Below are 52,256 nucleotides of genomic sequence, written 5' to 3'. Positions count from 1 at the left end.
AAGCTCCCCAGCCGCGTACGGATGAACGTCCCAAGCTATGTCGCGGAAAGCAGCATGGCTGATCTTGGTTGAGATCGTCGGGCCGACCGGAGACACTCGCACGGTGAGTCGTAGCGCATCGCCCGGATCGGTCGAACGAGGTTGGGACGAGCCGTGGTACCGGGTTCGCACGGACGCCTTCGAGGCATCGTTCCTGCCCAGCCCGGACGAGGACCTGGACTCGGTGTGCAACGTCGACGTCTTCGTGAACCTGAAGGACGGCTCCCGTTGGAGCGCGACCGTGTTCACGGTCGCGGAGGTCGAACGCTTGATGGAGACCTGGGCAGGAAGCGGCGAGGCACTCGGCGGCCGCTACTTCTGGGTCTCGGACGGCCTGATCGTCAGGGATCCCGGCATCGACAATATGACCCACGTGATCGCCGGGCTGATCGAGACCGACGAGTTCTCCGCGGTCTTCCAGCGACTCGAAAACGACTGACCAAGCCCTTGAGCCGCTTCTGTGTAGTGACTTATCAGGCTACGTCTGTGTCCCGCTCGATGGCCTTGAGTCGGTTCTTGAGTCGGTAGCTCGGTCCGTTGATGGAGATCACGTCGCAGTGATGCAGGAGCCGGTCGAGGATGGCGGTGGCGAGGACCTCGTCGCCGAACGCCTGTCCCCATTCGCTGAAGGTCTTGTTCGAGGTCAGGATGATCGAGCCCTTTTCATACCGCTGTGAGATGACCTGGAAGACCAGGTTCGCTTCACCGCGCTCGAGGATCTCGTAGCCCACCTCGTCGACGACGAGCACGCCCGGCCGCAGGTAGGTGCCGAGCTTGTTGGCCAGGCGCCCGGCTGCTTCGGCAGCTTTGAGGTTGCGGACCATGTCGTCGAGGCTGGTGAAGTAGACCGAGTAGCCGGCCCGGCATGCCGCGACGGCCAGAGCGACGGCGATATGCGTCTTGCCCACCCCCGGCGGACCCAGGAGAGCCGCGTTCGCCTTCGCCTCGACGAACGAGAGGGTGGCGAGGTCCTTGACCTTGCGCGGGTCGAGGTCGGGCTGGAACGAGGAGTCGTACTCATCGAGCGTCTTGTGGTGCGGCAGCCTGGAAAGTCGCGGGCCCTGACGGAATCGGCGGTCGTCGCGGACGGCCAGGTCCTCGGAGAGGACCAGGTCGAGGAAGTCGAGGTAGCCCATCTTCGCCTCATCGGCCCGGCGGGTGAACTCGTTGATGGCTTCCGCGAGGTGGGGCAGGCCGAGCTCGGGCAGGGTGAACGTTCCGGGCCGACCGCCTTTGTACTTCGGGTAGAGGGACTCGAAGCCGTCGGCGTTGAAGTTGTGGATCACGTCCCGGACCCGGTCCGCACTGGTGAATGTCACCTTGGCGATCTTCACCACGGGCCTGCCCTGCGCGGACAGCGGCACCATCTGCGCCCGCCGCCACGTCACCACCGACTCGCTGCCCCGGCGGATGATCCGAAGCAGGCGCTGCCCTTCCTCGTCATCGATCTCGCGGACGCGTACCCGTTCTGCCACCCGCACAGCCTGGTGGCAACGCACCGCCTACGCCAGCACCGGGACGGCGCGCCCGCCACGGTTCGTGCTGTTGTGACGTGGCGCGCCCGTGCCGTCCTACCTACTCATCCGCGCTGGCTCGCAGTGGTCCAGGTCATCGTCCGACGTATTCAAAGACTCCGCCGTCCGGATGCCGCACGACGGCCCGTCGTCCGTTCGGGGTCTCCGCAGGCGGGGCTATGACCTCAGCTCCCGCGGCCGCGCAGTCCGCCACCGCAGCATCCAGGTCTGGGACGGACAAGGTGGCCGCCACTCCGGCGAATCGTCCTGCGATCTCGCTTGGGCCGCTGAACAGGAGAAACGGCCCGACACTAGCCAGTTCCAAGCCGGCGAACTGAAACCGGGCTCCGGGCTCTCCGGTCAACCGCTCGTAGAAGAGCACAGCCGAGTCGAGGTCATCCACACGCCGCCGAAGAACCACAGATGTGATCGTCATTGCTCCATCCTCGCAGCGAACAAGTCACCACGGCAGACCCCAACAGCAGCTTCAGCAAGGGCAAGCAACCAAGTCTGACGAGGCAAACCTTGCCGGTCGCGGCACCAGCGCACTCAGTCACAACACCACGGATGGAGTTGGGGGCGACGCCCGCCACCGGTTCACCACCCCCACCGGGCGGTGGCGGCCCATCACAGCGAACGGGATCGAGCCTTTCCCCAAGGCACCGGTCACGGTCAGCCGTTACCGACACCGGGCCATCGCGATCCCAGCCGTCGGCGTACTCCTGTGAGTGCTCCATCAAGTAGGAGATACGTGCACCAGCAAGGAGGCTGGGAGCCGGCCACGTCATCCTCCGGACATGGTGGCAGGGCGATGAACCTCCAGAATGACTGCGGTCCCGGCCACGGTTCGGTCCTCGTGCATGGTGATCTGCTGGCCGGGCTGGACATGCGTCCAGTGGGAGGGAGTGAGGGGCACGAGGCGAGCCGTGGCTTGCCCGCCGGGCTCCAGAACGGGCGCGTTCTCAAGCCAGAGCCCGGCAATGCTGACCGCACGTCCCCCGGTGGGTGAGAGGTGCCCGATGTCCCACATGGGTCGCAGAACACCGGCGCCGGAGATTGGCGTCGTGCGTCGAGCCTCGGCGGCAGGACGGAGCGTCAGGTCCACTCGGATCACGCCGTTGCGGATCTCGGAACACCGCCAATGACACCAAGCCGCGCTCCGCTCGAACCGGAGCTGCTCAGCCGCTTCGGCGAGCTTCTTCCAAAACGCCAGAGGGAGCGGGTGAGCGTCCCCGAGCTCCTCCAGCAGGCCCAGGGCGGTCTCCCACTCGTCGTGGGCGAGGTAGTCCCAGATGTCTCGCACCGTGATGTCGTTCTCGGTGGCGGTCTCTTCCGGAACCAGCAGGGAGGCCGATTCGAGCAGTCCGGGGACGTCCATGCGCTCATTGTCGACCACATGCAGGACGGCAGAGGACTCGCGCGGCACTGACGTCACCGCATCGACGACGGTGCACATTCCTCCGTACTTCGCGGTGCCCGTTCATGCGTACGCCGACACCGACCCATGGCTCTTCACGATCCAGGGTGTAGTCGCGACCTGAAGTCGCTGGTTTCGAGTAGTGGTCGGGCGTTGTAGTTGGTGAGGTTCCGGAAGCCGAGCGCGGAGCCACGCAGGTGCCTCGAGCCTGCCGGTGACCGCCTCGGTGGAACGGTTGCTGGTGCTGGGCGGTCGAAGCAGGCCAGGACGTCGGCGGCCCGCATGGCCAAGGTCCGTCCGAGCTTGAGGAGTTTCCAGATGGGCACTGTGAGAACTTCCGTCATCGGGAGAGCGTGCCCCCTACCCGATCACCGCCGCGCAGACCGCCCACGCCTTCAACTGCGAAGAGTCACTTCAGGAGCTGACGATGGGGCCCCATGGCAGCCTGCGAACCCCGTCTGACGGCAGAAACCGTGGAGAGCCGGAACCGCAACTCGCGAACGGAACCAAGCGGTCCGCCGACCGGTTCGCGTAGCGCCGGTCCGGCCGCGGGTCCGGGTGGTCGTGGTCGGCGGCGTAGACCCGGCGGCGCAGCAGCTGCTGCTCGTCATCGGTCCATCCGTTCAGCCTCGCAGCCGCCACTGACAGCGCCGTCCTGCCTGCGTTGACGGCGGCTTGACGCCTTGAGGTCCCCCGCAGTGGCAGGGCGGGCGAGCGCCGGATTACCGATGAGGCCCTTGCCTTCGGCAGGATGGGCGCATGATCGAGATCCGCACGCCCCGCCTCCTCCTCCGTACCTGGCACGACGACGACCTCGCGCCGATGGCGGACATCAACGCGGACCCACGGGTCATGCGCTGGATCGACGACGGCTCGGTGCGCGACCTGGACCACACGGCCGAGGACATCGAGCGGTGGGAGGAGGAGTGGGACCAGGAGGGCTTCGGACTCTTCGCCGTCGAGCTCCTGGCCTCGGGTGAACTGATCGGCTTCACGGGACTGTCCGTACCCGAGTTCCTGCCGGAGGTGATGCCGGCCGTGGCGATCAGCTGGCGGATCGGCTCACAGTTCTGGGGTCAGGGATACGCGTCCGAAGCCGCCCACGCCACACTGGAGTTCGCTCTCCAGGACCGCGGCTTGGACCGCGTCATCAGTATCAGTCGAGTGGGTGACGACGCCTCCGAGAACGTCATCCGGAAGCTCGGCATGGTGCCCGAGCGGGAGACGGCACACCCGGTGTACGGCTACCCGCTGCGCATTCACGCCATCGACCTCACCGAGTTCCAGGCATGAACCGGCCGAGCCGTCGATCACCACAGAACAGCCGGCCACTGTCCCTACGTCCCCGAGCGCATTAATCGCGACGGCACGGACACCGGAGGCTTGGCGTTCGACGGTGCTGGCTCGCTGCTTGCAGTCGTCACACAGGTGTAGGTGGGACTCCCGTGGTGCGTCCCACCCGGCGGGTTCGATGGCTTTCCACCCTTCGTCGGTGAACCTGGTGCCGCAGCTGGCGCAGACGGGACGGCGTGCTCTCGGCTCGGCCTTCTGCTGTTCGGCAGCGCGGCGCAGCTGTTCCTCGTACACCCGTTCGCGGGCTCGTACTCGGCTCGCTTCCGTGCGTCGGCCGCCTCGTCGCACGGGTTGCCCATCGTCTCCCGCGGGGGCTGCATGGGGCGGCGGCCGAAGCGGAGGAACACCGGACCGGCCGGGCTGTGTGCACGCAGGTCGTCGTAGAGGTGGTGGTCCTCGAACCGCTCGCCCTCCCATCGGTGGCGGGTGGGCCGATGTCCGCAGCGGTGCGGCCGGCGATCCGGTCAAGGGCAGCGCGTTGCGCCCAGGTGCGTTGCAGCGGTTGCACCTGCGCCGCGTCGTCATCGTGTCATCCGGATCCTGGGCCGGTTCCGCCAGCATCGAAGGATCGAGGTCGGCCCTGCCGGCTACGCGTTCACGCACGCTGGGGTCGGGGCGGTGTGCAAGACGCGCGATGACATCGGCGGGCGTGTGAGGGCTGTGCGCCAGAGCCCACAGGTCACGTCCGCCAGCGAGGCACGCTTCGACCACCACGTGGGAGATGGGGTAATTGACGAGCAGGAGCCCTCGGTGGTGGCGGTCCTGTTCAGGCAGATCGGCCTGCATGGCCGCGGGGTCCAGGATCCGGCTCAGCGAGCAGCCGCCGACACGGCACCCTCGCGTCGACGCCGCCAGTACGCCACTGTCAGCACCGCCAGCAGCGGCCCCCACAGCACCAGCGGCGCATAGCAGGAGTAGAACCACACGCTCGCGACCTCGGTGCCCTGCCCGGGCGCGTCGGGCGGAAGTTCGTCGCCGCGGATGGTCGTCCCCATGACCGTCGTGATGGGGCTCAACAGCGAGAACACCACGGTCAGCACCGTCGCCCCCACCGCCGCCGGCATGACCGCGAGCCTCACCGGCACCCGGCGGCCACGCAGCCAGGGCAGCTACCCCGGGAACACCTCACCCCACCGCGCGACCAGCCCGATCGCCGTGAACGCCAGCAGTTCGGACACCACCGACAGCATCGGAACGTACAACCGCTCGCCCACGCTCAAGCCGCTGTCGAACACCGCCGGCAACCGCCAGATGCTTGACGGCAGCACGACCAGCGGAACGGCGTACGCGAGCCGCCGCGTCCACGCCGAGACCCTGGGCACCGGCTCGTGCGCGGCCTTCCACGCGGCTCGGAGCCGTCCGGCACCCATCGGCGCGCCCATGACGCTACGGGACATGCGCACCTCCTCGACGCGGCGGACCCGGGCGGCCCGTCGGCATCGAAGATCGCAGCTGGCGGACTGCGGGCGGATCGCTCCGGGGACGTAACTCTCCTCCGTCCCCAGGCGGAGAGCCGCCAACGACTTGGGTCTTACGGGTGTTCGCACACGGTCGCCCGAAGTATGACGACCGGCCCGGCCGCCGTCGTCCACGTTCGTCGGCCGATGTGCCTCGGTCGCGCGGCGGCGACTCCCCGCAGTTCGAGCCGTCCTGGACAAGGTCCACGTGCCCCCATGGGGCCGGGCAGGCCGCACACTCGGCCTGATCGCGTGCGCGCCGACAAGGTGCACGCCTCCGGGAAAACGCGCTTACCTGCGCAGACGTGGAATCCGCTGCACCATCCCTGACGAGCCCGACCAGGCCCGCAACCGGAAGAGTCGCGGCTCCCGCGGCGGCCGTCCACCGAAGTCCGAACCGGAGCACTACCAGGCCCAGCACGCCGTCGAGTGCGGCATCAACCGGCTGAAGCGGGCACCGGGCCGTCGCCACGCGATACGACACACTTGCTGTCCACCACGAAGCGACCTTGCTGATCACGGCCGCAACGAACGGCTGGGACCGGCACGCGACCACGTCTCAAGCCCACACTGCCCTGACCACGGCGTGGCCGGCTGTTGCCGCCCGCCCGTAGAACGCTTGGAGGCGCTTGTGATGGTCGAGGAACTCCTGCCTGACCTGCGCCTCGTCCCAGCCGGACCAGACGAGCTCGGCACCGGCGACGTTCCACAGCTCGTCGAAAGAGACACTCGCGAGGAAGTCGGCGGCCTGTGACACCCCAGGCGGCTCCAGAATCCCCAGGGGCGGGTTGGAGGGGTCGGCATCGGCGCTGTGTGCCACGGGGCGCCCGCCGTAAATCGGCAACGCCCAGAGCTTGCCGGTATCCGCGTCGAGGACATCGGCAGCGGCGTAGAGGTCGTTGACGGCATGCCAGATCTTGTCGATCGAGACGGCGATGCCCGCTGCACACTCGGCGGGTCGGTTCTCCCAAGCCTCCCACATGAACGCCGCAAGCCAGGTGTGGTCGTCCCGGATCTCGGATTCCGCGACGGCGCGCAGGTGCATGTGGATGCTCACAGCGACGAGTCCTCGAGTTCGGCGGCCCGCCTGTCGGGCCGAACGGACAGAACTTACTCGACGGCACTGACGGCGAGACGCCCGTCTTGACGCCGTGATGCCTGGCGCTGCCAGGACGCCCTCCGACACCCGAGCGCCGTGTGCCGTCGAGATCCCGGAGGGGGTGTTCGGTGGAGCTTCGGGCGGCAGGTGCGCCTCAACCTGCTGAGGCGACAGTGCTCAATGTGGCTGCGAAAAGGTGACGCCGTGGCTCTGCCCTTTTGGTTCGAGTCGCTCCTGTCTGCTCCCAAGGCGCCCCCGTTGACGCCGTTTACGTGCCCGCTGGGGGTTGACCGGCTCCACACTCACCGCCTGGCGGGCCGAACGCAGAGACAAGGGTCTGAACATCGGCCGCCCAGCCGAGACGACCTGCGCCGCATCATGAAGCCATCCTCTCGGTCGGCCGCACCGGTATCCCCTGGCGCTGCCTTCCTCACGACTTCCCACCGTCTCTGTGGAATCAACGATGTCAAGCGGTGTGCTTGTGGATCACGCTGAGGTAGAGGCGTTCACGATGGGGCACGTGGTCGTCACGGCCAGGCGTGAAGAACACCGCGCAGACGTCTGCCGGTTGCGTGAGGATGCTGAATTGCTCTCCGAACGTGAGGCGGTCGTTGACGTCGTGGCGGCAATCGGCGGCATCAAGGCTGGCAATCAGGTCTTCTCTGAGCACTGTGGACGGGTAGGACTCTGAGTCCGGCAAGACCACGGGCGGCAACTTTGTCGTCGAGCCCGGCCGGAGCCTGATCCAGATTCCACTTACGACGCGTTGGGTGATGACCAGCTCCAGGCCGTTCCAAGCGTAGGGGTAGCCGTCAATGTCCGGTCTCATCCGGATGGCGGGGTGTGGGCGTCCTGGACCCAGGAGGTCCTCGGCCTCGGTCAGCGGCATGCCGCAGTGAAGCGGGCCGATACGGCCGGTCCGGGCGAAGTCGACGAGCACGTTCATCAAGGTCACGACGGTGACTCTGGCATCCTCTCGTGCCGGCCGACACCTGGATAACGCTCGAGGGGCCTCAGTACGGCTCAGCACGGCTCAGCACGGCTCAGTCGGCGTGATCGCGTGCGGGGGTGAGGTCGATGACCGGCAGCAGAGTCGCAGCCGCGGGGGCGCCGATCTGGCTCGGTGTCGGACCTGCGGGGGCAGGAACGTCGGCGAGTCTTTCGAGGAGCTCATCGAGGGCGCTCCGCCCGTCGTCGACAGCGGCGCGTTCATCGTCGGTGGTGGGATATCGGCCGGCATCTTGTTGGAGGTTGTCTTTCGCCTCCAGGAGTTGCCCCTTGCTGGATTCCTTCGGCGTAGAAGTCGCAGCGTTCGCAGGCCATGCGGTGCTGGCCCTGCTCGAAGAAGGTGTAGGTGCACCAGCCGCGGCCAAGGTCGTAGTACTGCCAGGGTTCGCCGCCGGCGGCGGCGCCGGAGGCGACCGCCGGGCCCGGTGGCTGGTGATGTTGCCGCGGACATCAGCGTTGGGACGTCGGCCTTGGGGCAGAGCATCGGGGATGATCGCCGTGTTGATGTAGTGCTTGGCAACCCGGCGGGCGCGGTGCGCGAACAGGAAGTCGGCGTACTCGTCGCGGCCGACACCCACGCCCGCCGGCACCCCGAGCCCGAATCCCGCGCGCTGTCCCCACCCACAGCGTGCTGGAAGCCGCCGTGGACGTCGCTCGCCCGCCCCCCGTCCCCTCCGGGCGGTCAGCAACCAGCTGAGGAAGTGGTCAAACGGTCAACCGCAAACCCTGGGGCACAAGCCCCGGACGACCTTGTGGCTGCGAGTGGAACGGCACCTGGAGCATGGTCTGGGTGCCTCGCACCGACCCGCGTCGTCACGATCACCGCCGTGCGGCACCCCGTCGCGCCGGTGACGACCGTCGGCATCCCCGACCCTGACGAAGGCGGGCCCGCGGCCTGGGTGGCCTGACAGGAATCACCGGGCACGGCACAAAAGGCCCATACTCCGCCAGTGGCGGCAGCGCCCGCCTACTGCCCACGCGGGTCACCTGTTGGCCTCGTCCTCCGGCCCGGGCGCGTCGCCGATGGCGACGCGCAGGTCGTGCAAGCCCTGCAGGACGTCGATGAGGGCTTCTTCCGCCCCGCTCAAAGCGTGTCGGGTGCCCTCCGTGTCATCGCGCTCCGCGTGCAGTTGGGCGCCGAGCGCGTACACCGCTGTCATGACGGCTGCGAAGGCGGCCTCTCGGCCGGGTGGCAGTTCTTCCGCCTCGGGTTCGGAGACCTGCAGCGCGGTGCGCTGCAACCTGTTCGTCAGGACGTTGATCGCGAGGCCGGGATCGGCTCCCAGCTGTTGCCTCCAGCCGAGCAACGTCTCAAGGACGTCCTCGATCTCCTCCTCCTCGGTCAGACGGGTCGCGGCGGTGATCTCGAGTTCCGTTTTCGCCAGCAGACTGCCCAGCAGGTGCAGGCGGTCTTCTTCCTGCGGCCCCTCGGGCCGCTTCTCCGGATCTGCCACCGGCTCAGCCGCCAGAGCGGCCAACGCTGCGTAGATCTGTTCAGCACTTACCGGGCGCTCGCTACTGGTGCTCACGTCTTCAGCTTCACCCAGCAAAGGCGTACCCGCCTGCCCAGACACACGGAATCTGTCCAGAGGTAAGCCGTTCTAGCGTCGGTGCCCGCTCCCGGGGGTGAGGTGCCGGAATGCAGACCGAAAGGGCACGGACGAAGGCACGGACGAAGTCTGCCAAGCAGGTGGAGGAGACCGCCCAGTCCCTGACGTTCGGTATCGGCAGGGGCCTGGCCGGCCGGGACCTGGACGATGGGGGCGCACGGTTGCCACCTTCCGGCGCTCAGGCACCCCGTGTCCTGCCGAAGGTGGAAAGCCGCTTTATTCCGCCGCGGCACGGGTGCCGTGGCGAGGTGAAGACGTACCTCCCGCCAGGGCTGTGCTCTGCACGGCGAGGGGCCCGGGTGTGCTGCCGGCATCCAAGGTCGATGTGTACGCGGCGAGCCGCCGTACGGCCAGGGCAGGCATGGCGACGCGTGCGCACACACTGATCATCGATCCAGCCGGTCGCCGGGAGTGGAGGCAAGCTGCTGTCACCTGCGACGAAGGGCCGTCATTGACCAAAGCCCCGATCCTGCCGGGAGGCAGCGGCTTGATCTTGAGGTGGACCGTCCGTCCCGAGCTCAGCCACGACACGAGTGGATTCCCGGCGAGCGCCCCCAGAGGGCCCGCCCGGGCCCGTGCCACCGGCTCGACTCCGTTGGTAGTGGGTTCGGCCTTTGGCGGAGTTCCCGCAGGTGGCCATGTCGCACCAGCGGCGGCGGCCGCCCCGGGAGGTGTCGATGAACACCCATCCGCAGCGCATACCGGGGCAGACGCGAGTGCGCTCCAGCGGCAGGACCCGAAGCAGGTCGAATGCCTGGAGGGCGAGTTCGTGATTGAGGTAATCGAGTCCCGATGTCTCGACGCCGACCTGGAGCTGCGGCGTGGTCCCGCGGACGGTGAGACGCGCGCTGGCGACCGCGTACTTCCAATGGCTCTCCATCTTGCCGACCGCCTCGGCCGGAGCCGGAGCCTTCTGGCGGACCAGCGCCGTGATCAGATCGTGCAGGGCTTCGCGCAGCTCGCGCGTGCGGTTCAGGGCCAGCGCGGCCCTGCCGGGCTCGGATTCGGCCAGCCGCCGCAGGTCCGTGAGGCCGGCGGGGGCGAAGTGACCGGTGAGGGCAGCCCATTCCAGCAGGCGCGGGTAACCGTCGAGCCAGTCGATCGGCTCCGCGTCACGCGCCGTGACCGTGTTCACCAGGTCGATGACGATGTGCCCGCCGACCAGGTCACGGGGTCTGAAGGTGTGAGGCTGGATGGCTCCCGTCACGCATGACCGCCTTTCATGATCTTGCCTCCATCAATCCAACCAGTGTACTTATGTTATCCGGTTGGAATGCCTCTCGGCTGATAGGAGAAGCCCGTGGCTGCTGCCGTCGAACTCGTCGCGGCCCCCTGGAATCTCGGCCTGCGGCCGCCCGCGCCGGGGCGCGAGCCCGGAACATGGCGGGCCCCGGATGCGCTGCTGTCGGCGGGGCTGGAAGCCCGTCTGCGACCAGCGCGGGTGGTGGAACTCGACCGTCCGCCCTACGAGTTCGACCCCCAGCCGGCGACCCGCATCCGCAACGGGGTGACCATCCGCGAGCACGCGCTGCGGCTCGGCGAGGCGGTGCAGGCCGCACTCGCTGCTTCCCGGTTCGCCGTGGTGCTGGGCGGTGACTGCAGCATCCTGCTGGGGTGCCTGCTGGGGGCCCGGCGCCTCGGACGCTGCGGCCTGGTTCACCTCGACGGGCACAGCGACTTCCGTCATCCCGGAAACTACGACGCCGGTTCGTCCCTCGGGTCGGCGGCCGGAATGGATCTGGCCCTGGCCACCGGCCGAGGTGAGCTGCTGCTCACCCACTGGCCGGTGGTGGGCCGACCGCTGGTCGCTGACGAGGACGTGGTCCAGATCGGCGACCGGGAGGACGAGGGGGCACCCCCGGTCACCCGCTTCACCGCCCAGGACGTTGTTCGGATCGGCATCGCCGATCTGGGCGAGCGGGTCATCCGCGTGCTGGAACGGCGCGAGCTGGAACGCGTCTGGCTCCACCTCGACCTCGATGTGCTCGACGATCGCGTCCTGCCCGCGGTGGACTCGCCGGGTCGTCCCGGCCTGGACTTCTCCCAGCTCGCCGAACTCGTCTCGGCCCTGGTCGGCACGGGCCGGGTGGTGGGGCTCGACGTCGCCATCTACGATCCGGAACTCGACCCGGACGGTGCGTACGCCGTTCCCATCGTCGACTGCCTCGCCTCCGCCCTGGCCCCGCTCTCGACCATGGAGACGCACGCATGAAGACGCTGCTCGCCGACGGCCCCAGCAACCTGTACGCGACCGAGATGGAGCAGTTCGGGCGCCTGGCCGGGCAGTGGGCGACCCAGATCACCCATCACCCCACCGACGGCTCGCCGGCCCACCGTGTCAGCGGCGAATGGGAGTTCGGCTACGCCCTGGAGGGCAGAGCAGTCCTGGACGTCTGGCGATGGCCCGGGCACGAGGAACTCCTCGCCACAGGTCGCGCACCGGACCAGGAGTGCGGCCTGTGCGTGCGCATCTGGGATCCACGTCTGCAACTGTGGCGATTCACGTTCCACGGCACCGCCCGCGGCGACGTGGTGCACATGTACGCCCGCCAGATCGACGACGAGATCGTCATGGAACGCGCCGCCGGCAGCGACCTCGTCCGCTGGACCTTCACCGACATCACCGCCGACGCCTTCCACTGGCGCAACGAACGATCGACCGACGGCGGACACACCTGGCGGCTCGAGCAAGAGGTCAGCGCCCGCCGCCTACGGTGACGGGCCTCGATGCGACGATCAGGCCCTTGCACGGCAAGGACCCCGCGCATCGACGCTCTTCTCGGCGTTTCATGGTGACCGCTCCTCCCGGTGGTTCGGGCAGGTGAATCGGCTCGCCCAGCTCGTCTTCCACCACAGCCCCACCCCATCGGCCTCGAACAGCAGCACCGCTCCTGAGCCAGCCGACCACACCTGAGCGTCGACTCCACGGTGTGACGTGCCCATCAGCAATGCGGCCGGGGCCCGGAAGCGGGGTCACCTGCAGCAGGAGCCACCGGGTGGCGTGTTCGCCGGACCCGGCGAACACGGGCTGGGACGCTCGCGCGGCGGGTTCACCACCGACCGGTGCCTCCTCCGGCATCGGCGAATCCGCGGCGCGACAGCTCCAGAGAGCCGGCTTCACCGTCTACGGCGCGGCCAGGCGCACCGACCGGATGAATGGCCTGGCGGCCTCGGGCGTGCGGACGCTCCCCTCCGCGTCACCAGCCACGCCTCCGCAGAGAGGGCGGTCGCCGAGATCATCTCGGCGGAAGGACGCATCGATGTCCTGGTCAACAACGCCGGCTACGGCTCCTACGGAGTCCGGGCGGATGTCGCCCTGGATGAAGGCCGCGCACGGATCGACGTGAACCTGTTCGACCTGGCCCGCATGGCCCAGCTGGTGCTGCCGCGCACGCGCGCCCGCCGCAGCGGAACCATCGTGGACATCGGTGTTTCCGTGACCAGACCTCCGTTCCGCGAGTGCACCGCAGGCCAGAGGCTCCGCCGCGCGGCCGGGTATCTGTCAGGACCTACGCATGAAAATGAGGTGTACGGAGCCTCTGTCGGTTGACAGGCTGAGCCGATGAACCGTGAAGAGATATCCCGGATCGCTCATGCTGAACACCCGATCAAGTCTCCGCTCGACGACGACTCGGTCGGGCGGCTGCTGGAACGTGGACTCCCGAGGGGCGACGAGCATGTACTCGACCTCGGTTGCGGTGCAGGGGAATGGCTCCTGCGTGCCCTGGCCACCCGACCGCACCTACACGCCGAGGGCGTCGACATCTCCGAGGACGCCTTGGCCCAGGCCGCCACCGCCGCGATCGGCCTCGGCGTCCAGGAACGACTCGTCCTTCACCACCGGAAGGCCGAAGACTTCGTATCCGAAGAGCCGTTCGACGTGGTCCTCAGCTTCGGTGCCACACATGCCTTCGGTGGCCTGCTCCCCACCCTCGCCGCGGCCCGCAGGCACCTGGCTCCCGGCGGCCGTGTCCTTCTCGGTGAGGGATTCTGGGATCGCCCCCCGTCACAGGAGGCCATCGAGATGCTCGGAGACTTCACCGACCTGGCAACCACCGTGGAACGTGTCGTCGCCGACGGATGGACTCCCGTCCATGGGCACATCAGCACCCGTCGCGAGTTGGACGACTACGAATGGGCCTGCTGGGGCTCGCTGGCTGCATGGGCCCTGGACCACCCCGCCGACCCGGACAGCACACACGTACTCGAGACAGCCACGACCCGTCGCCGGGAATGGCTGCGCGTCTACCGGGAAAGCTGGGGCTTCGTCTCCCTGGTGCTGCGCCAGACGCCCGACCACGCCTGAACCAGCCCTCCTGCCGGACCGGTTCCAAGCGTCGGCTCTTGTCGTTGGTGCAGAGAAGCTCGCGCAGCGATGCGCCGGCGGCCGGGAGCCCCCTGTCGGTGACCAGCGCGCCCGGCGCTCAGGTCCATCGGCTCGCGTCCGTCACAACGCACCACCGTGGCCGGACAGGGCTGTTGGTCTTCGCCGGATGGTCGCCGCCGTTCTTCCGCAGCTGCGGGCCTTCATCACCCGAACCCGCCAGTCACGGACCTGCCCGCGGCTCGGGTCCTGAAGGACGAGCTCCGGGGCCTCGTCGACATCGCTGACGGCCGGGGCGGACGCGGCGACCGGACGCGGCGCGGGCACGACACCGGGGCAACGGGCGCGCGTCATCAGCCGCTACGAACGCCACAAGCCCGGCGAGCACCACACCCTGCTCGGCGAATGGGCCTGCGCCCGCCCTGCCACTCGGAACAGGAACGACATGACGCCTTCCCCGGCTCGCTGCACACCTGCAATCACCGCTCGAGGTCGAAGTAGGCGGCGACCTCGGCGACAGACCGCGCTGACAGGCCAACCACCCGCCAGCCGCGTCCCCGACCTCACAGGTCCTGCATCTAGGCTGCGTCCATGACCGCTCCCCTGTTGACATGTTGCGACCCGCTGCGACCTCGTCGTCCGGAACCGCACTTCTCGGCCGGGGCCGAGACCGCCAAGGCCCTGGGTGGTGACGTCGCGCTCATCGATCACGACGCCCTGATGCGGGGACATGCCGAAGAGGCTGTGGCCGGGGTACCGCGCGGTCTCGGTCCGCTCTGGTACCGAGGCTGGATGCTGCCGGGCCACCGCTACGCCGCACTGGCGGACGCGCTGGCCGAGCGCGGCAGCCCCTTGGCGACCGATGCGCTCCGGTACCGCAGAGCCCATGAACTACCCGGTTGGTACGAGATGTTCGCGGCCGTGACCCCACGCAGCGTCTGGCTCCCGGCAGAGCCGGGGCTCATGCTTCCGGCAGCGCGCCTGGCCGCGCTCGCCGCACCGCTGGGTCCCGGTCCGGTCGTGGTCAAGGACTACGTCAAGTCCCGCAAGCACGAGTGGCAGGAAGCATGTTTCGTGCCCGACGCCGCCGACACGGAGCGGCTGGCGGCCGTGGTCAGGCGCTTCACCGAGTTGCAGGAGGACTTCCTGGCCGGAGGGATCGTCCTACGGGCTTTCGAGAACTTCACCGGCGACGAGATCCGGGTGTGGTGGATCGACGGCGAGCCGTCCCTGGTCACCATGCACCCGGACGCCCACGCGGACAGGGCAGCGGACGCAGCGTCCTTGCCGGATACGGAACTTGCCCGCGTGGCACCGCTGGTGGGCGCTCTCGGCTGCCGGTTCGTCACCACCGACCTGGCCCTGCGCTGCGACGGCGTCTGGCGGGTCGTGGAAGTCGGGGACGGCCAGGTCAGCGATTTGCCCGCTGCTGCGGACCAGCGGCAGCTCCTGGAGCCCCTGCTGAAGTCGCCGTCGAGCTGACGATCGGGATCTGCTCCCGTCCGGAGCCGGTCGTCCCTCGAAGACAAAGTCTCCGTGCCGGGTCCACGGGGCACCGCTACCCGCGGGGCCTCGGAGGCCGTACAGGCCGCCGCCCTCTCATGACTGTCGCGACGGGGCATTCATGAGAATGACCGTGTGTGACGCCCGGGCATCGGCGGAGATCAGCGCCGCCGAGCCCGGCCACCACCACTCACCGCGGGCCGGGCTGGGACCAGGCTGTGCGGTGACAGCCATAGGCCCGGCCGTAATCCGCTTGCCCTGGCCTCGGGTCAACGCTGCACTGTGGCCAGACACCAGGAGTCGTGGTGCCGGTATTCCGAGGAGGCAGCGGCAGCAATGGAGATTCGCTCCACGACCGATGAGGACCTTGACGTCTTCGTCGACACGGTCCATGCGGCGTTCGGGCGCTTCCCGGAAACCCCGATCGAGGGCGGCGGGCTCTGGTGGTCGGCGCTCGAAATGGACCGCTGTCTGCTCGCCCTGACGGAGGAGGCGCGGCCCGTCGGCACCGCCGCCGCGCACTCCTTCGAGCTCACCCTGCCCGGCGAGATCCTCGTCCCGGCCGCCGGGGTGACCGCCGTCGGCGTCCTGCCCTCGCACCGGCGCCAGGGCGTGCTCAGCGCGATGATGCGGCATCAGCTCGCCGAGTTGCGGGACCGCGGGGAGTACCTCTCCGTGCTGCTGGCCTCTGAGGCCCAGATCTACGGCAGGTTCGGCTACGGACCGGCGACCTACACGGCACGGATGACAGTGCGGCGCCACGAGGCCGCCCTCGCCGTGCCCCGGGCGCGCGGAGTGGCTGACGCACCGGCGACCGGCTCGGACAACGGCTCGGTCGAGGTGCTGCGGCGCGCCGAGTGCGGCGAGATCCTGGAAGAGGTCTACGACCGGTATCGCCGCGCACAGCCCGGCGCGCTGTCCCGGCCGCACCGCTGGTGGGCCTTGCGCGCGGGCCAGCCCCCGATCTCGCCGGCGCCGCGCTACATCGCCGTCCACCGTGACGCCGACGGCGTCCCGGACGGGTACGCCAGCTACTCGATCGGCGAGCCCGCGACCTTGACGGTCGACGAGACCATCGCCACCGACGACGCCGTCTTCACGGCCCTGGCCCGGTTCGTGCTCGGACACGACCTGGTCTCTCAGGTCGTGTTCAAGCACGTCCCGCCCGAGCACCCGCTGCGCTGGCAGTTCGCGGACTTCCGCGCCGGCGAGGTGAGCGGTGACACCGACTGGCTCTGGGTGCGGCTGCTGGACGTCCCGCGTGCGCTGACCGCGCGCGGCTGGTTCATGGACGGCGAGCTCGTCCTCGACGTCGAGGACCCGTTCCTCGGCGAGCACGGCCGCTATCTGCTGACCGTCCAGGACGGCAAGGCCGACTGTGTCCCGACGGACCGGGAACCAGACCTGTCCCTGGACGTGAGCGACCTGGGCTCGGTCTACCTCGGCGGCACCACTCCGAGCACGCTCGTGCGTGCCGGACATGTCCGGGCCCACCGCCCGGGCGCGGCCGCCCTCGCTGACGCCCTCTTCCGTGCCGAGCGTTCCCCGCACTGCCTGCACTGGTTCTGACCGTGCGCTCGCCGATCCTGCACACGTCTCGTCAGCGGGGCTACAAGCTGGTCGTCCTCCAGGTGCGAGGTGCTCGGCAGTCACGGTGCGGTCCCGGGCGGCGTAGGCGCGCGGCAGATCGAGTGCCCGCCACGCGGCCTCGTTCACGCGCGGGTCGGTGAGGTCCTGGCGGTCCTTCGTCGTCTCTCCGTGGTGGTGCGGGCGGCGGAGTCCGCCGGGGTTCAGGGGTTGGCCGTATCGGTTCCTGATGAGGGTTCTGCCTCGCTCTCCGGCTCCCCCCGCGCCTGGTCCTGACGTCCGTGAGAGGCGTCCTTGACTTCTGGGACTCGCCCGGTCCGAGCAGAACACCGCGGGATCTCGCGGCGCGGCCGAACTCTTCGAGCGTTTGCATGGGTGGGGAGTTCGGTGCCGCCGCGGGTCGAGCGGCGCAGGACCTGTTCGGCTTCCGTGCTGCCCAGGCGCAGGGCCGTGGCGTACTTGACCATCTGGTCGTACCGCTGGGCGATTCGTCCCAGTTGATGGTCCGGGTCGTCCGCGAGCTGCCGAGCGCGGGTCAGCCGGGCGGTTCTCGTCCGGGCGGTACAGGCGGATGCTGCCGTTGTTCTTCAGCCGGGGCAGCAGGCGGAGGCAGCTATTCCGAACAGTCGGCGAACAGCGCCCCGGGCAGGCCGAGTCTCCGCACGTCATGCAGCTTTTTGATCGCGGACAGCAGGCAGTTCAGGCCGCCCGCGCCCGGGTCACGCTTGAGCACGGCGAGCAGCGCGGCGCGGTCCTCGTCGTCCTCCACCACCAGCCGCAGCAGCCTGGGCACCCCGACGTCACCCAGGGGCTCGAGGGTGCGCCAGAACGCGGCCTCCCATCAGTTGCGGGCCGCGACCAGTGCCTTCTCGATACGGGTCGGACCCGGCGGCTCGGTGCTCCACGACCGGCGCTCCCCCAGCAGGGTTTCCCGCTGCCGGTCCTCCACCATCTCGACCGGGCAGACCACCGCGGCCGGCCACCCAGTGAGCTGTCCTTCGCCCTCCGACGTCGCCGGCCGGAGCCCCAGAGCCTGCAATCGCCCCCGGTCGGAGACGCTGTACCGCCTGGTGCCGCGGTGGCAGGCGATCGGACGGCTGGAAGAGGCCGCGTTCCTCTGCGGGCGGACCGCCGAGCAGGGGGTTGCCGTGAACGCTGCGAGCGCTTCGACGGCCGGTCGAGCTCGGCCTCGGACGAAGCCGATATCGCCTTCAAGGTCGTCGGCCCGGCGCAGTTGGGCGTTCTCGGCCCGCAGCCGCTTGATCGCCGCGGCTTCCTCCGATGTGATGCCGGGACGCTGACCAGCGTCCGCCTCGGCCCTGCGGACCCAGGTCCGCACCGTCTCCACCGCGCCGATGCCCAACTTCGCGATGACCGCCTCCATCATGACCCGCTCGGTCGGACAGTTCGGACGGATCTCCGTGACCCCGCGCATCACACGCTCACGAAGCTCAGCGGGTTGGGGGATGAGCTTGCCATGACTTGATCCTCTCAGGGAATCGAGACTCCATCAGGCCCGGCGCGGTTCAGTGAGATCTGGGCCCGGTTCTCGGTCGAGGCGCCAGGAGGTGTCAGCGAGAACCGGGAGGGCCGTGTCGGCGTGTTGTTGATCAGCGGCACAGTCCGGGCCGTGGCTCTGAGAGGCGGAGTTGGTGCGGTGACGGAAGTGGTGAAGGACCTGCCGGATGCCGCGTCGGAGACCGATGGTCCGAGCCTGTGGCGTCAGCGGGATTTCCTGCTGCTGTGGAGTGGCCAGACGGTCAGCGAGATGGGGTCGGCGGTCACCCAGATCGCACTGCCGCTGGTTGCGGTCGTCGCCCTCAAGGCGAGCACGTTCCAGGTCGGGCTGCTGACCGCCGCCACCACAGCAGCGTTCGCGCTGATCGCACTGCCCGCGGGCGCGCTCGTGGACCGTGGCTCAAAACGTTCCATCATGATCGTCTGCAACGTCCTCCGCCTGCTGATCATCGGCTCGGTACCGCTGACGGCCGCCCTCGGCGCCGTGACGATGGCGCAGCTCTATGTCGTCGCTGTCGCAGCCGGCGTGTGCACGGTGTTCTTCGACGTCGCGTACCAGAGTTATGTGCCGTCGCTGATCCGCGCCGATCTCCAGATGGACGCCAACGGCAAGCTGGGGACCACCGAGGCGTTCGCGCAGCTGGGGGGACCCACCCTGGGCGGGGGACTGGTCACGGCGTTCGGCGCCGCGGGGGCGATGACGGCCGACGCGATTTCTTACATGGTCTCGGTCTTCTCGATACTCGGAATCAGGACGCGCGAGGAGCCGCCGCCGGCGCGGCGCGAGGGCGAGACGTTGCGGAGCCAGATCGCCGAGGGATTGAGATTCGTCGTCGGGCACAAGATATTGCGGAAGGTCGTGGCGTGCACGGGCACCGCGAACCTGTTCAGCGGGATGAGTTCGGCGCTGGCGATGATCTTCCTCGTCCGGGTGCTGCACGTGCGTCCCGGGCGGATCGGGCTGGTCATGGCGGCCGCCGCTGTCGGCGGGATCGCCGGGGGAATGCTCGCCGGCCGGCTCGCCAGGAGTATCGGCTCGGCGCGGATCATCTGGATGTCGATGCTGGTGTTCAGCGCGCCGCAGGTCATCGCGGCGGCCGCCTGGCGAGGCTGGGGGGTGCTGCTGTTCCCGCTGGGCTGGGGAATCACGTACTTCGCCATGATGGTCTACAACGTCGCGCAGGTCAGCTACCGGCAGTCGGTGACGCCGCCGGAGCTGATGGGCAGGATGAACGCAGCCGTGCGCTGGATCGTGTGGGGCACGCTGCCGCTCGGCAGCGTCCTCGGCGGGGTACTCGGCACGCTGATTGGGGTGCGGCCCGTACTGTGGCTGGCGTTCATCGGTTGCTGGGCGGCCGGCTGGTTCGTGTTCTTCTCCCCGCTCCGCCACATGCGCGACGTTCCCCGACCCACGCCCGAATCCGTCCCCGTTGTCACGCGTTGAGGGTGAGCGCAGCCCCTGCGCACGACTCCACGCAAAACCACCCGTGCCGGTCGACATCGTCGACAAGCCGCCCCGCGAGACACCGACGGGAGTTCGCACAAACGGAGAGTTGGTGGTGTGGGAGGGCGGGCGGCCGGCGTTCGGGCGTCTGCAGGACCGGCTGCAGCGGCGCGGCGCCAGGGCGTCCCGGCTCGCGCCGGAGTGGGCCGCCCGTTTTCAGGGCCTTCGACCCGCTGCGGTTGGCGGGCGAGGACGCCACGGCATGGCCATACCCGAGGCGCGGGCGGAACTGGAGAAGCTGTTCGTCGAGCGCCGGCTGACGGCGCGGTGGGTGCTGTGCCCGTCGACCACCGACCCGGCACCGTCCGGAGTTGCTGACCTCGACGGCGGTCGGGACGGAGCGACTGCTGTTCAAGCGGCTGGACGGCCCGTATCAGCCTTCGGTGCGCGGGTGGTGCGGGCAGGTGCGCGAGACCGAGGAAGGGATCGCCGGTGCGGTCACCAGCTCCGCAGCCGTGCCGCGCGCACTGCCGTTGGGATGCTGCGACTCCGTCGGGCGGCTTCGGGACACCGGCTGCAGCACCGCGAGGGGCGGACATCCGTGGAATGTTGGACGTCTTCACCGGCAGACCCCGCGAGCCCGTGCACGTCACCCTCGTACGGCCCGAGTTGGTCGTCGAGGTCGACGCCGACCCGACCCCCGGCTCCCGCATGAAGCCTCCTCTCCTACGGAACGTGAACGCCGCCCAGGACAGCTGAGCAGCAACCGGCCACAACCAAGATCAATGAGCACGCACGACAGCGACGTCATAGCTGACGGACCGTCATGCACACCGCCGCGACCGACACACCAACGAGCAGAACACCGCCTTGCCCGTCGGCACAGCGGACCGCCGCGTCCACGGCACAAGCGTTGGCCCAGCGTCGTTGTCCACGGCCACGAACAGCCTCAGCCCCGGGACAACTGCCCCAGCCCTGCAGTCACCGTACGGACAGCTGCGGCTTACCCCCACCACCGTTTCCACCGGACCTGTTGCGCCCGCACACATCGCGGCCCGCTCCCGGCAGCGCCATCCCTGACGGGACCGCCGAGTAGGGAGGCACATTGATTGACATGCCTTGAAAAGAGCGGTTGCACCCGAATGCCCGCGCGTCCATCGGCAGCAATTGTGAACCTTCTATGAAGAATTGGGGATGTTCTGCCCCTCTCGTACCGTTCGTCCGGAGGTTCCCATGCTGTCCAAGCGCCTCTGCATCGCCCTCACCACGGCTGGCCTGCTCGCCGCTACCGGCACCGCCGCCATGGCATCCCCCGCTCACAGGGCCCACGCGACCCACTCAGTGGCGGCCCAGGCTGCCACCACCGCCTTCACCAACGGCAGCTTCGAAACCCCCACCGCCCCGCCCAACTCCTTCTCGACCTTCTTCACAGGCCAGAACATGGGCCTGTGGCACGTCGAGGGCGGAAGCGTCGATCTGGTCGACGACGGCTATTGGCAGGCGGCCGAAGGCAGCCAGTCCGTCGACCTCAACGGCGGCAACGCAGGCGTCCTGTCCCAGACCTTCAGGACAGAGCCCGGCACGAAGTACACCGTGACGTACTCACTCGCCGGCAACCCCGACGGCGGGCCTGCCGTGAAGAGGGGCAACGTCCGCATCGACGGGCAGGACTTCCAGGACTTCACCTTCGACGTCAGCGGCAAGACACGCACGAACATGGGCTACGTGACACGGCAGTTCACCTTCGTGGCCAACCGCACGTCCACAAAGCTGACGTTCGCCAGCACCATCAGCGGCGCCCACGGACCCGTCATCGACGACGTCAAGGTCAAGTGCTGTCACAGCTGCCAGAGCTGCAACAGCAGCTCATGCAATTAGCGCGTCCGCGAACGCTCTTCCCTGATCGGGAATAAGCGAACATGACCGCCGTCTCTCTGGAGACGGCGGTCATGTTCGGACCACCTCGATGTCTGTTCCGTGTCAGCCGGCTTGTCCGGTGAGCGAACGAGGTCGGAAATGATGCCGGCCTCGCTCACTGTGGCTCGCCGGAGCATCCGCCCCATACCGCCAGTCAACCGGTCGGGACCGGCGAACCGTCAGCAGTTCACGGCGCCGGCAGTAGGCCCAGGCCACGTAGACAGCGCCGCAGCATCCTTCCGTGCACTCGGCCTCGGCAAGCCGAACCTCGCGAGGGGTGTCTGTCGCGTGAAGCGGCGCATCCAGCCCCAATAGATACCGAGGGTCATCTGCCGGCCCGTCGTCACCGTGGCTCACCACATGAGATGGCTTCTCAAGCTCGCAGCTGGGCTGGGCCAGCCGACATCAGAGTCCGAACGCGGTGGTCACCTGCTCAGCGAGGTCGTCTTCCGTCATCGTGGTATCGACGTGGATGGTGTGAAGTTGGAGACGCTCGGTTTCCTCCTCGAGGCGTCTTGTGAACATGCGGTCACGTTCGGCAATGTTGCGGCCGGCCTTTGCGGGATCGCTGGTCTTCCATACGAACCCTTGCCCCGGTACCGACCGGCTCTGGATGGCGGCCTGACGGAAATCGGGTGTGGGAAGAAGCCAGACGGCGTGCTCAGGAACAGCAAGTAGAGGTTTCACGAGGTGCGGCAGCAGCCGGAATCCCTCGACGATGACGCATGGCTCCTGCGGCAGGCGGAGGAGATCTTCAATGATCAGACCGAAGCCCTCACCTCGAAACCAGTGGAACGTCTCAAGCATGGCCTCCGGAGTCCGGCTCACCCATCGCTCGTCCATGTCCATGGCGATGAACTTGTGCAGGTAGGGGGCCTCTTCGGAGGTGGTCCGCCCAGCGTGATCATGCATCACATCGTCGGTTGCGTAGAGACGCCAACCGTAGCGATCGGCGAGTCGGCGGGCGGTTGTCGACTTGCCTGCGCCACTCCCGCCACCGATCCAGAAAACGTGCCGCAGCCGTGCCGGAAGCCCTGCGGCGTCGGCCACCTCTTCATGCTGTCCGGGCTGCATCTTTCTCCGATCCAGTGGGCGACCAAGGCGAGCCTCTTTGCGGTCGTCGTTGTTGCTGACTTTCTCTGAAACTACTGCCCGCTGGCGCCAGGGCCGCCCAGGTTCGTTGGTGGTGGCCGTGCGCCCGGCGATTCGGCTGAGGGCGGGCATGCCGAGGTTCACGGTGGTTGGCTGATCGAGCTGGGTCAGCTTCTCCTCAGCGCCGGCCAGGCTGATCTGCAGGCCCTCGACCTCGCCGATCCAGCCCTCGCGCTGAGCTGCGACGATCCGACCGAGCAGAGTGCGGCGAGCAGCTCGTCGCGCTCGGGTCTGTGCGCGCTGCGCTGCCTGCTCGGCCGTCGGGTCGGCCGCCGACGGGGTCGCTGTCGGAAAAGCGGCCGGGGGCGCGGAGGCCGGCGGGTCATCCGCGAGGGGGCCTGTACCAGTGGTCGGAGGCGGGGTTCGGAGCAGGCCCGGGCATGGTGATTGGCCTCCGGGGCCGTGTACTGGCATAGAGGGGGCCCGTTCTCAAACGGGCCACGTCGCACGGAAGTTCAGTGCCGTCATCGGGAACTCAGCGGGGTTGGCGGCGCGTCATGAGTTACGTAGGGACGCACCGCACACCCCTCCCTCGCCCAAAACGTCCCGGGCGGGGCCGCTTTCAGCGGTTGAGTGCGGCTGTCGCTTCCCCTTCGGGGGAGGGTCCTCACCCCTTCGAGGGTGAGGAGATAGCCACTCAGGAGTGGTCACACGATGTTCGATGATTTCGACACGTGGGCGCAGGTTCTGTTTTATCTGCTTCGCAGCGTGAACGAGTACCTGCGGTTTCGTCAGCTTCGGCGACAAGCTGTGACTGACCCCACGAAGCAGTGAATGGAGGACCCGGCCGGTGGCCGGGTCTCTCTGGTCTTCGGACTCGTCCGGCAACGGGCGAGCCGCGGCGTAGCCGCGCACCCGAGCCGAGCGCAGCAGGCTGCCGGCGGGGAACGGGCACGAGGTGATCGGGTCCCCTTGCGGCCGTCCTCCGAGCCGGTGTTGATGGCTCGGGCGAGCTCGCCCCGACTGCCCACTGCACCGTCGATCGCCAGCACCTTGCCCTCGAACGGCATGCGACGCGGGCACTCGTGTGGGGCGTTGGAGACGACGAGGTCGAGGCCGGCCACCCGCAGTCGGTCGGTGCGTCCCTCGGCCGTGGCTCGCCCGAGGGCGGTACGTTTGTCATCTGCCACGCGTGCCCGGAGCGATCGACGAACGTGCGATCGACAGGCCTGCACCATCGCCGAACTCCCACCACAGTGCGTCGGCCACACAGACGATGGGGATCCCCCGCGCGAGCGACCCCACGATCGTCCTTGCGGCTGACGGTACGGCAGAATCCCGAGGGCCCTTACGAGATCAGTCAGATGTTCCTGCGAAGTTGGCCCGGACAGCTCCTTCTGCTACGACCGGTACCGGTAGCGGATCCGGCCGCGGGTGAGGTCGTAGGGGCTGAGTTCCACGAGTACCCGGTCGTACGGGAGGATCCGGATGTAGTTCTTCCGGATCTTCCCGCTGATGTGGGCGAGCACCGTGTGCCCGTTCTGGAGCTCCACCCTGAAGGTGGCGTTGCGCAGACACTCGGTGACGGTGCCCTCGACTTCTACGCCCCCTGCTGTTTTCGTCATGGTCTCTCACTTCTCCGTTCTGTGACGGTGTAGTCGGCAGAAAAGGAATGCGGTGCGCCCTTGGGCGCGATGGCGGAGCGTCAGCGGCGGACCAGCTCCAACGTGCTGCCCGTGCGCCGGGCGCCGACGCCCTCGAACAGGGCGGTGGCCGCCGCGTTGCACTCGTTCACCTCGGCCCAGGCCGAAGCAGTCCCGGAGCGGTGCAGCGAACCCAGTGCGTGGGCCAGCAATGCCCGGGCGATGCCGCGGCGGTGCCTGTCGGCGCGGACGGCGATCAGTCCGATCCGTGGCTGCCGGATCAGCGGAGCCACCCGGACCAGTCCCACGTACTGCTCCATGTGCCGCGCCACCGCGTACTTCGACGGGTCGACCAGGGTGCTGCCCGCCGGGCGGGGCAGCACTTCGGCCGGCATCGTCTGCCATCCGACGGCGGCCTCGACCTCGTAGCGGATGAACCTGTCCAGTGCGCGCAGCGGGCCCTGCTCCGCCTCACCGGCAGGCACGATCGTCACGCCCGCCGGTGGCCGCACCGTACCGAGCCCGGTAACCGCCGGGTCGGTTGGCACGAAGTAGCCCCACTCGCGGCGTGCAACAGTGAAGCCGGCCCGCTCCCAGGCGGACGTCGAGTCCTGGTCGGCCTCGTCGACGACGGCGTACAGCGGTGTCGGCAGGTCCGTCAGCATCACCTCGGCGACGCGGTCGAAGACTGCGTCATGCCACGCGTCGATGCTGATGAAGAGCCGCCCGTCGGGTCGGCGCGAAGCGTGACCGCGGCCGACCACCAAGTCGTCCTCCACGGCGTGCCACTGCGTGTCCGCTACCCGCGTGACCAGGACCGCGTGGTTGTCCGCGCCCGAAGTGAAGTACACAGAATGCATAGGTATTGCCTCTCAGGAGTGCCTTGTCTGTGGCGCTCCGGCGACACCTACGTCAATCGCCTACCGTGAAAAGGGGGAGCACCCACACCGATACAGCCTTCATGGGTCTCACCTCCTCGCGTTCTCTCACGGCTGCTCAGACGGTACCAGCGGGGGGCGGTCGGCCCAACCTATTTACTGATCATTTCAGAATGAGGTTCGGAGTCGTCGCAAGCAGATGATGCTGCAGGCGAGTTGGAGCAGTCCGAGGTGGAGGTCGGCTCGTATCTCATAGCGGATCCGCAGGCGTTTGAACTGGTGGAGCCAGGCGAAGGTGCGCTCGACGACCCACCTGGTCCTGCCCAGGCCGGAACCGTGGGCGGTGCCTTTGCGGGCGATCTTGGGTGTGATGCCGCGAGCGCGGAGGAAGCGCCGGTACTTGTCGTAGCCGTAGCCGCGGTCGGCGAACAGCCGCCGTGGTCGGTGACGTGGCCTGCCCACCAGGCCGCGGATGCGGGGGATCGCGTCCAGCAGGGGCATGAGCTGGGTGACGTCGTGACGGTTTCCGCTGGTTACCGACACTGCAAGGGGCGTTCCGTGCCGGTCGGTGATCACATGGCGCTTGCTGCCCCGGCGGCCGCGGTCGACCGGTGAAGGTCCGGTGTGAGCCCCCCTTTGAGGGCCCGGACGTGCGAGCCGTCCACGGAGGAGTCAGTGGTCGTCAGGAACAAGATCAGCACGCACTCCGGCAGCCCTGCCGACCAAGATCGCCGAGCACGGGACCGCGCATCAGCCTCGCACCAACCCCGTTGGCACCGGCGGCAGAACGCCGGTTTCCTGGCCTTGGAGGACGCTAGGCACAAGGTGGCCGGCCAACCCACTGACATCCCGGGGAGCACGGACTCGGTCTCCCAGAATCGGGCTACCTGCTCTGTGGCCCGCAGGTGCACCGTCTTCTCGACCGCCCGCAGGTATGTCTTCCGGATCTCATCCGTCATTCGGCCACCGTTCCGACCTCATCATCACAGCCGCTGGCAGGTCCATGTTGTGGATCGACCGCCGCCTCGGCCGCCTGGGAAGCTCGCCCCCGTGCGGAGTGTGGTGGCGCGGGAGCGGGCGGGCCCCATCGGCTTGCAGTCGAAGTCCACCGGGTTCCCCCGGGGGCCACGGGCCCGATGCCCCGCCGGTGTCAGGCCGCGGTCTCTTGGGGGGTCCTGGCGGCGGCCAGGTCTGCCGCTCGCCGGACCGAATCGGCGGAGGCGGCCAGCAGCGGCAGCCGGACGGCCGGGCTGGGGATACGGCCCTGGGCATGCAACACCCCCTTGATCACGGTCGGGTTCGGCTCGGCGAAGAGCGCGGCGGACAGCCGGGCCAGCTCGGCCCCCAGCCTGCGGGCCGGTCCGGCGGCGCCGCGCTGCCACAGCGAGATGAGCTCGGCGTAGTCAGCGGTGCGGACGTTGGCCGACGCCAGGATGCCGCCGCGGGCGCCCGCCGCGAGCAGCGGCGAGATGACGGCGTCATCGCCGCCGAGCACCGCGAAGCCCGGTGGCGGCGAGCCGAGCAGTTCCATCGCGACTGCGTCGATCGCGCCGGTCGCGTACTTGACCCCGACGACCGGCGGTAGGTGCCCGAGCGCGTTCAGGGTTCTGGTGCTGAGGGGCTGAGCGGTGCGGTACGGGATGTCGTAGACGACCAGCGGCAGACCCCCGTGTTCGGCGAGTGCCGTGAAGTGCGCCAGCGTTCCCGCTTCACCGGGCCGGGTGTAGGGCGGCGCGGGAACCAGCGCCGCGGCGACGTCACCGCTCTGAGCGAGCTCCCGCAGTGTCGTGATGGCGGCGGCGGTGTCGTTCGTGCCGACGCCGACGATCAGCGGAGCTCCGTGTGCCCGACAAGCGGCCGAGCAGATACGGACCACGGCCTGCTTCTCCTCCGTGGTCAACGTGGCCGCCTCCGCGGTGGTGCCCAGGGCAACGAGTCCGCGAGCGCCGCCGACCGACAGTGCCTCATTGGCAAGCCAGGCGAGCGCGTCCGGGTCGAGGCGCAGGTCGTCGGTGAACGGGGTCACCAAGGGGACAAACAGGCCGGTGAGGTTTGCTTCGGGCTTCATGCGTCCAGCCTGACCGACACTAACCCAGTAGATCCAGTTCATGTTTCTTCGCTTATGCGTAAGCGTGCTTGAGCGCGAGGCGGGCGTGCCCCTGCTGGAACGAAGTGGCAGACGGGTGGTGCTCACCCCCGCCGGCCGCACCCTCGTCACCCACGCCGACGCGGTCCTCGAACGCCTGGAACTGGCGGTCTCCGAGCTGGCCGGGGCACGCGAGGGCATCGGCGGGCCGCTGCGGATCGGGACGTTCCCCTCTGGTGGCCCCGCGATCGTGCCCGCCACCCTGGCCGAACTGGCTCGGCGGCATCCCGCGCTGCAACCGATGGTGCAGGAGATCGACTCGGCGCGGGTCTCCGACGGCCTGCGCGCCGGCGAACTCGACGTGGCCCTCGTCCACGACTACGACTTCGTGCCCGCGTCCCCGGACACCACGGTCGACCAGGTGCCCCTGTTGGAGGAGCCGATGTACCTGGCCACGGGCGCCGCCACCGACACCGATCCCGCAAGAGGTCCCGCCGCCCGCGGTGACACGCTGGCGGAGCTGCTCGGACCGTGGGCCACGACCCCATGGATCACGGCCCGGGACGGCACGACCGGTCACGCGATGGCTGTACGCGCCTGTCAGGCGGCCGGTTTCCAGCCGCGCATCCGCCATCAGGTCAACGACTTCCGTACGGTCCTGGCACTGGCTGCCATCGGGCAAGGCGCCGGATTCGTACCGGAGATGGCCACCGCACCCGCCCCCGAGAACGTGGTCCTGACCCGGCTGCCCCTCTTCCGCCGCTCGAAGGTCGCCTTCCGCGCGGGGGGCGGCACCCACCCGGCGATCGCAGCATTCGTGGCGGCGGCGCGAACAGCGGTGGCGCCACGGGCCGTGCCTCCTTACTGATCGCTTCAGTGAGTTGAGTCGCGGGCCTTATGCTCGGCGATCTTGGTCGGCAGGGTTTCCGGAGTGCGTTCTGAGTCCGCCTCAGTGAGAGGCGCAGGTGCGAGCAGACCCCGATACCGGATCACGGACCCGCGGGGGCGGCGCTCAGCGATGCCTCGGCCCGGCATCCTTGCAGGAGAGCGCGCGGCCGTGCGCCCAAGCACCGACCGCTCCGTCGACGAGCCCGGCTGGGGCCCGATGGCCCGCTGGCCCGCTGGCCCGCTACATCATCGCGGCGCTCCATGGCCCGCACCCTCCGACGGCGGCGCCGTCGTGGCCAAGGTGCGAACCCGAGCTGGAAGTCGGCGTCGACGTCGCCCGCGACGCCTCCGCCTCCGGTGACACCACCCCGCACGCCTGCACCGCGCCCGCCCCGACCTCTCCCCCGCCGACGTCCCCCGCCTCGTCGCCGCCGCACTGACGGCGGCACGGGCGCGGCGGCCCCGCCGAGGCGCAACCGGCTGAGCGCGCGTCCGATCCCCGTCCGCGTCCGCGCCGCCCATCCCGCACCCTCAACTTCAGCAGGGGCGACTGGTCTTCGGCAGGAGGGTGGTTGGTCGGATTGGGCCCTGGGTCCCACCGGGCGGCGGGCAGTCCGCCGCGGCCTGCGCGGGGTACGCCGCCGGGGCTGCGTTCTTGCGGGCTGTCCGGTCTGATCACCTGGTGCCCAAGATGGCCAAAGGCCGGCGGGGGTGGGAGTCCGGTCCTCAGTCGCTGTCACCCCCTGGCCGCACGACACAACAGCGGCCGGCAAGGACCACTCCCCCATCAACGTGCAGATCCCAAACGGGAGGTGAGCAATGGAGCCCCCTGCTATGGTGCGCCGATGTCATCGATCAAGCAGTTCCAGGTCACCTTCGACTGCGCAGAACCTGAGCGCGTCGCTCGTTTCTGGTGCGAGGTGTTGGGGTACGTCGTACCGCCGCCACCGGAGGGGTTTGCCACGTGGGACGATTTCAATCGCTCGCTGCCGCCTGAGCGTCAGGGTTCAGCGTTTGTCTGCATGGATCCCTCAGGGGCGGGCCCGCGAATGTACTTCCAGCGCGTTCCCGAGGGCAAGGTCGTCAAGAACCGGGTGCATCTCTGCGTGCGGGTCGGCACCGGGCTCGTGGGCGAAGAGCGGCTCGCCGCACTCGAGGCCGAGTGCGCACGACTGGTCGCGCTCGGTGCGGTCCGCGTGCGACTACTGCGTGCCGACGGCGTCAATGAGTCGTGCATCGTGATGCAGGACATCGAGGGCAACGAGTTCTGTCTCGACTGAGCATCCTCCTGGACGGCAAGGTGGGAAGTCGTCTCCCTTGGGCCGCTCTTGAAGGGTGGTGTGGGGGCGGGAGTCATGCCATGAGGGCGGGGGTTGTGAGGTCGGGCGATGCAGAGCATCTCGGTGTGCGCGCCGTCGCTTCAGACGGCAGTCGCGGAGGATCTTCCAGGTCTTCATCCGCGCGATGACGTGCTCGACGCGGTCGGACCTCGCGGTGGAAGGTGTTGTGCTCGCCCTTCCATGCGGGCAGTTCGGTCTGGTCGGGTTGGCGGCGGTGCGGGACGACCAGACCGGTGCCGTCGTGGCTGCCGTCCGCGATGACCGTGATCCCGCCGCGGCGGTCTTCGCGGCGGACGGTTCCCACGGCCCGAGTTTCAGGTCCACGGTCGGCTCTTGTGTACCCGGGTCCCGCACCCTCGCGGCGCAGCGCACTGACCCGCTTACCGAACTGCCGTCGCAACAGGCTCCGGTCAGCGATCCCGTGCGGGCAGGCGGGCCAGACCGGTGTCGCGCATGATGCGGTCGACGGTCTCGTGCAGGGTGCTGTCGGCGCCGATGACGGTCTCGATGCCGCCGGGCAGCAGGTCGAGCGGCCGGTACCAGTCGCGCAGTTGCGTCGCGTGGACATCATCGGCGATCGGCTTGGTGGCGTGCCGGGCGAGGGTTTCGCCGAGCGGCACATCCAGGTAGTAGCCGTGGGTCGGGCCGCGGTGGTCGGCACGCAGTTGGGCGAGCATGCCGCCGTAGCGGTCGGCGTAGAGGATGCCTTCGACCACGACGTGATAGCCGGCGTCCAGCGCGTAGCGGGCCGTCAGGTCGATCAGACCGATGTTCGCCGCCCCGGGCCGGTCACGCTCGCGCAGCACGATGCGACGGAGGTTGTCCTGGCCGACCAGGGCCAGGCCACGGCCGAACCGCTCACGGAGGCCGGCCGCGATGGACGACTTGCCCGAGGCGCTGTTGCCGCGCAGCACGACCAGCCGGGTTTCTTCGGTTCCCACCATCACAGCGGTCACGCTACCGAGGCCGGTACAGGGCCGGGGCGCTCCCCGCTGTGGCTCACCGCGCGCCACTTGAACAGACGTTCCTGATCGCTCATGACACTCCCGAGCCACCGGACAGCGAGGGGTTCTGCGTCGACAGGGGGGAACGCCTCCCGAGCGTGTTCCTCGTACTTGGCCTCGATCCGCGGGTCCGCCGTCCAGTCGCAGGCCGGCCGCTCCACCACCACCGGGCCCGCGGCGAGCGCGGCCACCGCGTCCGGCCGCCGGTCCCGGACGAACCCCGCGACCCGCGGGCCTCGAGTCTTCCTTCTGACAGTCCCCATGTGTGTCAGGGCCGTTCATCACCATGAGGTGGGGCAGGGCGGCTGGTAGTCGGTGTTCGGGACGTATTTGGACCACTGGTTCCGCGTAATGGTGTCGCCGATGCTCAGGCAGAGCTGCCGGACGGCGGCGTCGGGGTCGGTGTTCCATACATCCACCGTGCGGCTGGTGCTGACGAGAAGCGGTTTTCCCTGCGTGCTGTAGGAGAGCTCGCCGCCGCCGAGAGCCATGCCGTGGTAGGCGAATCCTGCACGGAAGGCGGGTGTGTCCGCGTCGGTGACATCCCACAGTTCGATGTGTCCGTTGACCTGTCCGGTGTAGGTGTTGAGGTTGCCGGAGCTGGTCAACGCCAGTGTGCGGCCGTCGGGATCGAAGGCGATTCCGCTACCCGAGCCGACCGTGCGCACCACTGTCGGATCGCCTTCGAGTCGGTCGTGGTCCACATGCCACAGGCGGGTGGTGTCGGCGCTGTCGGTGACGGCGAGGAGCTTGCCATCAGGGCGGAATGCCGACTCGGAGACCGCGGATCCGCGTGTCAGGCGGCGGGTCGGTTGTGCGACGGGGTGGTGCGGGTCGGAAACGTTCCACAGCAGCAGTGTGTCGGCCGTGTTGCCCACCAGCAGGTGGCCGTGGGGCGCGAACGCGAGATGGAAGACGTTGCCGGGCATCGAGGCGATCTGACGCGGGTGGTGCGGATCAGTGACGTCGAACAGTTTGACTGCCGGTGGAGCTGGTTGCCTGGCGTTGGACATGTTGTCGGTGGCGGCCAGTACACGGCCGTCCGGGCTGTAGGCCAGGGCTCCGACGCCGTTGGCGAAGCTGCTGACGGTGGCGAGGGGAGCCGAGCGGGGGTGCCGGGTGCTGCGCAGGTGGAGGACGATCCGGTCTCCGTCCAGATCGCTGGTGGCAAGGATGCCGCCGTCGGGGCTGAACGCGGCGGCCGCCGCTCCGATGTTGCCGCTTCCGGGCAGGTCGGCCAGTTTGTGGTGCCGTGTTGGGCCGGTCAGGTCCCACAGCGCGCCGTCGCTCGCGCCCTGCACCGCCATCAGCCGCCGGGGACCGCCGCTGAACTGCGCGGCCACCAGGAAGCCGGACGGTGACCCGCCGAAGGTGGACGCCGCGCCGAGCTGGGGCGCGTTGTCGACGTCCCAGAGGTGGACTCCCCGCGTCGTGGCATGCAGCAGCTGGTTGCCGTGCGGGCCGAAGATCGCGGTCCCGCCTCCGGCGAACGTCGGTTCCGGCTCCTCCAGATCGTTTACCTCTTGGATATGTGAGGGGTTGTCGACCTCCCACAGGTACAGCTGGTCCTTGCATTCGGTGGCCAGCGTCTTGCCGTCAGGGCTGAACGCGCTTGACACCAGACCTTGGCGGCAGTCGTCGAGACTGTCGTCCTGCGCCGTGAGGAGTGCCGGATGGGCGAGGTCCCGCACGTTCCAGAGTCGCAGTCCGCTGGCGTTGCCGTCCCCCGGCGCCGCCAGGACGTCGCCGTCCGGACGGAAGGACACCCTGCGCATGGGCGTAGCAGACAGGTCCTGGCCGATCGGGGCACCGTCCAGCACGGATGCGAGGGCGGGCCGAGACGGGTCGGAGAAGTTCCACAGCCGGACGTGGTGGTCAGCGGCGGAACTGGCCAGTGCCGTGCCGGACGAGGAGAAGGCCAGCGAGTCCACCTGGGCGGTGTGACCGGTCAGGTCCCGCAGGGGGTGCGGCGCTGCAGGGTTGCTCATGTCCCACAGGTGGATGGCACCGGTGGCCGTCCCGAGAGCGAGCAGGTGGTTGTCGGGGCTGAAGGCCAGCGAGGTGACGCCGGTGGACTCGCGCGGGGGTACGGGGACTGCCACCGGCCGTGTCGGGTCGGTGACATTCCACAAACCGACGGTGGCCCGGCGCGGGCCGTTGCTTGTCGCTGACGCCACGAGCAGCCGTCCGTTCGGGCTCATCACGACCGGGCCGGCACCGGGAAGTCCGATGCGGCCCTTGGCATGACCATTCACGTCCCACAGGGCGATCCCGGGACCGGTGGACAGGGCCAGCGTGCCGCCGTCACGGCTCTGCGCGATGTCGAAGACCGTCTCCGGGCCGTCGTAGACGCCGGGGGTTTCCAGGTTCGCCAGCAGCGGCGCCGTATTCGTCCCGGGGTCCATCCGGTAGGCGACGATGCTCAGCTGTTTGGCCAGGCCCGGATCGGTGTCGCGCAGTCGGTCGGCTTCCGCGGCGACAAGCCGGGCCACGGCGTGAGTGCGCTGGGTGGCCGCCTGCACCTGGTACACGGCGGCCAACGCGCCCCCGCTGACGGCCAGCAGGCACAACACGACCAGGGTTGCGAGCACAGCGGTGCGACGTCGGGCCGCGCGGTGCTCGGCCCGCCGGGACTCCGCAAGAAATGCCGCCAGGCGCGGGTCCGTGTCGGAGACGGCACGACTGGCATTCTCAGCGCTGGCCTGTGCTGCCGCCAGCCGGGTTCCCCGGTACAGCAGCGACTGGTCCCGGTCGGCATGCCACCAGGCGTCGGCGTCGGCGGCTATCTGCTGCCGGGCGCGCAACCAGTCACGGTCGGCGTCGATCCACTGGCGCAGCAACGGCCAGGCGCGCAGCAGGGCGTCATGGCTGATGCGCACTGTGTGCTTGTCCAGGACCAGTAGCCGGGCCTCGGCGAACCGGTGCAGGGCCTGTTCTGCCGTGTGCGGGTCGGGCAACCCGTCGAGCAGTGCGGTCCGGTCGGTCGGGCGGGCGGTGTCCACGGTGTCGTCGCCGATCCGCACCAGGCGGGGCATCATGCGGCGAACAGCGTTCTTGCCCGCTTCGTCGAGCTTGGCGTACGTCTCGTCGGCGGTGTTGGCGATGGCTCTGGTGATCCCGCCGCTGTCCCGGTACCCGGCGACGGTCAGCCGAGTACCGCTGCGCTGCCGCCAGGTGGCCCACAGGGTGTGGGAGAGCAGCGGAAGCGTTCCGGCTTGCGGACCTGGCAGATGGGCCGCCCCCAGCTCATGCAACAGGAGGTCCACCAGACCGTCGTCCAGGCTCAGTCCGGCGATGGCCGCAGGCTGTTCGATCGCATCGCGCAGTTGCTCCAGGCTCATGGGGGCGGCCAGTACCTGGTTGTCCCGCAGCGCAGCCGCCAGCTCCGGAACCGCCTGAGCCTCACCGTAGAAGTCGGCGCGCAACGCCATCACCACGAGGGCGCCACGCCCCGGCCCCGACTCGGCGACCGCGGTGAGTGCTTCCAGGAACGCCGCTCTTTCCCGTTCGCTGCGGCAGACGGTGAGCAGCTCCTCCACCTGGTCCACGACCAACACGAGCCGGCCCTCCGGCCGACCCTCCAGAAGCGATGCGACCAGCGCCACGGCCGAGGCCGGGTCTGCCAGCAGGCTCTCGCTTCCCTCGACGCCGTCCGGGTGCAGCGCGGCGGCCAGGCTTCGCACGGGGTGCTCGCCGGGGGTGAGCACGGCCCAGGGCCAGCCGCTCGATCCGGGCAGCTGCGGGGCTCCGCGGCGCAACCCGGCGAGGAGGCCCGCGTGAAGAAGTGACGTCTTGCCGGAGCCTGATGGCCCCACCACGATGAGGGGCCGTCCGTTCTCCACGGACTTCGCCGATGCGGCCACCACCTCGGACACGAGCCGGGCCCGGCCGTGAAAGAGCTCCGCGTCGTCCACCGTGAACGATTCCAGTCCCAGGTACGGGCAAGGACCGGAGGCCGGATCTGGCTCTTCCTCCTCCGGCCCGGTCACCGCTGCCTGGGCCGGGTTCACCGCGATGACCAGGTCACCCGACCGATCGCCGACCTGGCGCCGGGGCAGGGGCCCGCCTCTGGCCCGCAACGCTCGGAACAGGTAGTCGTAGACGGCATCCAGCGTCAGCAGACGCGGTCCGCGCGGATCGCCCTCATCGAGAAGTCTGATCAGCTCCCCCGAGAACACCGTATGGGGCGCGTCCTGTGGAGCCAGGGCGAGTTGCTCCGCAGACCCCATCAGATACATCCCGTGCGCCGCGGGCAGCGCCAACGAAGGGGGCGGCGTCCGGCCGCCTCCCAACTGGGCCCGACCGGAAAAGCAGCAGTCCAGCACGACGATGACGCACGAAGCACGGCAGGCGGTCAGTGCCTCCCGTACCGCGGACAGCGACAGTGCCTGGTGGGCGGCCAGGCCCGGGGTGAGACGGTCGGTGCTGCTGGCCGCCAGGTACAACTTGTCCGCGGGCCCGATCAGACCGTGCCCGACGTAGTAGAGCAGAAACGCGGTTTCGGCTTGCCGGGCCTCTTCTGCGATGGCCGTGGCCATCTCCTGCGCCGTGCCCGGGTCGATGATCGTGCGTATCTGGCCTGTCGGGACACCACACCTGGCCACCAGGCGCTCCTGCAGGGCCTCCACCGTCCGAGCGACCGCCGGCACCGAGGTGAGGGTCGGCCCGGGGTGTGTGGCCGTGCCGAGCAGCAGGATACGAACGCCCGAGCCCGACAGTCCTGTCATGACGAGACGCTGCGGTCGTCCGAGCCCTCGAGCCCGGCGCTGCTCAGCATTCCAGCCACGTCATCCATACGGGTCCTGGGTTCGTCGGCGCTCAGCAGCTGCGTTCGCTTCGCGGAGAGCTCGATGCAGGCCCCACCCGGCCGCGTGATCTTCACGTGCACCTCACTGCGCCGGTGCCGGACAGGAGACCAGAGCGGTGGAGAACGCGGTGGCCGCCCGGCCTGGTCCCAGCGCCACCGGCAGGCCGTCGGCAACGGGACCCGACGTGCCGGCGGCCGGATGGCTCTCCAGCAGATCCGTCCGACCGCGCCGTTCGTCGACGTCGGTCAGCCAGGCAAGAAGCGACCGTAACTCGTCCGCACCGTCCACGCCTTCAGCAGTGAGCCGCACATCCATGGCTTCGTGACTCCATGTGGTAGATCGATCGCCATCGGACTCGCCACGATACTCAAGGTCGCCTACGAGTGTGTCAACTCAGCGGCCGAGGTCGGTTTTCAGGGGGCAGTTGCCGGCCGGGTGAGGCGGCCTTCGGAAGCGATCTGGAAGACGTTCGAAGGCGCCTTACAACATGGTCCACCGCTTGCAGCCCTTGCCGGTCGGGCCGGTGCTCATCAGCGCCATGTCGACGTACTTCAACGCGGCGGCCTCGTCCGGGAAGTGTCCGCGGGGCGCGAACGCCTTGCGGATCTCGCCGTCGAAGGAGAGGAAGGATACGAACTCGGCCCAGGTCTCGGACCACAGCTTCACGATGGCTGGACACTTCCGGTCCCGGGACTCGTGGTGACGCCAGCCGCGGATCTGCCGGCCGCGTCCGAGGCCACCCTCGGACGGGGCTGCGGGGGGCGGTCGGCCCTGTCGGCGTCCTCGCGCTTCTCTGTGGGGACACCGACAGTGCCGGGTGTCTTCATGTCCCCCGCTGTCGCACAGGCGGTCCGGTGGTGATCGGTCAGGCGGTCGCGGTACCGACCACCTTGGTCGGGCTGATACGGACGACAACACGGAGAATGTCTGCCGGGAGGTCGAGGTACTCCTGGCCGGCGCCGGGGCCTTCGTACTGCTCGGCGAGGGTGACCGCTAGAGACCGGCCGGTGTCCTCGGTGATTGTGGCGAGGCCGCGTATTTCGGCGTAGCGCAACGGGTCGGCCGGATCGTAGACGGTCAGGCTGGCACGGGGGTCGCGGCGCAGGTTGCGTTCCTTGCGACGGCCGACAGCGGTGGAGATGAGCAGGTCATCTCCGTCGCGGCCGACCCAGACCACCGACGTCTGCGGGCTTCCGTCCGGGTTGACAGTGGCGAGGACGGCGGGCACCGGAGCATCGAGCAGCGCCCGGACGGGATCGTTCAGCATGGCTGTCATTCGGGCGAAGCTATCTGCCGTCCGGCTCGTCCCGCACCCTGATTTGGTCGATGGAGAGTCAGACCTGGGCGGCGGGCTACGTCTTGCGGTTCGGGTGTCCGCAGGCGCGCTGCCGCCGCACGTCTCGCTACGGATCGCTCGGCCCGGCGCGAATGCCGCCCGCGCCCGTTCTCCGGCACGCCGGATCCGCAGCCATGCGTCGATGCGGGGCGGGGACTTCAGGACGGTCGTCTGCCGGTGATTGGGGTGCTGTCGCTTCTCGTGAGCGGCGAATGCGGCCCAGTCCGGGTGCCTCCCGAACTGCCGAAGGCGTGCTGTCGACACGCGAGTTCCGGCTCAACGGTTCTGCGGAAGCACGCGTTGCATGAATGCCCCGCTTCCTCCCGGGACTGCGGCTCCACCTGGTCACCACCGCCGAGGGCATGCCCGTCGACAGGTGTCTGGCCAACCCCAGGACCGGTGAATGGCAGGTGCCGGGAAGGAGTCCGAGGCCTTCTGCGGCGATCGGCTCGGGGTGCGTGGGGTCCGGCACGGCCGCGAGGACGATCCGGTCCGGCACGGCAAGATCGCCCGGGTCCGTCAGTGGATCGAAGTGTCGTCGACACTCTCACAGGCCGCGCGGCTCAGCCCTCGCCGCCGCCGCGTGGTCATCCAGCGGGCGGACCGCCCCTACGCAGCGCCCGGGACCCGGCGGCCAACCGCCTCCGCGACGTTGCGGAGACCGGGTGACTGCGGTGTCACCCGGAGATGCAGCACGGCGAGCAGCAGGCAGAGCGCAGCCATCGTGGACCACAGTGTGGCCGTCCCCGTTCGGGCGAGCAACTGGGTGCCGAGGACGGGTGCGAGCGTTGCGGCGACGCCCCAGCTGGTACCGAAGACGGCCAGGTAACGGCCGCTTCCACCGGGCGGCGCGAGGTCGGTGACGAGCGCGTAGACGCGGCCCATGACCAGCAGGTCTCCGAGACTGCACACGGCGGCCGAGACAAGCAGCGCCGGCAGGGTGCGGGCGAGCGCGTAGCCGGTCAGCCCCGCGGCCAGCAGGAGATGGGCGAGGGCGAGGGCGACGGGCGTCGTGAGCCGGTTCACCCAGGGCAGCCGGACCAGCGGCTGGGCGAGGACGATGGTGGCTGCGGCGGCGGTGAACAACAGCCCTGCGTCGGCGGCGGGCAGGCCCTGCCGCGCGAGCGCGAGCGGCAGGGTCATCACGGTCTGCTGGTTGATCAGGGCGTAGGCGGTTCCGGTGGCCAGGACGCTCAGCAGGGCTCGGTCCCGCAGGGGTCGCACGGCGATGTCGTCCAGGTGCACTCCGGGCGGTGCCGGACGGTCGTGGGGAAGGGCCAGCCGGATCAGCAGCGCGCAGGCCAGGCACGTCGCGGCGTCGGTGACGAAGAGCCAGCGCAGGTCCCAACGCCCGAGCAGCGCGGCGAGCAGTCCGGCGCCCATGCCACCCGCCGCGAGCGCGGCGCTGAACAGGCTGAACGCGCGCACCCGTTGCCGCTCCGGTACGGACCCGCCGATGATCGCCTGGCTCGGCGGCTCGTAGAGCTCGAAGGCCAGCCCGAGCAGCACCGCCCCGGCGACCGCCCAGGTGAGCGACGCGGAAGCCGCGATCGCCAACTGTGCCACGGCGCACGCACAGAGCCCGAGAACGACAGTCGTGCGCCGGCCGATCCGGTCGGACAGTCTTCCACCGGCCAGTCGCGAGGGGATCGTCGCGAGCCCGAAGGCGGCGCTGACCAGCCCGGCGGTGGTCAGACTCGCGCCGTGGTCGGCGCGGATCAGCGCGGTGAGAAAGGGCAGCGAGAAGGCTCCGAGCCGGTTGACGACCCGGGCGAGCAGCAGCAGGCGGACGGTGCGGGGCAGCGGTTCGGAACGCGGCACAGCGCCCTCCCGTCACTGGTCAATCATCTATTGTCAGTGACGGATACCGTAGGCAGGCGAAAGGTAACTGGTCAAGTGTTGTTCGACAGTCACATGCGCACCCTGCTCGATGCCTCGGTGGCGCTTGTCAACGCGCTGACCGACGGTGAGGCGCGAGGCCGTCGCTACCTCGCCCCCGAGGGCGCCGAGCGGGTCGGGGCGGTCCGCGCGGCGCTCTCCGCCGGGCCGGACCTGGGACTCGGCGAGGCCGACCGGTTGGCCGAGACCGCCCGCGCCCTACGCGCCGTGTTCGAGGCCGCGGCCACCGACCGCCTCGACGACGCGGCTCCCACCCTGAACGCACTCCTGCGGGAGACCGGCGCCCGACCCCAGCTCGACCGGGCTCCCGGGGAGCCGTGGCAGGTCCACTTCCACGGTGCCGACGACTCCTATGCCGCCGGTTGGAGCGCCGGCTGCGTCACCGGGCTCGCCATGGCCCTCGGCGGCGACTACGCCGGACGCCTCGGGGTCTGCGCAGCCCCCCGCTGCGACCGGGTCTATGTGGACACCTCCCGCAACGCCGGCCGCCAGTTCTGCTCGACCGCCTGCCAGAACCGGGTCAAGGCAGCGGCGTTCCGAGCGCGGCGCACGAGCGACCAGGCATGAGCACACCGACAGCCTGGGACGACCTCACCGGGCACTTCCCCGGCGTCCTGGCCCGCTGGAGCACTGGCCGCCGGTGACGGTGCCGACCACGACCGCCTCGACCGGGTCGGCCGGGAAGGCCACCGCCCGATCTGGCGCCGGACCCGGCCCACGGCCCCGCCAACCCCGACCACGACCTCTGTGGGGCCTGGATACAGGGGTACGGACACGACCTGCTCGCCGTCTCCCCGAAAACAGACGGATCACAAAAAAATCTTGGCCGGCGATGTCGAGAATCCGTGACCGGCTCCGTCCCCGAGGTGAACGCGACCACAATGGGTCGCACCAGCACGAGGAGAAACACGATGGCCAAGTACCTGTTGCTCAAGCACTACCGCGGCGCTCCGGCAGCGGTCAACGACGTGCCCATGGACCGGTGGACGCCGGAGGAGATCTCGGCGCACGTGCAGTACATGAACGACTTCGCGGCCCGGCTCGAGAAGACCGGCGAGTTCGTCGACGGCCAGGCGCTCGCCCCCGAGGGGGCATGGGTCCGGTACGACGGTGAGGGGCGCCCGCCGGTCACCGACGGCCCGTTCGCCGAGACCAAGGACCTCATCGCCGGCTGGATGATCATCGACGTCGACAGCTACGAGCGGGCCGTCGAGTTGGCCGGGGAGCTGTCGGCCGCCCCTGGGGCGGGTGGGAAGCCGATCCACGAGTGGCTCGAGGTGCGCCCGTTCCTGGCCGCGCCGCCCACCATCACGGAGTGACCTCATCGATGGACGAGGTCCTGCTGAGGAGCCTCACGCCGGGCGTGCTCGCCATCCTCGTCCGCCGCGGAGCCGACTTCGCGGCGGCCGAGGACGCCGTGCAGGACGCTCTGGTCGAGGCGGTCCACGTCTGGCCCGCAGACCCGCCGCGGGATGCGAAGGGCTGGCTGGTCACCGTGGCCTGGCGCAAGTTCCTCGACCAGACCCGGGCGGACGTCGCCCGCCGCCGGCGTGAGGACCTCGTCGTCGAGGAGCCGGCGCCCGGGCCCACGCCTGCGGTGGACGACACGCTCCTGCTCTACTTCCTGTGCGCCCACCCGTCGCTGACAACGTCGTCCGCGGTCGCGCTCACGCTGCGTGCTGTCGGCGGGCTCACCACCCGTCAGATCGCCCAGGCCTACCTGGTGCCCGAGGCGACCATGGCGCAGCGGATCAGCCGTGCCAAGCGCACCGTCTCCGGCGTGCGGTTCGACCAGCTCGGCGACGTCGCTACCGTGCTGCGCGTCCTCTACCTGGTCTTCAACGAGGGCTACTCCGGCGACGTCGACCTCGCCGCCGAAGCCATTCGGCTCACCCGGCAGCTCGCGGCCCAGGTCGACCACCCCGAGGTGGCGGGACTGCTCGCCCTCATGTTGCTCCACCATGCCCGGCGCGGCACCCGGACCGCGCCTGACGGCAGCCTGGTGCCGCTGGCCGAGCAGGACCGCGGCCGCTGGGACACCGAGTTGATTGCCGAGGGCGTCGAGATCCTGCAGGCGGCACTCGCCCGCGACCGGCTGGGCGAGTTCCAGGCCCAGGCCGCCGTCGCCGCCCTCCACGCTGACGCGCTCACCGCCGAGGAGACCGACTGGGTGCAGATCGTCGAGTGGTACGACGAGCTCGTGCGCCTGACCGACAGCCCGGTCGTCCGGCTCAACCGCGCAGTCGCCGTCGGCGAGGCCGACGGACCGCGCGCCGGGCTGGCGGCGCTCGCGGCGCTGGACGCCTCGCTGCCCCGCCACGCCGCGGTGGCGGCGTACCTCCACGAGCGCGACGGCGACCTGGCGACGGCGGCACGGCTGTACGCCGAGGCGGCCCACAAGGCGCCCAACATCGCCGAGCGCGATTACCTGACGCGCCAGGCCGCCCGGCTCAACGCCCGCCGGTGTCGCTGATGGTCGCGCTCGGATCCTCCTGCGGCCTTGGCGCGGCCCCATGGCCGGAGCGGTCCCTTCGCAGTGAGGAGGAAGTTCGGGACCAGCCGCACGACGCGTTGCCGACGAGGAAGCTCAGCGCCGACAGGTGCACGGGAAGCCGATCTGCGAAGAGCCCCGAACAGCGCAGGGTTGCTGCACCGCCTCTCCTCCTGTCACGGGCTCGCGTGCAGAGTGCGGTGTGCGGTGTGCTCCAAGTGGTGCCGGATCACGCAAGGTTCGCCTGGTTGTCGGGGCCGTGATCGATGTCGTCGTCTGCTCAACACCCGCATCCGCACCGGCGCAGAGAAATCCGACCGCCGGCGGCTCCTGCCCGAGGCGGGGCGACGGATGGCACGGCAGCACGTCGTCCCGGCCCGTAGGACTGCCGGTTCAGTCCGGGTCGTCCGCCTGCCGGGCCGTCACCAGTCCCGACTCATAGGCCGCGATGACGGCCTGCGCCCGGTCGCGGACGCCGAGTTTGTCGAAGATGCTGGTGATGTAGTTCTTGACGGTGGAGACACTGATCTCCATGGCGCCCGCGATCTCGTTGTTGTCCAGGCCGGTGGCCAGCAGGCGCCAGACCTCCACCTCGCGTGGGGTGAGACCGTCGGCTTTTCCGGCCGCGGGCCTCCGGCGGCCCGGGGGCGCGACCTGCTCGGTCCTGACGTAGGCGGAGATCAGCCGGGTCAGCAGACGGGGCGCGACGGCGGCCTCGCCCGCACGGACGGTGCGGATCGCGGCCACCAGGTCCTCGGGCGAGCTGTCCTTGGGCAGGAAGCCGTACGCGCCGGCGCGCAGGGCGGCGACCACGTACTCGTCCATGTCGAAGGTGCTGAGGGCGAGCACCCGGCACTCGGGCAGGTCACGGGCCAGTCGCTCGGTGGCGGCCACCCCGTCGAGGACGGGCATCCGGATGTCCATCACCACGACGTCGGGACGGTACGCGCGGGCCAGCGTGAGGGCCTGCTCGCCGTCCTCGGCCTCGGCGACCACGGTGACGGCCGGGGCGGGGCCGAGGATCAGGGCCAGCCCGCGCCGTACGAGCGGCTGGTCGTCCGCGATCAGCACCCGGATCGTACGCTCGCTCGCGTCCTGCACGGCCCCGTCCACGGTGTCGGTCCCGCTCACCGGTCAGCTCTCCTTGTCCTCGCCTGTCGGAGCATCCAGCGGCAGGCTCGCCAGGACCCGGAAGCCGGCCTCGGGCAGCGGCCCGACCTTCAGCGTGCCGCCGTACAGGGCGACCCGTTCACGCATGCCGATCAGACCGTATCCGGTGCCGGTGCCGATGCCGACGCCGGGGGCCTGGGCGAACTCCGCGCCGTCCGTCGCGCCCCGGTCGGTGACGGACACGCGGACACGCTCCGGCAGGCAGGTCAGGCTGACCTTCACCGGGACGTCGGGCCCGGCGTGCTTGCGGGCGTTGGTCAGTGCCTCCTGGACGATCCGGTAGAGGGTGAGACCGACCACCGGGGGCAGCCGTCCGGGATCGCCGTCCACGGTCAGCTCGGCGGGCTGTCCGGCCTGCCGGGACTCCTTGATCAGGCGGTCGAGGTCGGCCAGGCCGGGCTGCGGAGCCTCCGGGGCGCTGTGCCGGTCGGCCGCCGTGTCCTCGTCGGCCCGCAGGACGTCGAGGAGTTGCCGCATCTCGCGCAGGGCCAGCCGCCCCGACTCCTCCAGGGTGACCAGGGCGTCCCGGGCGACACCGGGGTCGTGGTCGAGGTTGGCACGGGCCCCGCCCGCCATCAGCTGCATGGTGGTGATGCGGTGGGCGACGACGTCGTGCAGTTCCCGGGCTATGCGACGGCGTTCCTCGGCCACCGCCCGGTCGGCGAGGAGTCGGCGGTTGGCCTCCGTCTCCTGCTGCCACCGGTTGACCGCGAGGGCGGCGGCGACGATCACGCAGGCGGCGACGCAGGCACTGGTCACGTTCAGGAACCCGCGCGGGGCGGCGAGGTCCGGGGTGAGCAGGGTGACGCCGATCGCCCCGATGGTCAGGGCGGCCGTCGCCCATGGACGGCCGGTCCGGGCGGCCGAGTAGAGGGCGACCGTCAGGGTGGCGCCGAAGTGCTGCTCCATGGGCACCGTCAGGTTCAGCAGCGCGCCGAGCACCAGGCTGACGGTCATGACGGTGAGCGGGAAGCGCCGCCGCATGAGCAGCGGCAGCGCGGACACCATCAGCAGCAGGACGCCGACACTTGATACGGACACGCCGGCGACCTGCGGGAACGCGGTGTATCCGACGAGGTCCACGACGGCCGCACCGACGGTCAGCAGGGCGTCGTTGCGGGTCCACGGCAGGGGGTCGGCGTCCGGCGGAAAGAGGCGCCCTCGCAGTCCCCGACGCATCGGCACGGTGCTGCGACGCGTCGCCATGGTGGTCCTCTCTTCGCTGCTCTCCGCTGTGGTGCCGGAGCGTCCGCCCGGCACCGGTGTCTGCTGTGCCATTGTCCCTGCGCGCCACAGCCTCTGGGTCCGCCCCAGGGGGGAAGCCCGACCAGGACCAGGGTCCCGGTCCGGCGGACGGCCGGCCCCAGGGCCCCGTACGGCTTTTCGTCCGCCGCGCGTACGATCTCGGCGCATTCCGGTGATGTGCTGGAAGGGAACTGTCCGAGATCGCTTTCGAACGGGAGTCCCTGTGATTCGCGCCCTGACCGGATTCTCCACGAGAAATCCGTGGAAAGTCATCACCCTCTGGGTGCTGTTGGGAATAGGACTGACCGTGGTGGGTCAGGCACTGATGTACCGGGTCACCGAGAGCCAGCTCGGTGACTTCCTGCCCGAGACGTACGACTCGGCTGCGGCGCTGAAGGTCGCCGAGGACAAGTTCGGGATCAAGCCGGACGCCAATGCGGTGACCATGCTGGTGAAGCGGGCCGACGGAAAGCCGCTCGGCGCGGCCGATCAGCAGCGCGCGGAGGCGGCCGCGGCGGCGCTCGGCAGGCAGCGGGTGACCATGCCGAAGTCCAAGGACGTCCCCGGCTTCCTGGCGAAGGACTATTCCCAGACGCCGAAGGTGGCGCCCGGCACGGTCGCACCCCACCGCGCTTTCGTTGTCTTTTCCGTCGGCTTTTCCGGTAATTCGACCGATCCCGGCCTGCAGAATGTCTTCAAGGAATTCCGGAATACCGCTTCCGGCAGGTACGCGCAGTACGGACTGCGCACCGGATTCGCCGGCGGTCTGGCCGACCTCGTCGACAGCGACGAGGCGGAGAAGACCACGAGCGCAGTGGCCGGGGCACTCACCATCGGTCTGATCGTGCTGCTGAACGTCCTGGTGTTCCGTAGTGTGCTGGCGGCGCTGCTGCCGCTGCTGGCGGTCAGCCTCGTCGGCGGGGCCGCCGCGGGTGCGGTGGTCGGCGCGGCGCTGCTCACCGGGATCAGGCTGGACCCGGGCACACCGCAGCTGATCAGCGTGGTACTGCTCGGCATCGGGATCGACTACTTCCTGTTCCTGCTGTTCCGCTTCCGTGAGCGGCTGCGTGCGCAGCCCGAACGCGGCGCCCGCGAGATCGCGGGTGAGGTGACGGGGCGGGTGGGCTCCGCGATCACCTCGGCGGCGCTCACCATCGTCGCCGCCTTCGCCACCCTCGGTGTCGCCAGCTTCGGGCAGTTCCGGGTGCTCGGTCCGGCCGTCGCGATCTCCGTCATGGTGATGCTGCTGGCCAGCCTCACCTTCATGCCCGCCCTGCTGGCGGTCACCGGCCGCAGGATGTTCTGGCCCTCCCGCGCCCTGAAGCGCGCGCCGCGCGAGGGTTCGGCCGGACGCTTCGGCGAGGCCGTCGCCCGGCGACCGCTCGCCGTCACGGTCGGCGCCCTCGCCCTGCTGGGAGCGCTGGCCGCCGGGACCGCGGGCATGAAGATGGACTACAGCACCGGCAGCGGCGGCGGTGACACACCGGCCGCGGCCACCGCCGCGGAGATCTCCCGCGCCCTGCCCGCGGGGGTGTCCGATCCGACCGACGTCTACGTCACCAGCGGCGACGGCGGCGCCCTCGACCGGCACGGCGTCGACGTCCTGGTCAAGGCGCTCGGCCGCACGCAGGGCGTGGGCCAGGTGACTCCGGTCGTCTACGACAAGGCGGGCGACGCGGCCCGGATCAGCCTCTACCTGAACGCCGAACCACAGAGCCAGAAGGCACGCGACCTGGTGTCCGGGCCGGTGCGGGCGACCGTCGCCCGGCACACACCCACGGGCGCCGAGGCACACGTCGGCGGCACGGCGGCGATCTTCGCGGACATCTCCACCGCCGTTTCCGAGGACCTTCGACTGGTTTTTCCCGTGGCCGCCGCACTCATCGCGCTGATCCTGCTCGTCCTGCTGCGCAGCCTGCTGGCACCGGTGGTGCTCATGGTCTCCGTCGGGCTCGGCTTCGCCGCCACGCTCGGCGCCTCCACCCTGGTGTTCCAGCATCTGCGCGGCGAAGCGGGCGTCAACTTCACCCTGCCGCTGGTGCTCTTCCTGTTCGTGGTCGCCCTGGGCACGGACTACAACATCCTGATGAGTGACCGCATCAGGGAGGAGATGGAGCGCCCGGGCCCGGCCCGCTCGGCGGTGGCCCGCGCCGTACGGCACACGGCACCGGCCGTGGCAACCGCCGGACTGGTGCTGGCCGGTTCCTTCGGCAGCCTCGCGGTGAACCCGGCCGCGTCCACCCAGCAGATCGGCTTCGCGACGGCTCTCGGCATCCTGCTGTCGGCGTTCGTTCTGTCCGTCGCGCTGGTCCCGGCGCTCGCCGCGCTCCTCGGCCGCTCCCTGTGGTGGCCCGTCCGGCCGCGCCCGACCGCGAGGCAGCCCTTGCCGTACGAACCCGGGCGGCAGCCCGGCGAGCCGGGTCCCGCCCCGGTCCCGTACGACCGCATCGGCAGGAACTGACCGCCGCACCGCCGCCTTCGCGCTCCCGCACGGCCGTCACCGCGAGGAGGGCGCGGGCGAGCACGGCCAGCATGACGTGCCGGTACCAGTGAGGTAGCGGGGGACCTCGTACTGGTCCTGACGTGCCACGGCACCGACACCCTCCCCGAACACCACGTCAGCCTTCACGACGACGACTACGGGTCATGGAACATCAGCCTCCGGAGTCCGCTGCACTGACGTCCGAAGCCTCCTGTCCACAGTCGTACGCCAATACCACCTTCAACTGGGGCCCGGCCGCCAGGCCGTCCTCACCGTCTCATGCGCGGTGAGCCCAGGTATGGTCCTCCCCTCGACCGCGACGGCGACGGCATCGGCTGCGAATGGGGCTGGGAACCGGCGCAGCACGATGCCGTCGCTGTGCCCGTTGCCCCGCACCCGACGACTGGCTCGGACCGCCGCTACACGGTGACCGCTGCGGCAGCTTCTTGCGGCTCCGGCCGGGCCCGAGTCCAACGCCTTCCGCACCGTCCGCCACGTCACGCCGCACCTGCGCTCCAGCTCCCGCATCGACATGCCGCCGCGACAGTCAGGCCGGATCACCGTAGAACTCGACCTTCGACAGCCACGGGCATGACCAGCACCTTGCACCAGCACCTCGGTGCTGCCCTGGCAGGAACCGACAAGTGACTTCGCTGCTGCTCGACGACGCCACCGCGCCGACCACCTGGTGGTCTGCGAGCCGTCCTGACACCGATGTCCCGCCGGTCGGCGGTCGTCACGACGGGGTGGCGGCGCAGGTGAGCGCGTGTCTGTGTCACGACCCGGCAACGACCACGTCGCGGCGGCAACCGCCGAATGGCCGGAAATCGTATGTGGCTGCGACAGTCAGACGGCAACTGCCACTCACCAGACAGGATCACCATGGCAACGACCACGAAGTCCGACCGCCACAGACCCGGCACCGTCCTCCGCACGACCCTGATGAGCGCGTCCGTCGCCGTCCTCGCGGTGCTGCTCACGGGCTGTAACGGAGACGGTACCTCGACGGCCACGCCCGCCGACGGCAAGACCGCGGCGGCACAGCCGGGTGGCAGCGGCACGAAGACCGATTCCCCGACGCCCGCGGCCAAGCCCGTGGGCACGCCCACGAAGGGCACCGGTGCAGGCACCGGCGGAACGTCGTCCACCATGGCCCCCGCACCCGCATCCTCGGCACCGGCCGCGCCGATCGCCTCCGGCGGCACGGGCAGTGACGACGGATGCGACCACAAGATGCCCATCTCCCCCGACGAGGTGTCGGTCTACGGCTACACCCCGGAAGGGGGCTCGCTGAGCCTCATCGTCAAGTACGGCAACTGGGGCTGCCCCTCCGGCGATTCCGACGGCGCGCCCTTCGATGCGGTGGGCAAAGAGACGTACATGCCCATGGACCAGGCGGCCTACATCACCGCCACCAACCCGATTGTGGAGAGCAGCGCGAACCAGCACATCGGTGTGCAGGAGTTCCTCGACTGGCTGGAAGCCCACCCGAACAGCGGGTTGGTCTTCAAGTACCACCTCGGTGCCGACGGGGCCATCGACCGCCTGGACGAGGAGTTCACCCCCTGACCTTCAGGGCCCCGGTGGAACGCCGAGGCACAGGTCTACGGGTGCCGGCGCCAGACCCGTCCAGCGGGCCCGGCCCCGAAGGACGACCGCCTCGGCCGGCCCGCCGCGCCGGATGCGCACAGGAACATCACCAGGACGAACCGCGGCCCCGCACGCCCGCGGCAAGGACGAGAACAGGCCGTCACAGCCGCCGACACCCCCATGACAGAAAAGGGGCAAGGGGCGACGACGCGGCGGTGTGCTGCCTGGTCTGCTCCCGACAGCAACAACCCGTGGCGGTGGTTGGCGACACGTCGCTGAGACCCGCTGCACGGCGCCAGGGCCGGGCAGTGGCTCATCCAGGTTGTCGGTCCCCTCGTCTGGGCGGTCGGTGACCTGGCTGCCGTAGCCGATGCGGCGGAAGGACATGAGCCGGTCGGTCAGTGCGGGAGCGAACCGCTGGGCGGACATCGTACGCGCCCACCAGCACGCCGCCGACGCCCGAAGAGGGGACTCCGCAGACCGGCTCTCGCAGCCCGGCTCTCGGACGCTCCCGAGGTGGCCTGACCAGCCAGATCCCCCTGGCCTGCGACGGCGCCGGCCGCCCGCTCGACTTCACCGTGACAGGCGGCGACACCAACGACCGCACCCAGTTCACCGCCGTGGTGGAAGCGATCCGGGTGCGCCACACCGACCCGGGACGGCCCCGGGTGCAGCCCTCGCACGTCCTGGGCGACAACGGCTACAGCTCGAATGCGATCCGCAGCCGGCTGGGGCGGCGGGGCATCGCTCACACCATCCCCGAGCGGGGCGACCAGGTACGCAACCGCCTCCGGCGTGGCAGCCGTGGGGAGACGTCCACGGCGTTGCGCTCGTCCGGCAGCCGGTGTCTGAAGGAGAACCTGGCGGCGACCTGGACCCTGTACAGCGCCCTCGAGGAGGGTGCGGAGCGGCGAAGGCCACGCCCAGGCTCAGCCGGCCGACCGTCTATGGACAAACCGGTGGCCGTGGCTGCGCGAGTGAGCGGTGCCCGCAGGGGTACCCAGGACCGCTGGGACGGGAGTGAGGAGGAACGGACTATGGGCACCCTGAACGGGCGAAGGGGTGCACGACCTCCCCTCGGCCGTCTCGTGCACCGCCGACAGAGGCCTCACGGGGGTCGGCTGGGCACCTTGCTGCTCTCCGGCCTCGCAGCCGGCCTGTTCAGCCAGTTTGAGGTGAGTTTCCAGGACGGACAGGCCTTGGCGTGCCTCGTTGATCGCCTGCGATGCGGTCGTGACCGAGGCCCTCGGTCGACACACGGATGTCGGCGACCATGCTCCCCTTGTCGTAGCCGATCGGCGGCTTGCCGCTTCAGCCGTGCTGGACGTTCGGGGTGCTGTCGGAACGTTCCCTGCGGTGTCAGGGTCCGGCGTCCCACGACCGTGGAACCGGTCGGACTCGTCCCTCGGCGGTCAGGGCACTGATCAATGAAGCACGTGGCGACGGCACCAAGCCGCGGCGCCTCTTCCCAGCACATGTGGCGAGACCGATGAAGATGTGGGACAGGAAGAACGGAAAGACGGAGGAGACCCGTCTGGAGCTGTGCGACCTGCGCGGAGCCGCCTTCGCCGAGAGCGAGGCGGTGCGCGGCTACGTGCCCGATTCGTCCTCGGTGAACTCCGACAACGACTGGATCGACGGCCTCCGGCTCATCACGGCGTGCAGCGAGGCTCGCTTCGCGCTCATGCAGGACAACTGCCGACACCGCCTGTTCACGTATGAGGAACTGTGGGCAGCGAAGACGAACCGGGCCCTGACCACCGGACCGCCCGTCCTCAGCATTGAGCAACTGGGCTGCAGGACCGGGCTGCGTACCGGAGATCGGACGCGCCATCGCCTGGCACGACGAACGCCTCGGGCCTCGGGGTAGGCGCGAGCCATGAAACTCCACGAGCGTCTGGACCGCTATCAAAGACGTCACCGCTGGGTGGGTCTGCCGCTCGCTGTGCTGTACAAGTTCTACGACGACCAGGCCCTTTACCTCGCCGCCCTGCTCACCTACTACGGCTTCCTCTCCCTCTTCCCGCTCCTCCTCATCCTCGTCGCCGTCCTGAGCACCTTCCTCAGCGACGATCCCGCCCTGCGGCAGCGGGTCCTCGACTCGGCTCTGAGCGAGTTCCCCGTCATCGGTGACCAGATCGTCCGAAACATCCACTCCTTCCACGGAAGCGGAGCCGCCCTCGCCGTGGGCATCGCGGGCAGCCTCTACGGGTCACTCGGCGTCGCCCAGGCCGCCCAGTACGCCCTCAACAAGATCTGGGCAGTGCCCCGGCACGCCCGGCCGGACCCGTTCCGCTCACGGCTCAAGGGACTGCTGTTCCTGCTGATACTGGCACTCGGCCTGTGCGCGTTCACCCTGCTGTCCGTGGCGGCCTCGCAGACGTACCTGTTCGGCGCACGGCTGCGGGGCGGGGCCTGGATCGCCGCCACGGTGGCGTCCGTGTGCCTCAACGCCTCTCTGCTCGTCATGAGTTACCGCCTGCTGACGCATCGGGCGCTGCCGCTGCGCGGGCTCGTCGTCGTCGCGCTGGGCGCTGCCTGCGCTTGGCAGGGGCTGCAGTGGGGGGGCACCTACTACGTCAACCACGTCCTGCGCGGGGCCACAGCCACCTACGGCATGTTCGGCATCGTCCTGGGGCTGCTCGCCTGGCTGTACCTGGGGGCACTCATCTTCCTGACAGCTGCCGAGGTCGGAGCCGTACGGCTCCTGCGACTGTGGCCGCGCAGCCTGCTGACGCCGTTCACTGACCGGGTCAACCTCACCGCGGCTGACCGTCGCGCCTACCAGTCCTACGCCGCCACCGAGGCGTTCAAGGGCTTCCAGAAGATCCGCGTGCACTTCGAGCCGCCGCCGAAGCCTCGGCGCGAGCAACCCCCTGACGACGACACCTCGGGCCGGTGACCTGCTTACCAGAATCCCGGCACAACCACTGCGAGTGTCGGCAGCGAGCGGCTGGCGCGGACGCCGCAACTTGATGTTCCGGGCCCTTTGAAGCCGTGTCCCTGACAGGCGCGGATCAGAAGGGCCCGGTTCTGTTGTCGCGGTCAGGCTGCTCCGTGGTCAGCGCACTGACGGGCGTTGGCGAGCGGCCCAGTGTTCGTCGGCGGTGATGCCCATCAGTACGACGTCATGGTGGCTGCCCGCGAAGAATTCGTGCTGCCGGAGCCGTCCTTCTTCGACAAAGCCGAGCTTGCGGTAGAGCGCGAGCGAGGCGTCGTTGAACGCATAGACCTCGACTTCGCACTTGTTGTACCGCTGTTCGGCGAACATGTAGGTGAGGATCAGCTCAGTGGCTTCCGTAGCGTAACCGTTGCCACGATGGTCGCGGGTGACCACGATTCCTGTCTTGAACCTTCCTGCGCGGGGGTCGGTTTCCCCGACCGTCACAGATCCTGCAAAGGCCTGATCGGCTACTGTCTCGATGACCAGCCGGAAGGCTTCGCCTCCTGGTGCACGCCCGGCGCGCTCGGCGGTCCAGGACCGGAAACTCTCCGCCGAGCGCGGCGGCTCGACGAAATCCGCGTTGCGAACGTCCACGGTGTGCTGGGCAAGCGCCCGGAATCCTTCCCAGTCGTCCGGTTCGACGCCTCGCAAGCGCACCTTCTCGCCCACCCACATGCTGCTCATGACGCCCCTGATGCCTCAGTTGATGTGCAGGTCCTGATGGCCCCGCACTCCACATGCCTCACAGTAGAGGCATGCGTCGGCGAGGTGATGCGTAGGTGCTGCTTCGACGTTGTGACCCACTTGCCTGGGGTCGGCGAAGGTCTTGTCCCACTCAGCGAATGGCGAGTTGGTGGCCACCGCGGTGGCCTTGCATTTCTCGAGTGCGGTGCGGATTTGAAACAGCAGATGGGCACCCTTCTTGTCCAGGTCGAGATAGCCGAACTCGTCCAGACACAAAAGATCGACTTTGCTGTGACGGGCGATCACCGAGGACAGACGGCGGGCGGCATCGCCCTCGGCGAGCTCGTTGACCAGGGCCGAGGTGGTCGTGTAACGGACGGTCAGGCCGGCCTCCGCGACCGCCGTACCGATCCCGACGTGCCCCTCCAGAAAGGCCTCCTGCGACGCCGTAGACGCAGTGGACAGCCTTGGCCGAATACGACATGCGCAAGGTGAACAGCACACACTCGCGGCGCTGACCGGAGAGGTCAACCCACACGTCCGCGAAGTCGACCTCCGCCTCCTCGCCTGGCTGCTTCTCTCGCGGCACCATGCCATCCAGATGACGGCGACCTTCCTTGGCCACCAGCTCCAGCTCAGGACGGCGCTTGCGGACGTAGTCGCGGACCGTGGAGTACGACGCCTGCTCGAAGCCGTGCTCATCTGCCAGCCGCTGAAGAACGCGGTCAACGGTGTGCTTCTGCTTCTTCGGCGCCTTCAGGCCCTCCCGAGCATCGCATCGGTGAAGCCCTTCACCGACTGTGCGACATCCCGCGAGTTCTCCTGAGTCCCGCTGAGTGCCCGAGGCCGTGGCCAGGGGCTTCTTCCTCCTTCGAGTGTTCCGCCA

The 52,256-nt window shown here is 69.4% G+C and carries 50 protein-coding genes and 6 pseudogenes; 25 read left to right on the top strand and 31 right to left on the bottom strand.

Features of this window, described 5'->3' with window-relative positions; genetic code table 11:
- Nucleotides 1-103: 103 nt before the first annotated feature.
- Nucleotides 104-478 carry a hypothetical protein gene (locus tag K7G59_RS32955; RefSeq protein ID WP_225840365.1) on the top strand — a complete coding sequence of 125 codons (375 nt, stop codon included), beginning with the start codon at nucleotides 104-106 and terminating at the stop codon, nucleotides 476-478.
- A gap of 34 nt (nucleotides 479-512) precedes the next feature.
- On the opposite strand, the gene istB is transcribed toward K7G59_RS32955, so the two are convergent.
- The 5 genes and pseudogenes from istB to K7G59_RS32935 all read right to left on the bottom strand — a co-directional run.
- A complete protein-coding gene (istB, locus tag K7G59_RS32950; RefSeq protein WP_225840369.1) occupies nucleotides 513-1,247 on the bottom strand; it encodes an IS21-like element helper ATPase IstB in 735 nt (244 codons plus the stop codon).
- A pseudogene (locus K7G59_RS35170) lies at nucleotides 1,239-1,514 on the bottom strand (helix-turn-helix domain-containing protein); the annotation flags it as partial. The pseudogene K7G59_RS35170 and the gene istB, both read right to left, overlap by 9 nt.
- A gap of 133 nt (nucleotides 1,515-1,647) precedes the next feature.
- Entirely contained in the window at nucleotides 1,648-1,989 is a 342-nt protein-coding gene (locus K7G59_RS32945; RefSeq protein ID WP_225840364.1) for a VOC family protein, read from the bottom strand.
- A 348-nt stretch (nucleotides 1,990-2,337) separates the two neighbouring features.
- Nucleotides 2,338-2,931, bottom strand: a complete 594-nt coding sequence (locus K7G59_RS32940; protein WP_225840368.1) for a hypothetical protein — start codon at nucleotides 2,929-2,931, stop codon at nucleotides 2,338-2,340.
- A 134-nt stretch (nucleotides 2,932-3,065) separates the two neighbouring features.
- Nucleotides 3,066-3,284 (bottom strand): annotated as a pseudogene (locus tag K7G59_RS32935) (transposase); the annotation flags it as partial.
- A 445-nt stretch (nucleotides 3,285-3,729) separates the two neighbouring features.
- Between K7G59_RS32935 and K7G59_RS32930 the strand changes: the two are divergent.
- Nucleotides 3,730-4,263, top strand: coding sequence for a GNAT family N-acetyltransferase (locus K7G59_RS32930; protein ID WP_225840363.1), 534 nt, complete (start codon nucleotides 3,730-3,732; stop codon nucleotides 4,261-4,263).
- Nucleotides 4,264-5,132: 869 nt separating this feature from the next.
- Here the strand turns inward: K7G59_RS32930 and K7G59_RS35165 are convergent.
- The 3 genes from K7G59_RS35165 to K7G59_RS32920 form a co-directional block, all read right to left on the bottom strand.
- Nucleotides 5,133-5,387: a hypothetical protein gene (locus K7G59_RS35165; protein WP_308295117.1), complete on the bottom strand. Its 255-nt coding sequence runs from the start codon at nucleotides 5,385-5,387 to the stop codon at nucleotides 5,133-5,135.
- Between the two features lie 45 nt (nucleotides 5,388-5,432).
- Nucleotides 5,433-5,720 (bottom strand): hypothetical protein, encoded by a 288-nt coding sequence (locus K7G59_RS35160; protein WP_308295116.1) that lies wholly within the window; start codon nucleotides 5,718-5,720, stop codon nucleotides 5,433-5,435.
- Between the two features lie 619 nt (nucleotides 5,721-6,339).
- A complete protein-coding gene (locus K7G59_RS32920; RefSeq protein WP_225840362.1) occupies nucleotides 6,340-6,837 on the bottom strand; it encodes a DUF1877 family protein in 498 nt (165 codons plus the stop codon).
- Nucleotides 6,838-7,165: 328 nt separating this feature from the next.
- On the opposite strand from K7G59_RS32920, the pseudogene K7G59_RS35155 reads away from it, so the two are divergent.
- A pseudogene (locus K7G59_RS35155) lies at nucleotides 7,166-7,325 on the top strand (transposase); the annotation flags it as partial.
- Between the two features lie 20 nt (nucleotides 7,326-7,345).
- Here the strand turns inward: K7G59_RS35155 and K7G59_RS32915 are convergent.
- From K7G59_RS32915 to K7G59_RS32900, 4 genes are all read right to left on the bottom strand, one after another.
- Nucleotides 7,346-7,834 carry a hypothetical protein gene (locus tag K7G59_RS32915; protein WP_225840361.1) on the bottom strand — a complete coding sequence of 163 codons (489 nt, stop codon included), beginning with the start codon at nucleotides 7,832-7,834 and terminating at the stop codon, nucleotides 7,346-7,348.
- Nucleotides 7,835-7,922: 88 nt separating this feature from the next.
- Nucleotides 7,923-8,465 carry a hypothetical protein gene (locus K7G59_RS32910; RefSeq protein ID WP_225840360.1) on the bottom strand — a complete coding sequence of 181 codons (543 nt, stop codon included), beginning with the start codon at nucleotides 8,463-8,465 and terminating at the stop codon, nucleotides 7,923-7,925.
- 405 nt (nucleotides 8,466-8,870) lie between these two features.
- The gene (locus K7G59_RS32905) at nucleotides 8,871-9,461 is read right to left on the bottom strand and encodes a hypothetical protein (protein WP_225840359.1); all 591 of its coding nucleotides are present in this window, start codon (nucleotides 9,459-9,461) and stop codon (nucleotides 8,871-8,873) included.
- Nucleotides 9,462-9,945: 484 nt separating this feature from the next.
- A complete protein-coding gene (locus K7G59_RS32900) occupies nucleotides 9,946-10,704 on the bottom strand; it encodes a CGNR zinc finger domain-containing protein (protein ID WP_225840358.1) in 759 nt (252 codons plus the stop codon).
- Nucleotides 10,705-10,797: 93 nt separating this feature from the next.
- On the opposite strand from K7G59_RS32900, the gene K7G59_RS32895 reads away from it, so the two are divergent.
- The 7 genes and pseudogenes from K7G59_RS32895 (at nucleotide 10,798) to K7G59_RS32870 (ending at nucleotide 16,893) form a co-directional block, all read left to right on the top strand.
- A complete protein-coding gene (locus K7G59_RS32895; protein ID WP_225840357.1) occupies nucleotides 10,798-11,709 on the top strand; it encodes an arginase family protein in 912 nt (303 codons plus the stop codon).
- Complete coding sequence (locus K7G59_RS32890) at nucleotides 11,706-12,215, top strand: hypothetical protein (protein WP_225840356.1); 510 nt, start codon at nucleotides 11,706-11,708, stop codon at nucleotides 12,213-12,215. The genes K7G59_RS32895 and K7G59_RS32890 overlap by 4 nt, the downstream gene beginning before the upstream one ends.
- 283 nt (nucleotides 12,216-12,498) lie before the next feature.
- Complete coding sequence (locus tag K7G59_RS32885; RefSeq protein ID WP_225840355.1) at nucleotides 12,499-13,047, top strand: SDR family NAD(P)-dependent oxidoreductase; 549 nt, start codon at nucleotides 12,499-12,501, stop codon at nucleotides 13,045-13,047.
- A 12-nt stretch (nucleotides 13,048-13,059) separates the two neighbouring features.
- A complete protein-coding gene (locus tag K7G59_RS32880; protein WP_225840354.1) occupies nucleotides 13,060-13,803 on the top strand; it encodes a cyclopropane-fatty-acyl-phospholipid synthase family protein in 744 nt (247 codons plus the stop codon).
- Nucleotides 13,804-14,206: 403 nt separating this feature from the next.
- Nucleotides 14,207-14,416 (top strand): annotated as a pseudogene (locus K7G59_RS35480) (hypothetical protein); the annotation flags it as partial.
- Entirely contained in the window at nucleotides 14,413-15,303 is an 891-nt protein-coding gene (locus K7G59_RS32875) for an ATP-grasp domain-containing protein (RefSeq protein WP_225840353.1), read from the top strand. The pseudogene K7G59_RS35480 and the gene K7G59_RS32875, both read left to right, overlap by 4 nt.
- Nucleotides 15,304-15,660: 357 nt before the next feature.
- Nucleotides 15,661-16,893, top strand: coding sequence for a GNAT family N-acetyltransferase (locus K7G59_RS32870; protein WP_225840352.1), 1,233 nt, complete (start codon nucleotides 15,661-15,663; stop codon nucleotides 16,891-16,893).
- Between the two features lie 631 nt (nucleotides 16,894-17,524).
- On the opposite strand, the gene K7G59_RS32865 is transcribed toward K7G59_RS32870, so the two are convergent.
- A complete protein-coding gene (locus K7G59_RS32865; RefSeq protein WP_225840351.1) occupies nucleotides 17,525-17,704 on the bottom strand; it encodes a hypothetical protein in 180 nt (59 codons plus the stop codon).
- Between the two features lie 48 nt (nucleotides 17,705-17,752).
- Nucleotides 17,753-18,346, bottom strand: a complete 594-nt coding sequence (locus K7G59_RS32860) for a hypothetical protein (RefSeq protein WP_225840350.1) — start codon at nucleotides 18,344-18,346, stop codon at nucleotides 17,753-17,755.
- A 222-nt stretch (nucleotides 18,347-18,568) separates the two neighbouring features.
- Here K7G59_RS32860 and K7G59_RS32855 point away from each other — a divergent pair, with 222 nt between their 5' ends.
- The 3 genes from K7G59_RS32855 to K7G59_RS32845 all read left to right on the top strand — a co-directional run bounded on the left by K7G59_RS32855 (nucleotide 18,569) and on the right by K7G59_RS32845 (nucleotide 21,751).
- Entirely contained in the window at nucleotides 18,569-19,873 is a 1,305-nt protein-coding gene (locus K7G59_RS32855; protein WP_225840349.1) for an MFS transporter, read from the top strand.
- A 606-nt stretch (nucleotides 19,874-20,479) separates the two neighbouring features.
- A complete protein-coding gene (locus tag K7G59_RS32850) occupies nucleotides 20,480-20,632 on the top strand; it encodes a hypothetical protein (protein WP_225840348.1) in 153 nt (50 codons plus the stop codon).
- Nucleotides 20,633-21,106: 474 nt separating this feature from the next.
- Nucleotides 21,107-21,751: a choice-of-anchor C family protein gene (locus K7G59_RS32845; RefSeq protein WP_225840347.1), complete on the top strand. Its 645-nt coding sequence runs from the start codon at nucleotides 21,107-21,109 to the stop codon at nucleotides 21,749-21,751.
- Between the two features lie 444 nt (nucleotides 21,752-22,195).
- Here the strand turns inward: K7G59_RS32845 and K7G59_RS32840 are convergent, their stop codons facing one another.
- The 5 genes and pseudogenes from K7G59_RS32840 to K7G59_RS32820 all read right to left on the bottom strand — a co-directional run bounded on the left by K7G59_RS32840 (nucleotide 22,196) and on the right by K7G59_RS32820 (nucleotide 27,471).
- Nucleotides 22,196-23,026 (bottom strand): hypothetical protein, encoded by an 831-nt coding sequence (locus K7G59_RS32840; RefSeq protein WP_225840346.1) that lies wholly within the window; start codon nucleotides 23,024-23,026, stop codon nucleotides 22,196-22,198.
- Nucleotides 23,027-24,282: 1,256 nt separating this feature from the next.
- Nucleotides 24,283-24,507 (bottom strand): translation initiation factor IF-1, encoded by a 225-nt coding sequence (gene infA, locus K7G59_RS32835; RefSeq protein ID WP_225840345.1) that lies wholly within the window; start codon nucleotides 24,505-24,507, stop codon nucleotides 24,283-24,285.
- Nucleotides 24,508-24,587: 80 nt separating this feature from the next.
- On the bottom strand, nucleotides 24,588-25,385 hold the full coding sequence (locus K7G59_RS32830; RefSeq protein ID WP_225840344.1) for a GNAT family N-acetyltransferase: 798 nt from the start codon (nucleotides 25,383-25,385) through the stop codon (nucleotides 24,588-24,590).
- Nucleotides 25,386-25,571: 186 nt separating this feature from the next.
- A pseudogene (locus K7G59_RS32825) lies at nucleotides 25,572-26,188 on the bottom strand (IS5 family transposase); the annotation flags it as partial.
- Between the two features lie 365 nt (nucleotides 26,189-26,553).
- The gene (locus tag K7G59_RS32820) at nucleotides 26,554-27,471 is read right to left on the bottom strand and encodes a dihydrodipicolinate synthase family protein (protein WP_225840343.1); all 918 of its coding nucleotides are present in this window, start codon (nucleotides 27,469-27,471) and stop codon (nucleotides 26,554-26,556) included.
- Between the two features lie 64 nt (nucleotides 27,472-27,535).
- On the opposite strand from K7G59_RS32820, the gene K7G59_RS32815 reads away from it, so the two are divergent.
- Nucleotides 27,536-28,357: a LysR family transcriptional regulator gene (locus K7G59_RS32815; protein ID WP_225840342.1), complete on the top strand. Its 822-nt coding sequence runs from the start codon at nucleotides 27,536-27,538 to the stop codon at nucleotides 28,355-28,357.
- A gap of 865 nt (nucleotides 28,358-29,222) precedes the next feature.
- Nucleotides 29,223-29,657, top strand: a complete 435-nt coding sequence (locus tag K7G59_RS32810) for a VOC family protein (RefSeq protein ID WP_225840341.1) — start codon at nucleotides 29,223-29,225, stop codon at nucleotides 29,655-29,657.
- 92 nt (nucleotides 29,658-29,749) lie between these two features.
- Here K7G59_RS32810 and K7G59_RS32805 read toward each other — a convergent pair.
- From K7G59_RS32805 to K7G59_RS32770, 8 genes and pseudogenes are all read right to left on the bottom strand, one after another.
- A pseudogene (locus K7G59_RS32805) lies at nucleotides 29,750-30,020 on the bottom strand (transposase family protein); the annotation flags it as partial.
- A 107-nt stretch (nucleotides 30,021-30,127) separates the two neighbouring features.
- Nucleotides 30,128-30,661, bottom strand: a complete 534-nt coding sequence (locus K7G59_RS32800; RefSeq protein WP_225840340.1) for an AAA family ATPase — start codon at nucleotides 30,659-30,661, stop codon at nucleotides 30,128-30,130.
- 8 nt (nucleotides 30,662-30,669) lie between these two features.
- Nucleotides 30,670-30,984 carry a hypothetical protein gene (locus K7G59_RS32795; protein WP_225840339.1) on the bottom strand — a complete coding sequence of 105 codons (315 nt, stop codon included), beginning with the start codon at nucleotides 30,982-30,984 and terminating at the stop codon, nucleotides 30,670-30,672.
- Between the two features lie 18 nt (nucleotides 30,985-31,002).
- The gene (locus K7G59_RS32790) at nucleotides 31,003-35,448 is read right to left on the bottom strand and encodes a caspase family protein (protein WP_225840338.1); all 4,446 of its coding nucleotides are present in this window, start codon (nucleotides 35,446-35,448) and stop codon (nucleotides 31,003-31,005) included.
- Between the two features lie 162 nt (nucleotides 35,449-35,610).
- Entirely contained in the window at nucleotides 35,611-35,844 is a 234-nt protein-coding gene (locus tag K7G59_RS32785) for a hypothetical protein (protein WP_225840337.1), read from the bottom strand.
- Between the two features lie 165 nt (nucleotides 35,845-36,009).
- Nucleotides 36,010-36,195, bottom strand: a complete 186-nt coding sequence (locus K7G59_RS32780; RefSeq protein WP_225840336.1) for a transposase — start codon at nucleotides 36,193-36,195, stop codon at nucleotides 36,010-36,012.
- A 199-nt stretch (nucleotides 36,196-36,394) separates the two neighbouring features.
- Entirely contained in the window at nucleotides 36,395-36,805 is a 411-nt protein-coding gene (locus K7G59_RS32775; protein WP_225840335.1) for a PPOX class F420-dependent oxidoreductase, read from the bottom strand.
- Between the two features lie 669 nt (nucleotides 36,806-37,474).
- Complete coding sequence (locus tag K7G59_RS32770) at nucleotides 37,475-38,686, bottom strand: MFS transporter (RefSeq protein WP_225840334.1); 1,212 nt, start codon at nucleotides 38,684-38,686, stop codon at nucleotides 37,475-37,477.
- A gap of 75 nt (nucleotides 38,687-38,761) precedes the next feature.
- Between K7G59_RS32770 and K7G59_RS32765 the strand changes: the two genes are divergently transcribed.
- The 3 genes from K7G59_RS32765 (at nucleotide 38,762) to K7G59_RS32755 (ending at nucleotide 41,237) form a co-directional block, all read left to right on the top strand.
- Nucleotides 38,762-39,331, top strand: coding sequence for a CGNR zinc finger domain-containing protein (locus K7G59_RS32765; protein ID WP_225840333.1), 570 nt, complete (start codon nucleotides 38,762-38,764; stop codon nucleotides 39,329-39,331).
- A gap of 344 nt (nucleotides 39,332-39,675) precedes the next feature.
- Nucleotides 39,676-40,083, top strand: coding sequence for a YciI family protein (locus K7G59_RS32760; protein WP_225840332.1), 408 nt, complete (start codon nucleotides 39,676-39,678; stop codon nucleotides 40,081-40,083).
- 8 nt (nucleotides 40,084-40,091) lie between these two features.
- Entirely contained in the window at nucleotides 40,092-41,237 is a 1,146-nt protein-coding gene (locus tag K7G59_RS32755) for an RNA polymerase sigma factor (RefSeq protein ID WP_225840367.1), read from the top strand.
- A 411-nt stretch (nucleotides 41,238-41,648) separates the two neighbouring features.
- On the opposite strand, the gene K7G59_RS32750 is transcribed toward K7G59_RS32755, so the two are convergent.
- Together K7G59_RS32750 and K7G59_RS32745 are read right to left on the bottom strand one after the other, a co-directional pair.
- Entirely contained in the window at nucleotides 41,649-42,386 is a 738-nt protein-coding gene (locus tag K7G59_RS32750) for a response regulator transcription factor (protein ID WP_225840331.1), read from the bottom strand.
- A 3-nt stretch (nucleotides 42,387-42,389) separates the two neighbouring features.
- Nucleotides 42,390-43,631 (bottom strand): sensor histidine kinase, encoded by a 1,242-nt coding sequence (locus tag K7G59_RS32745; RefSeq protein WP_225840330.1) that lies wholly within the window; start codon nucleotides 43,629-43,631, stop codon nucleotides 42,390-42,392.
- Nucleotides 43,632-43,893: 262 nt separating this feature from the next.
- On the opposite strand from K7G59_RS32745, the gene K7G59_RS32740 reads away from it, so the two are divergent.
- The 6 genes from K7G59_RS32740 to K7G59_RS32715 all read left to right on the top strand — a co-directional run bounded on the left by K7G59_RS32740 (nucleotide 43,894) and on the right by K7G59_RS32715 (nucleotide 50,644).
- On the top strand, nucleotides 43,894-46,131 hold the full coding sequence (locus tag K7G59_RS32740; RefSeq protein ID WP_225840329.1) for an MMPL family transporter: 2,238 nt from the start codon (nucleotides 43,894-43,896) through the stop codon (nucleotides 46,129-46,131).
- 300 nt (nucleotides 46,132-46,431) lie between these two features.
- A complete protein-coding gene (locus K7G59_RS32735) occupies nucleotides 46,432-46,800 on the top strand; it encodes an excalibur calcium-binding domain-containing protein (RefSeq protein WP_225840328.1) in 369 nt (122 codons plus the stop codon).
- A gap of 234 nt (nucleotides 46,801-47,034) precedes the next feature.
- Entirely contained in the window at nucleotides 47,035-47,721 is a 687-nt protein-coding gene (locus K7G59_RS32730; RefSeq protein WP_225840327.1) for a hypothetical protein, read from the top strand.
- A gap of 422 nt (nucleotides 47,722-48,143) precedes the next feature.
- The gene (locus K7G59_RS35475; protein WP_374114319.1) at nucleotides 48,144-49,166 is read left to right on the top strand and encodes a transposase; all 1,023 of its coding nucleotides are present in this window, start codon (nucleotides 48,144-48,146) and stop codon (nucleotides 49,164-49,166) included.
- A 65-nt stretch (nucleotides 49,167-49,231) separates the two neighbouring features.
- Nucleotides 49,232-49,612 (top strand): hypothetical protein, encoded by a 381-nt coding sequence (locus K7G59_RS32720; protein WP_308295115.1) that lies wholly within the window; start codon nucleotides 49,232-49,234, stop codon nucleotides 49,610-49,612.
- A 9-nt stretch (nucleotides 49,613-49,621) separates the two neighbouring features.
- Nucleotides 49,622-50,644: a YihY/virulence factor BrkB family protein gene (locus K7G59_RS32715; RefSeq protein WP_225840326.1), complete on the top strand. Its 1,023-nt coding sequence runs from the start codon at nucleotides 49,622-49,624 to the stop codon at nucleotides 50,642-50,644.
- A 159-nt stretch (nucleotides 50,645-50,803) separates the two neighbouring features.
- On the opposite strand, the gene K7G59_RS32710 is transcribed toward K7G59_RS32715, so the two are convergent.
- Both K7G59_RS32710 and K7G59_RS32705 read right to left on the bottom strand, forming a co-directional pair.
- Nucleotides 50,804-51,370 carry a GNAT family N-acetyltransferase gene (locus K7G59_RS32710; protein ID WP_225840325.1) on the bottom strand — a complete coding sequence of 189 codons (567 nt, stop codon included), beginning with the start codon at nucleotides 51,368-51,370 and terminating at the stop codon, nucleotides 50,804-50,806.
- Between the two features lie 15 nt (nucleotides 51,371-51,385).
- A complete protein-coding gene (locus tag K7G59_RS32705; RefSeq protein ID WP_374114318.1) occupies nucleotides 51,386-51,901 on the bottom strand; it encodes an ATP-binding protein in 516 nt (171 codons plus the stop codon).
- A gap of 70 nt (nucleotides 51,902-51,971) precedes the next feature.
- On the opposite strand from K7G59_RS32705, the gene K7G59_RS35470 reads away from it, so the two are divergent.
- Nucleotides 51,972-52,196, top strand: a complete 225-nt coding sequence (locus K7G59_RS35470) for a hypothetical protein (protein WP_374114317.1) — start codon at nucleotides 51,972-51,974, stop codon at nucleotides 52,194-52,196.
- Nucleotides 52,197-52,256 lie beyond the last annotated feature (60 nt).

The organism is Streptomyces sp. NK08204 (assembly GCF_020400585.1).
GTDB lineage: Bacteria > Actinomycetota > Actinomycetes > Streptomycetales > Streptomycetaceae > Streptomyces.
This window is presented reverse-complemented; position numbering and strand designations above follow the sequence as displayed.

Bases quoted from the DNA above. Each gene is read 5' to 3' on its own strand.
- K7G59_RS32945 (WP_225840364.1), bottom strand. From the start codon at position 1,989: ATGACGATCACATCTGTGGTTCTTCGGCGGCGTGTGGATGACCTCGAC.
- K7G59_RS32940 (WP_225840368.1), bottom strand. From the start codon at position 2,931: ATGGACGTCCCCGGACTGCTCGAATCGGCCTCCCTGCTGGTTCCGGAA.
- K7G59_RS32930 (WP_225840363.1), top strand. From the start codon at position 3,730: ATGATCGAGATCCGCACGCCCCGCCTCCTCCTCCGTACCTGGCACGAC.
- K7G59_RS35165 (WP_308295117.1), bottom strand. From the start codon at position 5,387: ATGCCGGCGGCGGTGGGGGCGACGGTGCTGACCGTGGTGTTCTCGCTG.
- K7G59_RS35160 (WP_308295116.1), bottom strand. From the start codon at position 5,720: ATGTCCCGTAGCGTCATGGGCGCGCCGATGGGTGCCGGACGGCTCCGA.
- K7G59_RS32890 (WP_225840356.1), top strand. From the start codon at position 11,706: ATGAAGACGCTGCTCGCCGACGGCCCCAGCAACCTGTACGCGACCGAG.
- K7G59_RS32880 (WP_225840354.1), top strand. From the start codon at position 13,060: ATGAACCGTGAAGAGATATCCCGGATCGCTCATGCTGAACACCCGATC.
- K7G59_RS32875 (WP_225840353.1), top strand. From the start codon at position 14,413: ATGACCGCTCCCCTGTTGACATGTTGCGACCCGCTGCGACCTCGTCGT.
- K7G59_RS32870 (WP_225840352.1), top strand. From the start codon at position 15,661: ATGGAGATTCGCTCCACGACCGATGAGGACCTTGACGTCTTCGTCGAC.
- K7G59_RS32860 (WP_225840350.1), bottom strand. From the start codon at position 18,346: ATGCGCGGGGTCACGGAGATCCGTCCGAACTGTCCGACCGAGCGGGTC.
- K7G59_RS32850 (WP_225840348.1), top strand. From the start codon at position 20,480: ATGTTGGACGTCTTCACCGGCAGACCCCGCGAGCCCGTGCACGTCACC.
- K7G59_RS32845 (WP_225840347.1), top strand. From the start codon at position 21,107: ATGCTGTCCAAGCGCCTCTGCATCGCCCTCACCACGGCTGGCCTGCTC.
- infA (WP_225840345.1), bottom strand. From the start codon at position 24,507: ATGACGAAAACAGCAGGGGGCGTAGAAGTCGAGGGCACCGTCACCGAG.
- K7G59_RS32830 (WP_225840344.1), bottom strand. From the start codon at position 25,385: ATGCATTCTGTGTACTTCACTTCGGGCGCGGACAACCACGCGGTCCTG.
- K7G59_RS32820 (WP_225840343.1), bottom strand. From the start codon at position 27,471: ATGAAGCCCGAAGCAAACCTCACCGGCCTGTTTGTCCCCTTGGTGACC.
- K7G59_RS32810 (WP_225840341.1), top strand. From the start codon at position 29,223: ATGTCATCGATCAAGCAGTTCCAGGTCACCTTCGACTGCGCAGAACCT.
- K7G59_RS32800 (WP_225840340.1), bottom strand. From the start codon at position 30,661: ATGGTGGGAACCGAAGAAACCCGGCTGGTCGTGCTGCGCGGCAACAGC.
- K7G59_RS32795 (WP_225840339.1), bottom strand. From the start codon at position 30,984: ATGGGGACTGTCAGAAGGAAGACTCGAGGCCCGCGGGTCGCGGGGTTC.
- K7G59_RS32790 (WP_225840338.1), bottom strand. From the start codon at position 35,448: ATGACAGGACTGTCGGGCTCGGGCGTTCGTATCCTGCTGCTCGGCACG.
- K7G59_RS32785 (WP_225840337.1), bottom strand. From the start codon at position 35,844: ATGGATGTGCGGCTCACTGCTGAAGGCGTGGACGGTGCGGACGAGTTA.
- K7G59_RS32775 (WP_225840335.1), bottom strand. From the start codon at position 36,805: ATGACAGCCATGCTGAACGATCCCGTCCGGGCGCTGCTCGATGCTCCG.
- K7G59_RS32760 (WP_225840332.1), top strand. From the start codon at position 39,676: ATGGCCAAGTACCTGTTGCTCAAGCACTACCGCGGCGCTCCGGCAGCG.
- K7G59_RS32755 (WP_225840367.1), top strand. From the start codon at position 40,092: ATGGACGAGGTCCTGCTGAGGAGCCTCACGCCGGGCGTGCTCGCCATC.
- K7G59_RS32745 (WP_225840330.1), bottom strand. From the start codon at position 43,631: ATGGCGACGCGTCGCAGCACCGTGCCGATGCGTCGGGGACTGCGAGGG.
- K7G59_RS32735 (WP_225840328.1), top strand. From the start codon at position 46,432: ATGCGCGGTGAGCCCAGGTATGGTCCTCCCCTCGACCGCGACGGCGAC.
- K7G59_RS32730 (WP_225840327.1), top strand. From the start codon at position 47,035: ATGGCAACGACCACGAAGTCCGACCGCCACAGACCCGGCACCGTCCTC.
- K7G59_RS32720 (WP_308295115.1), top strand. From the start codon at position 49,232: ATGAAGATGTGGGACAGGAAGAACGGAAAGACGGAGGAGACCCGTCTG.
- K7G59_RS32715 (WP_225840326.1), top strand. From the start codon at position 49,622: ATGAAACTCCACGAGCGTCTGGACCGCTATCAAAGACGTCACCGCTGG.
- K7G59_RS32710 (WP_225840325.1), bottom strand. From the start codon at position 51,370: ATGAGCAGCATGTGGGTGGGCGAGAAGGTGCGCTTGCGAGGCGTCGAA.
- K7G59_RS35470 (WP_374114317.1), top strand. From the start codon at position 51,972: ATGACGGCGACCTTCCTTGGCCACCAGCTCCAGCTCAGGACGGCGCTT.